The 57,671-nt window shown below is 67.3% G+C and carries 44 protein-coding genes and 7 pseudogenes (1 of these 51 only partly in view); 18 read left to right on the top strand and 33 right to left on the bottom strand.

Going from position 1 to position 57,671, the window contains the following annotated elements; all coding sequences use genetic code 11:
* A protein-coding gene (locus ACFU8W_RS25015; protein ID WP_384041166.1) for a Helicase associated domain protein crosses the window boundary here: on the top strand, window positions 1–2,032 show its 3' portion. Its footprint begins 536 nt before the window's first position; the window shows 2,032 of its 2,568 coding nt (coding positions 537–2,568); its start codon lies beyond the left edge, outside the window; it ends in the stop codon at window positions 2,030–2,032.
* Between the two features lie 414 nt (window positions 2,033–2,446).
* Here ACFU8W_RS25015 and ACFU8W_RS25010 read toward each other — a convergent pair whose 3' ends face one another.
* From ACFU8W_RS25010 to ACFU8W_RS24985, 6 genes and pseudogenes are all read right to left on the bottom strand, one after another.
* A complete protein-coding gene (locus ACFU8W_RS25010; protein ID WP_384041187.1) occupies window positions 2,447–2,725 on the bottom strand; it encodes a hypothetical protein in 279 nt (92 codons plus the stop codon).
* Window positions 2,726–2,973: 248 nt separating this feature from the next.
* Window positions 2,974–3,039: pseudogene (locus tag ACFU8W_RS25005) on the bottom strand (hypothetical protein); the annotation flags it as partial.
* A 198-nt stretch (window positions 3,040–3,237) separates the two neighbouring features.
* Complete coding sequence (locus tag ACFU8W_RS25000) at window positions 3,238–3,801, bottom strand: transposase (protein WP_384041163.1); 564 nt, start codon at window positions 3,799–3,801, stop codon at window positions 3,238–3,240.
* Complete coding sequence (locus ACFU8W_RS24995; RefSeq protein WP_384041160.1) at window positions 3,798–4,832, bottom strand: tetratricopeptide repeat protein; 1,035 nt, start codon at window positions 4,830–4,832, stop codon at window positions 3,798–3,800. Before ACFU8W_RS24995 ends, ACFU8W_RS25000 begins: the two co-directional genes overlap by 4 nt.
* A gap of 108 nt (window positions 4,833–4,940) precedes the next feature.
* Window positions 4,941–11,039 carry a DNRLRE domain-containing protein gene (locus ACFU8W_RS24990; protein ID WP_384041157.1) on the bottom strand — a complete coding sequence of 2,033 codons (6,099 nt, stop codon included), beginning with the start codon at window positions 11,037–11,039 and terminating at the stop codon, window positions 4,941–4,943.
* A 723-nt stretch (window positions 11,040–11,762) separates the two neighbouring features.
* The gene (locus ACFU8W_RS24985) at window positions 11,763–12,797 is read right to left on the bottom strand and encodes a hypothetical protein (RefSeq protein ID WP_384041154.1); all 1,035 of its coding nucleotides are present in this window, start codon (window positions 12,795–12,797) and stop codon (window positions 11,763–11,765) included.
* Between the two features lie 452 nt (window positions 12,798–13,249).
* On the opposite strand from ACFU8W_RS24985, the gene ACFU8W_RS24980 reads away from it, so the two are divergent.
* Window positions 13,250–15,607 (top strand): Helicase associated domain protein, encoded by a 2,358-nt coding sequence (locus ACFU8W_RS24980; RefSeq protein WP_384041181.1) that lies wholly within the window; start codon window positions 13,250–13,252, stop codon window positions 15,605–15,607.
* Window positions 15,608–15,733: 126 nt separating this feature from the next.
* Here the strand turns inward: ACFU8W_RS24980 and ACFU8W_RS24975 are convergent, their stop codons facing one another.
* The 3 genes from ACFU8W_RS24975 to ACFU8W_RS24965 form a co-directional block, all read right to left on the bottom strand.
* The gene (locus ACFU8W_RS24975) at window positions 15,734–16,876 is read right to left on the bottom strand and encodes a hypothetical protein (RefSeq protein WP_384041151.1); all 1,143 of its coding nucleotides are present in this window, start codon (window positions 16,874–16,876) and stop codon (window positions 15,734–15,736) included.
* Window positions 16,877–16,939: 63 nt separating this feature from the next.
* On the bottom strand, window positions 16,940–17,752 hold the full coding sequence (locus tag ACFU8W_RS24970; protein ID WP_384041148.1) for an AAA family ATPase: 813 nt from the start codon (window positions 17,750–17,752) through the stop codon (window positions 16,940–16,942).
* Window positions 17,749–19,278 carry a Mu transposase C-terminal domain-containing protein gene (locus tag ACFU8W_RS24965; protein ID WP_384041178.1) on the bottom strand — a complete coding sequence of 510 codons (1,530 nt, stop codon included), beginning with the start codon at window positions 19,276–19,278 and terminating at the stop codon, window positions 17,749–17,751. Before ACFU8W_RS24965 ends, ACFU8W_RS24970 begins: the two co-directional genes overlap by 4 nt.
* Window positions 19,279–19,785: 507 nt before the next feature.
* On the opposite strand from ACFU8W_RS24965, the gene ACFU8W_RS24960 reads away from it, so the two are divergent.
* On the top strand, window positions 19,786–20,847 hold the full coding sequence (locus ACFU8W_RS24960) for a helicase associated domain-containing protein (RefSeq protein WP_384041145.1): 1,062 nt from the start codon (window positions 19,786–19,788) through the stop codon (window positions 20,845–20,847).
* Between the two features lie 217 nt (window positions 20,848–21,064).
* Here the strand turns inward: ACFU8W_RS24960 and ACFU8W_RS24955 are convergent, their stop codons facing one another.
* Window positions 21,065–21,685 (bottom strand): hypothetical protein, encoded by a 621-nt coding sequence (locus ACFU8W_RS24955; protein ID WP_384041143.1) that lies wholly within the window; start codon window positions 21,683–21,685, stop codon window positions 21,065–21,067.
* Window positions 21,686–21,761: 76 nt separating this feature from the next.
* Window positions 21,762–21,908: a hypothetical protein gene (locus tag ACFU8W_RS24950; protein ID WP_384041140.1), complete on the bottom strand. Its 147-nt coding sequence runs from the start codon at window positions 21,906–21,908 to the stop codon at window positions 21,762–21,764.
* 138 nt (window positions 21,909–22,046) lie between these two features.
* Between ACFU8W_RS24950 and ACFU8W_RS24945 the strand changes: the two genes are divergently transcribed.
* The gene (locus ACFU8W_RS24945; RefSeq protein ID WP_384041138.1) at window positions 22,047–22,235 is read left to right on the top strand and encodes a helicase associated domain-containing protein; all 189 of its coding nucleotides are present in this window, start codon (window positions 22,047–22,049) and stop codon (window positions 22,233–22,235) included.
* 95 nt (window positions 22,236–22,330) lie between these two features.
* Complete coding sequence (locus tag ACFU8W_RS24940; protein WP_384041135.1) at window positions 22,331–22,762, top strand: hypothetical protein; 432 nt, start codon at window positions 22,331–22,333, stop codon at window positions 22,760–22,762.
* 350 nt (window positions 22,763–23,112) lie between these two features.
* Here the strand turns inward: ACFU8W_RS24940 and ACFU8W_RS24935 are convergent, their stop codons facing one another.
* Window positions 23,113–23,424: a hypothetical protein gene (locus tag ACFU8W_RS24935; RefSeq protein WP_384041133.1), complete on the bottom strand. Its 312-nt coding sequence runs from the start codon at window positions 23,422–23,424 to the stop codon at window positions 23,113–23,115.
* Window positions 23,425–23,904: 480 nt separating this feature from the next.
* On the opposite strand from ACFU8W_RS24935, the gene ACFU8W_RS24930 reads away from it, so the two are divergent.
* On the top strand, window positions 23,905–24,603 hold the full coding sequence (locus ACFU8W_RS24930; RefSeq protein ID WP_384041175.1) for a helicase associated domain-containing protein: 699 nt from the start codon (window positions 23,905–23,907) through the stop codon (window positions 24,601–24,603).
* A complete protein-coding gene (locus ACFU8W_RS24925) occupies window positions 24,591–25,142 on the top strand; it encodes an IS3 family transposase (protein ID WP_384041130.1) in 552 nt (183 codons plus the stop codon). Before ACFU8W_RS24930 ends, ACFU8W_RS24925 begins: the two co-directional genes overlap by 13 nt.
* A 680-nt stretch (window positions 25,143–25,822) precedes the next feature.
* Here ACFU8W_RS24925 and ACFU8W_RS24920 read toward each other — a convergent pair.
* The 3 genes from ACFU8W_RS24920 to ACFU8W_RS24910 form a co-directional block, all read right to left on the bottom strand.
* A complete protein-coding gene (locus tag ACFU8W_RS24920) occupies window positions 25,823–27,028 on the bottom strand; it encodes an alpha/beta hydrolase family protein (protein ID WP_384041128.1) in 1,206 nt (401 codons plus the stop codon).
* Window positions 27,029–27,129: 101 nt separating this feature from the next.
* Complete coding sequence (locus ACFU8W_RS24915; RefSeq protein ID WP_384041125.1) at window positions 27,130–27,468, bottom strand: winged helix-turn-helix domain-containing protein; 339 nt, start codon at window positions 27,466–27,468, stop codon at window positions 27,130–27,132.
* Window positions 27,465–28,211, bottom strand: a complete 747-nt coding sequence (locus ACFU8W_RS24910; protein WP_384041122.1) for a hypothetical protein — start codon at window positions 28,209–28,211, stop codon at window positions 27,465–27,467. Before ACFU8W_RS24910 ends, ACFU8W_RS24915 begins: the two co-directional genes overlap by 4 nt.
* Window positions 28,212–28,373: 162 nt before the next feature.
* Here ACFU8W_RS24910 and ACFU8W_RS24905 point away from each other — a divergent pair, with 162 nt between their 5' ends.
* Window positions 28,374–29,474 carry an integrase core domain-containing protein gene (locus tag ACFU8W_RS24905; protein ID WP_384041119.1) on the top strand — a complete coding sequence of 367 codons (1,101 nt, stop codon included), beginning with the start codon at window positions 28,374–28,376 and terminating at the stop codon, window positions 29,472–29,474.
* A 15-nt stretch (window positions 29,475–29,489) separates the two neighbouring features.
* Here ACFU8W_RS24905 and ACFU8W_RS24900 read toward each other — a convergent pair whose 3' ends face one another.
* Entirely contained in the window at window positions 29,490–29,903 is a 414-nt protein-coding gene (locus ACFU8W_RS24900) for a hypothetical protein (protein WP_384041117.1), read from the bottom strand.
* A gap of 128 nt (window positions 29,904–30,031) precedes the next feature.
* Here ACFU8W_RS24900 and ACFU8W_RS24895 point away from each other — a divergent pair, with 128 nt between their 5' ends.
* Window positions 30,032–31,318, top strand: a complete 1,287-nt coding sequence (locus ACFU8W_RS24895; RefSeq protein WP_384041114.1) for an IS256 family transposase — start codon at window positions 30,032–30,034, stop codon at window positions 31,316–31,318.
* A gap of 53 nt (window positions 31,319–31,371) precedes the next feature.
* On the opposite strand, the pseudogene ACFU8W_RS24890 reads toward ACFU8W_RS24895, so the two are convergent.
* From ACFU8W_RS24890 to ACFU8W_RS24880, 3 genes and pseudogenes are all read right to left on the bottom strand, one after another.
* Window positions 31,372–31,452 (bottom strand): annotated as a pseudogene (locus ACFU8W_RS24890) (hypothetical protein); the annotation flags it as partial.
* A 356-nt stretch (window positions 31,453–31,808) separates the two neighbouring features.
* Window positions 31,809–32,441 carry an SUKH-4 family immunity protein gene (locus ACFU8W_RS24885; RefSeq protein WP_384041111.1) on the bottom strand — a complete coding sequence of 211 codons (633 nt, stop codon included), beginning with the start codon at window positions 32,439–32,441 and terminating at the stop codon, window positions 31,809–31,811.
* A 140-nt stretch (window positions 32,442–32,581) separates the two neighbouring features.
* Entirely contained in the window at window positions 32,582–33,946 is a 1,365-nt protein-coding gene (locus ACFU8W_RS24880; protein ID WP_384041108.1) for a polymorphic toxin-type HINT domain-containing protein, read from the bottom strand.
* Window positions 33,947–34,160: 214 nt separating this feature from the next.
* Between ACFU8W_RS24880 and ACFU8W_RS24875 the strand changes: the two genes are divergently transcribed.
* On the top strand, window positions 34,161–34,763 hold the full coding sequence (locus tag ACFU8W_RS24875; protein WP_384041105.1) for a GNAT family N-acetyltransferase: 603 nt from the start codon (window positions 34,161–34,163) through the stop codon (window positions 34,761–34,763).
* Window positions 34,764–35,289: 526 nt separating this feature from the next.
* Here the strand turns inward: ACFU8W_RS24875 and ACFU8W_RS24870 are convergent.
* The 3 genes and pseudogenes from ACFU8W_RS24870 to ACFU8W_RS24860 all read right to left on the bottom strand — a co-directional run.
* Window positions 35,290–35,673 (bottom strand): hypothetical protein, encoded by a 384-nt coding sequence (locus ACFU8W_RS24870; protein WP_384041102.1) that lies wholly within the window; start codon window positions 35,671–35,673, stop codon window positions 35,290–35,292.
* 159 nt (window positions 35,674–35,832) lie between these two features.
* Complete coding sequence (locus tag ACFU8W_RS24865) at window positions 35,833–36,246, bottom strand: hypothetical protein (RefSeq protein ID WP_384041099.1); 414 nt, start codon at window positions 36,244–36,246, stop codon at window positions 35,833–35,835.
* A 107-nt stretch (window positions 36,247–36,353) separates the two neighbouring features.
* Window positions 36,354–36,653, bottom strand: a pseudogene (locus ACFU8W_RS24860) (DUF2750 domain-containing protein); the annotation flags it as partial.
* A gap of 36 nt (window positions 36,654–36,689) precedes the next feature.
* Between ACFU8W_RS24860 and ACFU8W_RS24855 the strand changes: the two are divergent.
* Both ACFU8W_RS24855 and ACFU8W_RS24850 read left to right on the top strand, forming a co-directional pair.
* Window positions 36,690–37,431: pseudogene (locus ACFU8W_RS24855) on the top strand (IS6 family transposase).
* Between the two features lie 69 nt (window positions 37,432–37,500).
* The gene (locus ACFU8W_RS24850) at window positions 37,501–37,881 is read left to right on the top strand and encodes a hypothetical protein (protein WP_384041096.1); all 381 of its coding nucleotides are present in this window, start codon (window positions 37,501–37,503) and stop codon (window positions 37,879–37,881) included.
* Here ACFU8W_RS24850 and ACFU8W_RS24845 read toward each other — a convergent pair.
* The 7 genes and pseudogenes from ACFU8W_RS24845 to ACFU8W_RS24815 form a co-directional block, all read right to left on the bottom strand.
* Complete coding sequence (locus ACFU8W_RS24845; RefSeq protein ID WP_384041093.1) at window positions 37,870–38,142, bottom strand: DUF4259 domain-containing protein; 273 nt, start codon at window positions 38,140–38,142, stop codon at window positions 37,870–37,872. The genes ACFU8W_RS24850 and ACFU8W_RS24845 overlap by 12 nt on opposite strands.
* A 51-nt stretch (window positions 38,143–38,193) precedes the next feature.
* Window positions 38,194–38,580: pseudogene (locus tag ACFU8W_RS24840) on the bottom strand (transposase); the annotation flags it as partial.
* Between the two features lie 162 nt (window positions 38,581–38,742).
* Entirely contained in the window at window positions 38,743–39,126 is a 384-nt protein-coding gene (locus ACFU8W_RS24835; protein WP_384041090.1) for a hypothetical protein, read from the bottom strand.
* A gap of 159 nt (window positions 39,127–39,285) precedes the next feature.
* Window positions 39,286–39,699 (bottom strand): hypothetical protein, encoded by a 414-nt coding sequence (locus ACFU8W_RS24830; protein ID WP_384041088.1) that lies wholly within the window; start codon window positions 39,697–39,699, stop codon window positions 39,286–39,288.
* A gap of 107 nt (window positions 39,700–39,806) precedes the next feature.
* Window positions 39,807–40,205 carry a DUF2750 domain-containing protein gene (locus ACFU8W_RS24825; RefSeq protein ID WP_384041173.1) on the bottom strand — a complete coding sequence of 133 codons (399 nt, stop codon included), beginning with the start codon at window positions 40,203–40,205 and terminating at the stop codon, window positions 39,807–39,809.
* Between the two features lie 103 nt (window positions 40,206–40,308).
* Window positions 40,309–40,458, bottom strand: a pseudogene (locus ACFU8W_RS24820) (HNH endonuclease); the annotation flags it as partial.
* Between the two features lie 45 nt (window positions 40,459–40,503).
* The gene (locus ACFU8W_RS24815) at window positions 40,504–41,925 is read right to left on the bottom strand and encodes a hypothetical protein (RefSeq protein WP_384041085.1); all 1,422 of its coding nucleotides are present in this window, start codon (window positions 41,923–41,925) and stop codon (window positions 40,504–40,506) included.
* 152 nt (window positions 41,926–42,077) lie between these two features.
* On the opposite strand from ACFU8W_RS24815, the gene ACFU8W_RS24810 reads away from it, so the two are divergent.
* From ACFU8W_RS24810 to ACFU8W_RS24800, 3 genes and pseudogenes are all read left to right on the top strand, one after another.
* On the top strand, window positions 42,078–43,430 hold the full coding sequence (locus ACFU8W_RS24810) for a tetratricopeptide repeat protein (protein ID WP_384041082.1): 1,353 nt from the start codon (window positions 42,078–42,080) through the stop codon (window positions 43,428–43,430).
* Window positions 43,431–43,617: 187 nt separating this feature from the next.
* Window positions 43,618–44,487: pseudogene (locus ACFU8W_RS24805) on the top strand (helicase associated domain-containing protein); the annotation flags it as partial.
* A 125-nt stretch (window positions 44,488–44,612) separates the two neighbouring features.
* Window positions 44,613–45,173: a helicase associated domain-containing protein gene (locus tag ACFU8W_RS24800; protein ID WP_384041079.1), complete on the top strand. Its 561-nt coding sequence runs from the start codon at window positions 44,613–44,615 to the stop codon at window positions 45,171–45,173.
* A gap of 98 nt (window positions 45,174–45,271) precedes the next feature.
* Here the strand turns inward: ACFU8W_RS24800 and ACFU8W_RS24795 are convergent, their stop codons facing one another.
* From ACFU8W_RS24795 to ACFU8W_RS24785, 3 genes are all read right to left on the bottom strand, one after another.
* Entirely contained in the window at window positions 45,272–46,183 is a 912-nt protein-coding gene (locus ACFU8W_RS24795) for a Dyp-type peroxidase (RefSeq protein ID WP_384041076.1), read from the bottom strand.
* Window positions 46,184–46,527: 344 nt separating this feature from the next.
* Entirely contained in the window at window positions 46,528–46,926 is a 399-nt protein-coding gene (locus ACFU8W_RS24790) for a hypothetical protein (RefSeq protein WP_384041073.1), read from the bottom strand.
* Between the two features lie 4 nt (window positions 46,927–46,930).
* A complete protein-coding gene (locus tag ACFU8W_RS24785) occupies window positions 46,931–55,219 on the bottom strand; it encodes a polymorphic toxin-type HINT domain-containing protein (protein ID WP_384041070.1) in 8,289 nt (2,762 codons plus the stop codon).
* Between ACFU8W_RS24785 and ACFU8W_RS24780 the strand changes: the two genes are divergently transcribed.
* Both ACFU8W_RS24780 and ACFU8W_RS24775 read left to right on the top strand, forming a co-directional pair.
* Window positions 55,177–55,386, top strand: a complete 210-nt coding sequence (locus ACFU8W_RS24780) for a hypothetical protein (RefSeq protein WP_384041067.1) — start codon at window positions 55,177–55,179, stop codon at window positions 55,384–55,386. The genes ACFU8W_RS24785 and ACFU8W_RS24780 overlap by 43 nt on opposite strands.
* 236 nt (window positions 55,387–55,622) lie before the next feature.
* Window positions 55,623–56,099 (top strand): DUF6233 domain-containing protein, encoded by a 477-nt coding sequence (locus ACFU8W_RS24775; RefSeq protein WP_384041062.1) that lies wholly within the window; start codon window positions 55,623–55,625, stop codon window positions 56,097–56,099.
* Here ACFU8W_RS24775 and ACFU8W_RS24770 read toward each other — a convergent pair.
* A complete protein-coding gene (locus ACFU8W_RS24770; RefSeq protein ID WP_384041059.1) occupies window positions 56,071–56,673 on the bottom strand; it encodes a cadmium resistance transporter in 603 nt (200 codons plus the stop codon). The genes ACFU8W_RS24775 and ACFU8W_RS24770 overlap by 29 nt on opposite strands.
* A gap of 471 nt (window positions 56,674–57,144) precedes the next feature.
* Here ACFU8W_RS24770 and ACFU8W_RS24765 point away from each other — a divergent pair, with 471 nt between their 5' ends.
* The gene (locus tag ACFU8W_RS24765) at window positions 57,145–57,666 is read left to right on the top strand and encodes a DinB family protein (RefSeq protein ID WP_384041056.1); all 522 of its coding nucleotides are present in this window, start codon (window positions 57,145–57,147) and stop codon (window positions 57,664–57,666) included.
* The last annotated feature ends 5 nt before the right edge of the window (window positions 57,667–57,671 follow it).

Below are 57,671 nucleotides of genomic sequence, written 5' to 3'. Positions count from 1 at the left end.
CCTGCGCCGCCTCTACATGACCGCCACACCCCGGCTGTGGCAGCTCGGCGACGACAGCGCAGACCAGGAGCAGAGCGGCGCACCCGGTGAGCTGGTGGCGAGCATGGACGACGACCCGCACGGGCCCTTCGGCAGCAGGGCGTTCACGTTGACGCTCTCGGACGCCATCGACCGGGGCATCTGCGCCCCCTACCAGGTAGTGTGCGTGGACGTGAGCGACACGCAGCTCCAGGCCGCGCAGTTGCTCGGTGCCGAGGCCCGGTCGGAGGCCGTGCGCGGGGCCCGACTCGCCGCCCTGCAGACCGCCCTGCTCAAGGCGTCCTCGGAGGAGAACTTCCACCGCACACTGGTCTTCCACCACATGGTCAAGGAAGCCGAAGCCTTCGCGGCCGGGCTGCCGGACATGGCCGCGCAGCTGCATGTGGCGGATCCGGAGCTCTACCCACGCGCGGTGTGGGCCGACTGGCTGTGCGGAGAGCACAAACCGCTTCATCGCAGGCGGGTCCTGGATGAGTTCGCCGCCGGCATCGCGGGTGACGGCACCGTGGTCGAGAAGGGCTACCTCAGCTCCGTGAAGGTCCTCGGGGAAGGAGTCGACACCCGAAATTGTGACTCCGTGTACTGGGCGGATGTGCGCGGCTCCATGCCGGACCTCGTCCAGGCGGTGGGCCGGGCGCTGCGGATGCAGCCGGGCGAGGGCAAGCTGGCCAGCCTGGTCGTACCAGTACTGCTCGGCCCCGGCGAGACGGCCGACAACATGCTCACGTCCAGGGCGTTCGGCGGGCTCGCCAAGCTCTTGGAAGCGCTGCGGGCGCACGACGCCAGGGTCGTGGAGACCCTCGCGGAGCAGCAGGCACGAAGCCGTGTCAGAGGCGTGCAGAGCCGCAGCGGCGGGGAACAGGAAGGCGAGGACGAGGGAGCAGAGAGCGACCGAAGCGACCGTCTGTCGGCGCCTGCGCGGTCGCTACTGAAGTTCTCCACGCCGCGTGACCCCGCGCAGCTGGCCGCGTTCATCAACCTGCGGGTCCTCAACCCCGAACACAAGCACTGGCGACGCGGCATCGAAGCCGCCACCCTCTACGCCCGCGAACATGGGGATCTGCGTGTGCCGTTCACCCACCGCGTGCCCGGCCGCGACCAGGCGGTGGAAGCCGAGGGATGGCCGGCCTCGCTCGCCAACTTCCCCCTCGGACAGTGGATCGCCGACAATCGGCGCTTCCACGCCCACGGAAACATGGACACCGACCGCGCCGCGCAGCTGGAAAAGCTCGGCATGATCTGGTCCCACTACGACGTCGCGTGGGAGGAAGGCCTGACCGCCGCCCGCGGATGGGCGACCAAACACGGGCACCTCCTGGCGCCGCTGGACGCCACCTACCAGGGCGCAGCGGTGGGCATCTGGCTCAAGAACGCCCGCGCCGCCGCCCGGAAAGCCGCCGAGATCGAACAGCGGCGTGCCGAAGGACTGCCCATCCAGTCATCGGCCGGCGCCCTGTCGAACGAACGGCGCGAACAGCTCGAGGACATCGACCCCTCCTGGTGCCCAAGCTGGCCCGTCACCTGGCAACGATGCTTCCACCTCACCCGGCAGCACCTGGAGGCTGGCGGCACGCTGCCCACCGAGCCCGGCGACGTCCTGCGCCAGGGCGAGGATCTCGGGCGGTGGGTCAAGTCGGTAAGGCTCGGATGGGACCACCTCACCGGCGTGCAGCAATGGATGTGCGAACACATCCTCGGGATCCAACCCGCCACCGAGGCCGAAAAGCCCAAGCCCCGCACCAGCCAAGCCGACAAATGGGCCATGCACCTCACCGCCGCCCGACAGTTCTACGAACGCGAAGGGCACCTGAAGGTCCCGCGCAAGCACATCGAAACCATCGCGGCCGGCGGGAGCGACGGAAGCGACGGCAAGGGCCAGGAGCAGCGGGAACTGCGGCTGGGCGCCTGGATCAGCAACCAGCGGTCCCGGGCGGCGACGCTGACCCCGGAACGGATCGAACAACTCTCCACCATCGGCATGCGATGGACCTGACGATCGGCTGGAACGCCTTTGGTTGTGGCCGTGCGACGCTCGTGGTGGATGTTTCGGCGGGCCGAGTACGACTGCGACTGCGGCTGGGCTGAGGACCAGGTGCGGTTCACCGGCGCGTGGATCCGGCGCGGCACCGGCCGCCAGGCCGTCGTCGCCCCTGGTCCACGCCGTCGCCATGCCACGCACCAGCGGACCGAGAAGTGGGCCTCCACCTGGCCGCCGACCGTCAGTTCTGCGAACGCGACAGCCACACAGACCCTCAAGATCTCCGGCTGTAGTACAAGGCCCTGCGCAGGGTCAGCCTCAACCCCGCCGCCATCACCCGGATCGCCCGAGCCGCCCTCGTGAAAACGGCCACGCCGTCTGAACGAAGATCACGAAACGTCACGAGAAGCTACCGAGACGGGCCCAATGTCATACCGTCACGAAGCCCTCGGTCCACTCGTCGTCGTCGATCGTGTAATGGTCGATGTGGAAGCACAGCGGCTCGTCGGAGAATCCTGGCGACTTTCGAGCCTCGATGATCCGCGATTCTGCTTTTTCGCGGTTTGAGTAGACCCCTAGGAGTTTCACGTCGTCGCCTCCTTCTTCGTCTGCCCAGAAGTCACCCTCGGTCTTGAAGTGGCGAATCTCGCCGTCCTCCTCCGCGCGGTGATGCACATGCCAGAGAAGGTAGGCCGAGTTCTTGTCCATTTCTCCTTGCCTGACTTCCTTGAGGCTTTCGCCCAGAGTATTTTGATCTTTTGGATGGCCCAGGCTTTTCCGTACCACCAGATGAGGCCGGCGATGGCCACGACAGCGGCGACTCCGATGATGGTAAGTGCCGTTCCTGCGCTGATGCCCAGTCCAGCGGCTCCTACGAGAGCGATGGCGGCCATCCGTCCGTCGAGGTCGACGAGATTGATGGGGTCGCCGCAGGTGTAGTCGTAGGCGTTGCAGCTTCCGCCGCGGATGGGGTCGGTGCTGAGGAAGCGGCCGGTGTTGGGGTTGTAGAGGCGGACGCCCATGAGGGTGAGTCCGGTGAGGGTTTCGCTGCTGCGTTGATGGGCGCCGAGCCAGTTGTAGCGGGAGGGGCTGTCTCGGTGCGGGGGTTGCCGAATTCGTCGGTGTCGGAGGTGGTGGGGGCCTGGTTGGTGTCGAGGGGGAGGTAGAAGGCGATGTCGCCGTGGAGGGCGGTCAGGGTGAGGATTGCCGGGTCGTGGAATTTAGTGGGGGTGCGCCTCCCGCCGGCTCCGCCGGGTGGTTGCACAGCGTGAGCGCAGGCGCTGGTTCGCTCGGTTCCGGAAGCCGAAGGCGTTGCCGGCTTCGAGCTTGATGAGGCGGTTGTTGCCCTCGGGGGCGGCGTTGGTGATGCCGGTGGTCAGATAGGTCTCGATGCCGTCCCACCACTGCTCGACGGTCTCGGCGAGGGTGACGAGTTCGGGCAGGTGGGCGTGGTCGGCGACGTGGGCGAGGAAGCGGTGGCGGGCGGCGGAGACCGCGGAGCGGTCGGGGGTGACGTGGCTGCGGCTGACGGCCAGAGCCAGGAGGTCGCGCAGGAGTTCCTTGGCCTGCCAGGCCGCGTAGATTTGCTTCCCGTAGGTGCCCATGTAGGCCAGCTCGGCCTTGAGAAGCTCGCGTTGTTCGCCGGTGAGGTGCTCCTTGTTGCGGCGCAGGAGCTTGCGGACGGTGTAGATGCTGTCGCCCTTGCGGGCCCGGCGGCCGTGCCCCGCCCGGGATGGTGTCCGGACGGGGCAGTGGTGTGACGGGTTCCGCGATGCGGCGGTCACGCGCCGGCGGGGCGGCCCTTGTCGGCGAGGACACGCAGTTCCGCGAGGTCCTCCGGGGCGAGGTCGAGCGACGTCGCCCGGGTGAGCAGCGCCCCGATCTCCTCGGCTCGGCCCTGCCCGGCGAGGAAGCGCGCATAGGGCAAAAAGGCTTCCTCGTCCTCGTGCTCGATCGCGTCCCAGTAGCGCCGGTCGGCCTGCTCCGGCTGCCCGAGCTCCTCGTGCAGGAGCGCCAGGTTCAGGTATGCGTTCGTTTCCTTGTCCTGGTCGAGGGCGGCCTCGTAGTGAAGCACGGCCTCCTGCAGGGCACCGGTGTCGGTCAGGTGGAGGGCGTAGGCGAAATGCGCGCCGGGCAGATCCTCGTTGAGGGCCTCCCGCAGGTGCTGTCCCGCCGCTTCACTGTCCCCCGTGTCGTTCTCGGCTCCGCCGAGCGCGACCAGGACGGAGCGGTGTCCGGCCTCCAGGGCCTGCCGCAGCCAGCCGACGGCCTCTGCGGGCTTGTCCTGGTCGAGCAGGAGACGGCCGAGGTTGCCAGCGGCCATGGTGTCCCCCTGGTCCACCGCCTGGCGCAGCAGATCGGCGGCCTCGTCCAGCCGCTCCCCGCCGTCGCGCAGGAAGGCGCCGTAGTCGTTGAGCGCGTTCGGGTGATTCTCGGCCAGCGCCCGTTGGTAATACTCTTCAGCGCGAGGGTGGTCCTCGATCTCGTCCGCCAGAATCCCGGCGATCCACAGGGTCACGTTGCGGCCATGGTGGTCCGCCTCCTGAAGGGCCGACACCGCTTCCGCGGGCCGGTCGAGCTGGATCAGCAGATCGGCCAGGGCCTCGTACGCCCCGGCGTTGCCCGCGGCCGCGGCGGCGGAGATCGCCTCCAGCGCAGCGTTGGTGTCTCCCCAGTCCTCCACCAGATCCAGAATCTTGTCCGCGACATCGTCGTCCGGGCTGGTCCATGCCTCCAGGTAGAGGGACAGCGCGGCAGCATGATTCCCCGCCGACCACTGTCGCTCCGCCCGGACCTCGACGTTGTCCTCCGGCATGAAGGTGTCCTCTCGTACTGCTGCCTGGGCCCGTGTCCGCGCGTGGCACCAGGGCGTGCGCCAGCATGGCACACGCCCTGGACCGTGAACGGTCAGAGCCGTTCCGCGTCAGCGATTGCGCTTGTTCGGATTGTCGAACTTCTTACGACCGCCGTGGCGGTCGCCCTTGTTGTGTTTGTCGCTCGTGCTCTTCGATTTGCCCTTGCGGTGTCCCTTCCGGTTCTTCTGTGTCTTGTGGGTCTCGTCCTTCTTGCGGTGTGCGAAGGCGACCTGCAGCTTGTGCACGGCCGCGCTCACGCCGTACCACAGGGCATATCCGGCGAGGGCGATCACGAAGGCCGCACCCAGGACGATCAGCACCTCACTGAGGCCGAGGCCCGCCGCGGCGACGACGAACGCGCCGGCCATGCGGCCGTCGAGGTCGTAGCAGTTGACCGGGTCGCCGTTGCAGTACTCGTAGGCGTTGGCGCTGCCACCGGGGACGGGGTCGACGGTCAGGAATCGGCCGGTGTCCGCATTGGAGAGGCGCACGCCCATCAGGAGCAGGCCGGACGGAGTGTCGTCCGAGCGCTGCGCGCCGCCGAGCCACGCGTAGCGGGCGGACGCCTGGCCGGCGCGCGGGTGACCGTACTCGTCGTAGTCGAGGACGGTCGGCGCCAGTGTGGTGTCCGCGGGCAGTTGCAGGGCGATGTCGCCGTGGAGGTTGGCGAGCTGAAGGACGGTCCCGCCGGTCTTGGCGGTGATGGCGGTGAGGCTGCCGTCGAGACCGTCGACGTTGCGGGTCAGCGCCCCGGTGGCGGTGTCCTCGCTGATCCAGCGGGGTGTGTCGCTGTCGTCGGCGTAGTGGTTGGTCTTGCCGGCGGTGGTGGTCCAGGTGGTGCCGTCGCTGGTCTCCACGGTCCAGCTCTGGTGGCGGAAGGCGGCGTCGAGGGTCCAGGTCTGGCGGGTGGTGCCGTTGGTCTGGCGGCGGACGAGGTCGTTGGCGTAGTAGTCGATGCTGCCGTGACCGGGGACGGTCAGGGTGCGGCCGAGGTCGTCGTAGGTGTAGCCGGTGTCGGTGATGCGGTCGGCGGTGTCGTAGGTGTGGGTGGTGCTGGGTTGTGGTGCGGTGGAGCAGGCGGCGCCGCTGGCTGCGGTGCCGGTGGTCTGGGCGGTTCGGTTGGAGCGTTGGTCGAGGGTGTAGGTGCGGCGGGTGCATTCGGTCTGTGCGGTGTCGTCGGTGCGGGTGAGCCGGCCGACGGCGTCGTACGTGAACTCCTGTGTGGTCCAGCCGGTGTGGCGGGTCACCTGGCTGTGCGCGGAGTAGGTGGCAGTGTCGGAGTAGACCGTAGTGCCGTCGCTGTCGCGGGTGTAGAGGCGTGCGAGGGCGGCGCCCGTGGTGTCGTACTGGGTGCGCGCCGTATAGCCGCCGGGGAGGGCCTGCTGGGTGGTGCGGCCGTCGGGGTCGTAGGTGGCGGTGAAGGCGCCGGCGACGGAGTCGGTGATGGTGGTGGGCAGGCCGCGGGGTTCAGTGCTGTGGTTGTAGGTGTAGGTGGTGGTGGAGGGGACCCCGTCGGTGATGGTGACGGTCCGGTCGAGGTTGTCGTAGGTGGTGGTCGTGGTGGAGCCGGAGGCGTCGGTGTAGTTGGTGGGGCGGCCCAGGGCGTCGTAGTCGCGGTAGATCGCGCCGGCCGAGGCGGTGTTCCAGGAGGACGTCTCTTCCACGAGGCCGGTGGCGGGGTCGTAGTAGGTGTCCTGTTCTGGGACGGCAGTGCCAAGGCCGTCGGTCATCGAGTAGTTGACCAGGCGTCCGGCGGCGTCGTAGGTGTAGAAGGTCATGCGGGTGGTGTCGTCGGAGGTCTCCGTGGTCTGGGCGACGCTGCCGTAGTAGTCGTACTCGGTGGTGGTGTCGACCCGGTGGGTCGGGTTGCTGCCGCCGCCGGTGATGGCTCCGGCCGGGCCGGTCCAGCAGGGCAGGTCGGCCCATTCGGGCCGTCCCTGGCACCATCCGGTACCCGTCGCGGTCCAGTACTGCGTGATGGTGGTGGCGGCGTCGCTTCCGGTACTGCCGGGGAGACTGGCCGCGATGACGCGGCCCTGGGTGTCATAGTCGGCGGAGGTGTTGATGTTCAGCCCGCCGGTATCCGCGATCGTGAGGTTGGGGAGGCCCAGCCCCCAGTCGTACTGGATCTCGGTGAGGCGCTTGTCGGTCATGAGGGAGTCGTAGCCACGGACGCGGGCGCCGACGTTGGCCAGGGTGAGGGCATCCCTGATGACGGCGGTGCCGTTGGTGGGCCGCCCGGTGTCGTACTCGTTGACCGTCCAGGACTGGGCGGGCACGGACGTTCCGGCCGGGATCAGCACCGTAGTGCCGTCCTTGAGGTCGGCGGTCAGGTCGACTCGGTGGAGCGGACCGAACGCCTCCAGCAGACGGGTTCCGGTGGAGTCGAAGTAGTTGTTCGTGGCGAGGAGGTCGGCGCGGTCGGCGGAGTCGAGGGATTCGATTCCGAGGTCGGCCAGGACAGCCTGTTGCTCGGCGGTCACCCCAATACTCAGGGCCCGGTTGGCAGAGGTGAGCTCGCGAATCGTGTTGCCGAACCGGTCGTAACCTACGGCGTTCATGTGCCCGCCGGGCTCGGCGGTGTTCAGGGTTCGGCCGGAGGCGTCGAGGTAGGTGACGGTGGCCCGGCCGTAGCTGCCGGAGGTCAGGGACGTACCGACGTGCGAGGCGGGCGTGGCGTCTGCGGGGAAGAGGGCGGTGGCGTCGGTGGGTGCGGTGCGCTGGCCCCAGTCGGAGACGTCTCCGGCGTCCATGGAGCGGGGTGCTGAGCTGCCGGTGAGGGGTACGTCGTAGACGACGCTGGTGGTGGCGGTACCGGAGACGGTGGAGGAGGTGCCGGCCTGGAGGGTGGGTCGGGAAGCGGTGAGGAGCATGCCGGGGCCGGCGGCGGTGCTGGTGCCGGCGGTGCCGTAGGTGAAGGTCCACGGCAGGAGGCCGGGCGGGGTCAGGGTCAGGACGCGGCCGTCGGTGTCGTAGGAGTAGGCGGTCGTGAGCGCCGGGGTGATCTGGGGGTTCCAGGTCTCGCACAGGCGGCCGGAGGTGTCGTAGGAGTAGGCGGCGACGGTGCGGCTGGTGGCGGTGGCGGCACCGGGGGCGGTGGCCCACAGGCGCAGTTCCTTGACCTGGCCGGTGTAGTCGCCCAGGGCGCTGGAGGTGGCGGTGGTGGAGGTGGCGTAGACGAACTCCAGGGTGCGGCAGCCCTTGGTGGAGGGGGTGGCCGCGCAGGTGGCGGCGGTGGCGGCGGTGGTGGTGGCGATGAGCCGCTTGGGCCGCGCCAGGGTGGACGGCCCCGAGACGACGGTCTCCGTCTGGACGGTGGCGGTGGAGTTCGTCAGGCCGTCCAGGAGGGTGGTGGCCAGTTGCCAGGTGGTGGCGGAGGTCGGCTTGACGTAGGTGCTGACCGTGCCGTCGGTGTCAGCCAGCGTGAAGGAGGTGGCCACTGAGCCGGTCAGGGTCAGGTGCTCGTAGCCGGGTTCGGGGATCCATCCGGTGGCGGCGGCATTGGCGGTGAAGTGGATGCTGGAGCCGTCGGAGTCGACGAGGTCGAGGGCGGTGTCGGTGACGCGCCGGATGTGGGTGTCGCTGGCACCGGTGGTCTCGGCGGCGATGCCGGTGGTCCATTCCTTGCCGAAGATCGGGGCCTGGCCCTGGGTACGGGCGTCGGGGTGCCGGGAGGCCGCCGAGCGGGTCACGGTCAGGCCGAAGGCCGAGGCGTCGGTGGCGTCGAGGCTGAACTCGCCGGTCAGCAGGTTCACCTGGCCCGGTCCGACGGAGGTCGTCGCTGCTCCCGATGCGGCGCGGTCGACGACGGCGATCTGGGCGGGGGTGGCCTGGGTGGGGTAGCCGGTCGCGGTGAAGTCGGCTTTGATCTCGATGGCGCCGTCGGGGTTGACGGTGTCGCTGGCGTTCCACACCAGCGGGGCGTTCTTCCCCGAAGGCGCCGCCACCGGCCACGTGGTCAGCGGGGTGCCGCCGGAGGTGACGTCACCGGGCGGGATCGCCACCCAGCCGTCGGCAGCCGATCGGCGCCAGGAGAAGGCCACGGAGGTGTACTTGGTGGCGTCCGCCTCGGCTTGGAGCAGAAGGCGGCGGGGGGTGCGGGTGCCGGGGTCGGGGCTGATGATGCCGCCGGCGCCGGCGTGGAAGGTGTACTCGATTTCCTCGGAGCGGTTGTCGGCCTTGTCGACGCTGCGCACGGCCAGGACGTGGGTGCCGTTGGTCGCCGGTGTGACACTGAACGTCTTGGCCGTGGACGCGCCGCCGGTGGCGATCTTCGTCCAGGTGGCGCCGTCGAGGGACCATTCGATCCAGTTGTGGTCGGTGCCGGCCGGCGGGGTGACGGTGAAGGAGCCGGCCTGGCCGGCGCCCTTGACCCAGCTGCTGCTCGGGTAGTCGGTGGAGGTGACCGACGCCGGTGCAAAGGGGGCGGTGGTGTCGACGGTGAAGGATTTCCAGGCCGACCAGGTGCTGCCGGTCAGGGCGCCGTCACCGGCGATGGTGCGGAACGTGTAGGTGGTGCCGTTGGTCAGGAGCCCGGAGGGCACCTTCACCGATGCCGCCGACCCGGAGGCGACCGCGGTCGAGACGATGTTGGAGCCGATCTGCGTGGTGCCGGCGGAGTTGTAGACCTGGAAGGTGCCGGTGACCTTGTCGCCGTTGGGGTCCACGAACGTGTCCCGCAGTGTCGGCGTCGTGGTGGAGACGGTGTAGGCGCCGGAGTAGGAGAAGAACGGCGGTCCGGCCTCCTGCTTGGTGCCGGCCCGGGGGCGCTGGTTGTACGTCACCGTCAGCTTCGGCGGATTCGACGCCGCCTGCGCGGAGTTCACCCGCTTCCACTGCGCCACCACGGTCTCACTGGACGCCCGCAGCCCGAGCGTGGAGGTGTCCGCAGCGGCCGTCGCCCACGACTGGGCCAGGGACGTGACGTCCGCGTTGATCCAGCCGTCCGCCGTGCACGCCGCGTTGCCCTTGGTCTCGGTGGACGTCGCGTACTTCGTCCCCCAGGTCGGCTGCGCCGTCCACCGGCTGGAGGTGGAGGCGGTCGTGGTGGACCACACCTCCCACGGGTAGGCCAGGCAGTCGGTGTTCGCGGAGTGGAAGTTGAACAGCGACAGCTTCGCCGAGGAAACCACCGCGTCCGCCAGCGGTGCGGTCTTCCATGTCACGAAGGACCGCGCGGTGCGGGGTGTCCCGTCGGCGTTCGTCGTCCCCGGGTTGCCCCAGTCCAGCTCGACGTCCCCGGACAGGTCGGTGGTCTCGCCCTGCTGGACGTAGGTGTCGAACAAACCGGCCAGGGCCGTCGTCGACGGGTCGATCGTGACCGGGTACTGCGTGGCGGAGGCCGCGAGGTAGTCGGCGTCCGGTGTCAGGACCAGGTCCGCGCCGCCCTTGCGGGCGACGACCTTCATCGCCACCCGGGCCCGGTTCACCCGGTCCCCCGAGCGGGCGTCGACCTGCTCGTCCCACATCACCGGAGCCGGCATCACCGCCCGCACCGCACTGCGGGCATCAGTGAACTCCACCGACCCGCCTGCCGCCTGACGAACCTTCAACCCGGGCGACGACAACGGCAGCGTGTAGCTGAAGCCCGCCTCCGGCCGCTCCCGGAGCACCACGTACTGCTCGAAGCCCGTACGCGTCGCGGAGACCACCAGATCCGCGCCGGGGAAGGCATCCCGGTACGTCGCCGTCCGCCCCTCCAGCGTCGGAGTCGGCAGGACACCCTTCCACTGCAGCGACACCCGATCGCCGCCGCTGCCCAGCGTCACCAGGTCGCGGCCGGCGCTCTTCTGCGCCGCGGCCAGGGACGGCTCGCCCTGCAGCCCGCCCCGCGCCAGGGTCAGGCCGCGGGGGTGCCCCTGCGGGCGCACACCCGAGGCATCGGCCACGAGGTCCAAGTCGACCGGCAGCCACTTGCCGTCCTTCTGGAACCGGGTCGGCCCTGCCGTGATCTCCGTCGTCAGCGATCCGTCGGAATTCACCCACGTCGTCGCGGTCTCCGACCGCTCTGCGGCAGCCTCGACGCGATGACCGCTCAACCGGGCCGCCACCCGCGCCGCGAGTAGATCGTCGGCGACCGTCACACCTGCTTGAGCGCCGCCGTCCGCAGCGGCCGGCGTTGCGACAACCGCGCCGGTCAGCCCGACGGCCACTGCCAGAGCGGTCACGCCGGATATCCAGCGGGCTCCGAGAAGAGGGATTCTGAACTCCGCAAGACGAACCCAGCGACGCACCACGCTTCCCCCTCGGCAAGCATCACACGGCGAGAGGCACAAAGTATTGCCGCGTCACTGAAATCGCTAGGGTTCCCTCAAATATATAAATGGAACACGATAATCCTGAATGTCCAATTCGCCCGTGATCATGAAAAGAGTGTCGTGATCGAAATTCTCCGGCGGAACCAACAGCGGTCACACGCGGTTCGCGCAGACGCCGGGGTGGAGGCCGCCGGCCTTCGGGCGATGACGGCCATCGCGGCGAAGGAGCGCGGGCCGCTGGACGGTGACCGCCTACTGGCGGCTGCAGCCAGGGTGGGCGCGGGTGGCTGGGGGCATCCGCAACCTGCGAGTACGGGCAGGACCGACCGGTGTGGCATCGTGACCGGGATACGAGATCATGAAGGGTTCCTCCACGCGGGTTCGGATGCGATGGGCGTCACACTGGGCGTTGCGGTGTTGACGATGGGAGACCGCGCTCGGGAGCTTCTGGCGCTGCTGGACTCGGTCCGGGCTCAGGAGGGCGGCGGGGAGACCCGGGTGGTGGTGCTGGGGCAGGGGGTGGATCTGCCCGGTCTGCAGCAGTCCCTTTCGCCGAACTCGGGCTGGAGTGGGCGACGTAGCGATTCGGGTGGCTGCACCAGTGGAAGCGGCCACCCGAATCGATGGAGGTAGTCAGCTGCCGAAAACTGTGTTCAGGGCCTGCTGGCCTTGCTCGATCGTGGTGCTGAGGGCAGCCGACGTTGTGCCGATCTGGCCGAGTGCACCCATCAAGGCGTTGTAGGCGGTGCGGATACGGCCAGATTGTGCAGTCTCGCTGCTGGCCTCGTCAGCGAGGACTTCGGCGTCGTGAACGAGCTGCGCTTCCTCTTCGGGCTCCATGCCATAGATCGGGGCGAGCTGCTTTACGAGCTCTGCGAACTCGCGCATGGCGCTGGGGTCGAAGGCATTGTTGTGGTTGTGCTGCTCAACGTTGCCCTTGGTGCCAGCAACGACGTTTGTGGCGTTGATGCTGTAGTAATCGCCCGGGCGGGTCCGGTTGAGGTAGTCGCTCACAGTTGCTCCAGAGAGTACGCAGTCGATGCCGTCGATGGTGATGGCGACGGTTTCGGGCTCGGTAGCGATCTTCTCGACAAGCCCCGAGTGAGTGAGGCGTGCCAGTGCGTAGGCCAGTTCCGTTCCTGACAAGGCGTCTCCGGCGAAGTGTGATTCGGCGGCGGTCAGGAAGGTGGCGGGGTTGGTGGGGCGCTGGTCGTGGGCAGTGGTGTAGAGCCAGCGCAGAAGGGTGTCGGTGGCGTAGCGGTGCCGTGCCGCGGGATCGCTACGTAGTTGGGCAAGCCGCCTGAGCTCTACGCGCCCGTCGTCAGTGATCCTCCAGAGCTCACCAGATGCGCTCGGCGAGGCAAGAAGGCCATCACGCTCCAGTGCGTGAGCCAGGACGCTGACATCCTCCGGGGGCATCCCTGTCAGGCTGACGTAGGCGTCCTGGTTCGCGTATCCCCTGGAAGACTGTGTGCCCAGCCAAATCAATAGAGCCACCAGCTGAGGGTCCTGCTCAATCCCGACCCCGGTGACCCCAGAGGAAATCGTGAACCCTTGGCCGGCTACCGGCACGGTGACCGGGTACTTCCGAGCGGCGCGCTGGTAAGCCTTGTTGATTTCCTTGACGTGCTTCTCGATCGCTCTGTGATCAATGTCCTTGTTGGCCACCTAGGCCCCCCTTCGCGGTTCCTTAGGCGAAGAGTAGGGAGAAGCACTGACAATGATGCCCACGTGGCACGAGCGCTGGAGGCTGGCCTACCACTTCAGGGCCGGGACCGGCAGAGCTCTGGTGCGGTCAACACCGGATACCGAGGAAGCCGCTCCTGTCGCCTCCTGGCGGCTTGAGCCTCACGCTCTTCCCATCCGCAGTTCTTGACGCTGCTGCAGACGCTGCAGTCGCTCCCCCTCCTGGGACGTGGTCTCCCAGATGTCGGACAAGACCTTGCGGCCACAGGCTGGGCGTGGCCACGCGCGGTGTCCTCCAGCCACTCCTCGTTGACTGCACGCACCGACGGCACCGAGGGCTGTGGGCCGGATCGCCCCTGGTTGGGCATCGTTCGTACGCTACGAGCCGGGCAGGCGGGGAAAGACCGTGTTCGTGCAGGTGAATGGGGGCGTTGGTGCAGGGCAGGTCGGTGCTGCGGACGCATCAGGTGGAGGCGGTGGACGCGGCGGTGCGCGCCCTGGGGAACGTTGCTTCGTCGGGCATGGGGCTGCGGGCGACGATCGTTTCGGCGTGTGGGACGGGCAAGACTCTGATGGGTGCGCACACAGCCTTGAGGGTGGCCCGCACGGGCCGGGTGCTGGTCCTGGTGCCGACACTGGATCTGCTGGTGCAGACGGTTGCCGCTTGGCGGGAGTCGGGCCGCACGGGGCCGATGGTGGCGGTCTGCTCGCTGCGGGTGGACGCGGAGCTGGATGCCGCCGGGGTGCGCTGCACGACTGACGCGCGGCTCCTGTCGGTGTGGGCTGGCAGGAAGGGGCGGGTGACGGTGTTCGCCACGTACGCGTCACTGCCGGTGCTCACCGAGGCTCATGCCTCGGGGCTTGGGCGGTGGGACTTGGTGGTGGTGGACGAGGCGCACCGCACGTCGGGGCCGTGGGGCAAGCCGTGGGCCGCGGTCCATGACGATGCTGTGCTGCCGGCGAGCCGTCGGCTGTATCTGACGGCGACGCCGCGGGTGGCCGATCCCTGGGCGTCCGCGGACGACGGGGTTGGCGGGACGGAGAGCGGGCCGGCGCTGGTGGCCTCGATGGACGACGAGATGGTGTTCGGCCCGGTGGTGTACCGGCTGTCGCTGGCCGAGGGTATCGCCCGCGGGCTTCTGGCCCGCTATCAGATCATCGTGATGGAGATCCGCGACCAGGCTCTGGCTGCGGGCGCGTCAGGTGAGGAAGGTTCGGAGGCGACAGTAGCCACGGCGCGGCTGGAAGCGTTGAGCACAGCCGTACTCAAGGCCGCAGCCGCCCATCAGCTCGATCGCGTGATGACGTTCCATCATCGTGTCGCTGACGCACGCGCGTTCGCCCAGGCGTCGCCGGACGCCTCCGGTCGGCTCTGGGATACGGATCCGGTGATCTACCCGCGGCGGGTGTGGTCCGGCTGGCTGCACGGTGGCCATGGAATGGCCCACCGGCGCGAGGTGTTGGCGCAGTTCGCCCGCGGCTGGGGAGCGGACGGGGTGGTGGTGGAGCGCTGCGTGCTGTCCAGTGCCCGGGTGCTGGCCGAGGGGGTGGACATCCCCGAGGTGGACGCGGTGGTCTTCGCCGATCCGCGGGAGTCGATCGTCGACACCGTGCAGACGGTCGGACGCGCGCTGCGGCAGGGCCCGCGCGGCGACAAGGTCGCCTCCCTGGTGGTGCCGGTATTTCTGTCCCCTGACGAGCGCAGCGAGGACTGGCTCAGCTCCGGCTCGTATCTGCCGCTGGTCAAGGTCCTGGCCGCGCTGGCCGCCCACGACGCTGACGTGATCGACCGGCTTGCCGACTGGCCCGGCGGGGGCGCTACGGGAGCGCCCGCGCTGGCGGAGGGACCGCTGCTGTTTGCCACCGCCCGTCAGCCCGCCGACATCGCGGATTTCGTCAGGCTGAGGGTGATCAACGTCGAGCGCCGCGGGTGGCTGCGCGGCTGGTCGGCCGCGCGCCGCTTTCACGCGGCCCACGACCATCTGAACGTCCCCTACCACGCGAAGGACGGTGCATTCCCGCTGGGCCGGTGGATCGCCGAGCAGCGCCAGGCCAACAAGACCGGCCACCTGTCCGCCTTGCGCATCGACGCGCTGGAACGTTTGGGCATGGTGTGGAGTCACGCCGACCACGTGTTCAGCGCCGGGCTGTCGATGGCCCGCGCCTACCACGCCGTCCATGGCCACCTCGCGGCCGGGCACGACGCGGTCGTGGACGGCTACCCAGTTGGAACGTGGCTGGCCAACCGGCGCCGGGAGGCCCGGCTGCCCGCCGGCAGCAAGGGCGCGCTGTCCAACGCGCGCAAGGCGGCGCTGGCCGGCGTGGACCCGTACTGGTGCCCCCAGTGGCCGCTTGTGTGGCAGCGCCGCTACACCCTCCTCAAGCGGCACCTTGCCGCAGGAGACCCGGTGGAGGCGGTTGATCTCGAGCCGGGTCACATGATCGCGGGGGAAGACATCGGCGCCTGGCTGGCCCGCCAGCGCAGCCATGGGGACACCCTCCACGAGGAACAGCGCCGGCTGCTGGCCGAGCTCGGCGTGACGCCCGGCGGTGACGGCGTCCAGAGCGTGCCGCGCCTCACCCCGGACCCCAAGTTCATACGGAACCTCGCCGCGGCAGCCGCCTACTCACAGCGTGAAGGACATCTGAACGTCCCCCGCAAGCACATAGAGATCACCGACGGTGCCGAGATCAAGCTCGGGATATGGATCTCCAACCAGCGCTGCCGCCGAGTGCGACTGCACCCGCAGCGCATCGAGGCCCTCGACCAACTCGGCATGCGCTGGAACTGAAACCGGGGCGGTTTCCGCTGCAGCGGAATCCGCCCCGCGCGCACGGTCTCCCGTCCACGCGGACCTCGGCGACGCCCGCCGCCTCGGCCTGGGCGAGCGGATCACGCGGATTGCGCGCGGGTCTGGTCATGGTGCGTCGGCCGAGGGCAAGTTGACGCGCCGTACACGCAGTCGCGGACGCCAGGCGTGCTGGGGCACCTCGGCGTACATGCCTGACTCCGCCAGCTCGCGGTAGAACCACTCGATCCCTCGAGCAGGCGCGGCACCGCGCTGGTCAACGCCGGGCTGGGGTGGGCGCAGCCGGGCCTGTTCGGCGAGCCGGAGCAGGCCCGGGTGCTCCTCGGGACGCATAAGCAGGGGCGCTCCGGGTGCGGGAATGAGGCGGGTGAAGCGGGCTGCGGCCCGCAGGAAGACGGTCGCCCAGGCAGGCACGGGGTGGATGGCGCAGCCGTCGATCTGCCCGAGGGGGTCGTGCAGGGCCAGGGTGGAGGCGTCCTCGCGCCAGTCCGCCAGGCGCGCGCTGCCCAGTTGTTGTCCGGCGGCGCCGGTGAAGACTGCAGCGGCCAGCGCTGCTGCCAGGCGAGGGTGCGCGGTGACGTTGTGGATGCGTCGGGTGATGTCCGCGGTGGTCTGAGACGAGCGTGGCCGAGGTCGGGTCCGGTACCGCCACCTGATCGGGGGCGGGTGGCATGCGATGCAGTGGTCTTCCCCGTCCCAGTCCGCCAGCCGCTGGAGCGCCGGCACGGTGATCCAGCGTCCGGCGGCCCGCGGCAGCGCGGCAGGGTGGCCCGGGCCGGGTACAGCTGCCCCGGTCCCGGTGAGGAGGTCGCCGGCGGCCGAGGCATGGACGAGCGTGTGGGGCACTTCGGTGAGAGCGTCGCGCAGGGCGGCGGTCGGGCGGGAGCGGTGGCACACCAGGACCAGATGCGCTGCGGTGAGCGTCCGCAGGTCGAGCAGGCGTTGCAGGCGGGTACGGGTGAGCAGGTGAGCACGCAGGACCGTCAGGCGTCTTACGGGGATCGCCGCCAGCCAGGCCGTGACAGCCTCCCACACCGGGGCGCGTGAGTCCGGGAAGCCTGGGAAGTGTGCGGGTTTGCCCAGCGCCGCCAGGAGATCGTGGGCGAAGTAGCGGTCGCTGGTGGTGCCCGGGGCAGGATGGACGGTGACGCGCCCGGCTGTCGGGGCGTGCCCGGCGAGTGCCGCGCGGGTGACGAAGGCGTCGTCACTGGGGTCGAGCAGAACGGTGGGGTCAGGAAGTATGTCGTTCACGGGTCGTGGGCTCTTCAGTCGGTACCGAGTCGCGGCGGTCAGATTCGGGCGGGTACGGGAAGATCACGGCCGGGTGCGGCAGCCGAGCTTGCTGAAGACCCAGCGCAGCAGGTCCCGGTTGACCTCGAGACCGGGGGTGGCCTGAAGGGCCCGCCCCAGGTGGTAGGTGATCTTGGCCCAGGTGCGGAAGACGCCGTGGGCGGCCACGTCGTCGCAGTACAGCAGGTCATCAAGATCCACGCCGTGCCACACCGGGTGGTAGGCGGGAATCGTGGTCAGGACCTCCTCGCGGGTCAGCGGCCTGAACTCCTGCCAGATGTGCACGCGGGAGGCCAGCATGTCCTTACCGGCCAGGACCTCGTAGGTGTTGCCGCCGCCGACGAAGACCACCGCGATGTCGGTGTACAGGTCGTCGAACAGGTGCCGGAAGTACTCGAAGGACTCCTCCCGCAGCCACTGCGCCTCGTCGCAGACCAGGATGCGGAACTGATCGGCCAGCACGTCCTTGAGAAGGGTGTCGAACGCGGTCGGCTGCCTGGGCGGCTTCCCGGGCAGCCCGAGCACGTTGAACAGGTTGTGACGGATGTCCAGCACGGTGGGCCGGCCGCGGAACTCGATCCGGCGCGTTGCACCCGGTGCCAGCTCCCGCAGCGAGGCGTTGACCGACATCGTCTTGCCCAGCCCCGCCGCCCCGTAGACGCACATCATCCCTCGGGCGGCGATCACCTCCCCGAGATTGGCCAGTGTCTCCTTCAGCGCCGTCGTGCCCATCACGTACGCGTCGGGCAGCGACAAGTAGTGGTCGGCGCGCGGCGGCGGGAGCGGGCCGCGTCGCGGGCGGGCCAGGGATGGGCGGGCTGCGGGTATGACGTTCATCGCGGCGCAAGCGTGCTTTCGTTGTCGGCAGGGGCAGCAACAAAGTCGCTGTTCGGAGCGGTCCATGACGCGGGCAGCTGGGCGGGCAGCGGCAGATAACCGGGCAGCGCCACCTCGACCAAGTCCTCGGCGGCAACCGTGCGCAGATGCACCTCGGCCTCCACTTCGGTGACCGTGCCGAGCACCTCGGCAGGTGTGCCGCGGGTAGCGGCCGCGTAGCGAGTGGCGCGGTCCTTCTCCGCCGCTGCCAACAGCCGCTTGAGCCGGTCGGCCTCCCTGGCGCGAGCCCGCTTCATCTCACGGATCTGCTCCGCACTCGCCCGGTTCGACAGGTACGCCGACCCCAAATGCCGCCCCGTTATGGCGTCGTAGACCTCGATCTCGTGCTCGTGGTGCGGCATGTAACGCAGCCGCACCTTCCGCCCCGCCTGCCCGGTCATCCACGCATCGACGTAATGCCGGTTGCGCCAGCCCACCCCCTTGCCGGTAAGAGTGCGCACCCGGCCGTCGTCCTCGAGGGTGAACATGTGCAGCGCGCCCGGCTCCGCATCCTCGACCGGGGTGAGATCCCCCTCCCACGCCGCCTGCGGGGTACGGCCGGCAAGCGAGCGGGGCCGGTGCTCGGTGTTCCACCAAGCCACCCACTGCCCCAGCAGCTCGACGAACGCCTCCAGCGGCAAAAGCCGCTGCCCGGCGGCCGGCTTCTTGCCGCCCTTCAGACGCGGAGCAGCGGTGTAGCCAGGCAGAGAAGCGAAGAACATCTGCTTCGCCGCCTTGTTCAGGGCTTCCACGGTGCCCTTCAGATGCGGGCTGTAGCCGGGCAGGTCCACCACCGGGACCGCGAACGCCCCGAGTGCCTCCCCCACCGTTCGGGACAGGAAGTCCTTGCCGCGGTCCACCCGCACCGCCCCCGGCAGGCCACCGAACGGGCCGTGCTCCCCCTCACGCGAGATCGCATCCCGCAGCGCCACCAGCACGGACTCCCGGGATGGGACCTGCGCAGTCACCGCGAACCCGCAGATCACCCGCGTCGCACAGTCAATGAACCAGGTCACCCACGGACGCCCCGGACGGCCGTCGATGTCCACCTCGACCTTCACCTGGACGTGGTCGGCCTCCCACACCTCATTACGGTGACCGGCAGGGCGCTGAAGAAACACGTCATGATCCCGGCGGGCAGCCTCACCACCACGCATCCCCGCCCGCAACCCCGCAGACACATCCCGCGCAGCCGCCCGGTACAACGTCGCCAAAGACGGCACCGACCCACCACCGGCCGCGGCCGCCTCGGCCGTCAACTCCCGGTGCAACGCCGCCACGCTCCCCCGGTGGAACGCAAGCCGACGGGTCAACTCCGGAGTGAGAGTGAACCGGCAGCGCTCAGCCCGCTCCAGACGGCCGTCCACGCGAGCCACCGCCAGCCACCGGCGCACCGTCCGCTCCGACACCCCCAGCGTGTCAGCAACCATCCGCCGATGACCGGCCGTCAACTCCCCCCGTTCGGCGAGCGCCAGCAGCCTGCGCACCGCGACCGGCCGCAACACCTCAGCATCCGCCACAGCCCCCACCAACACGCTCTCCCACCACAACGAACATCCGCGGCCCACCAAAAATGATCAAGAAGGGAGACTACTCCATTGGAGCGTTCATCCTGTTGACCAGCCGATTCTCAACCACTGACCACCCACCCTCACCTCACTGTCCAGCCCCAACGCCCTCCCCCACCAACCCAAACACCCCGTAAAACAACGCCAATCAGCCACTCAGCCGCATCCACCCACCTGGACACCGAAACGAGAATCCCGCCGGACAACAACACGAAAACTTCCACCAAGGGGTCCGCGGTCGATATCGTTCAGGCAATCGGCCGGGCACTGCGCCAGAAACCCGGACAGGGCAAGATTGCGACACTGATCGTGCCCGTTTTCCTGGCACAAGGTGAGCGGCCGGAAGACATGTTCACGTCCTCTTCGTATCGCCCCTTGGTAAAGGTCCTTGAAGGGCTCCGGGCACACGATGAACGTGCTATCGAGATGCTCGCCATTCCGCAGGAGAACCAGAAGCAGGCCGTTGATCCGTCGCAAACCATCGGTCCGGAGCCAGAGGAAGGCGAGGAGGAGTCACGGCTGCTGCTCCGGTTCGCAGCCCCCAGGGATCCCGTGATGATCGCGAAATGGGTCAAGTTCCAGATCCTCGACACCGAACGCCAGGACTGGACCCGCGGATACGACACCGCCCGCCGCTACCAGGAGCGGGAGGGGCACCTGGACGTGCCCTACGAACACCAGGAAGGCGCCTACCCCCTGGGCAGGTGGCTGTCCGACCAGAGGCGCGCCTACCGGGCCGGAACCATGCCCAGCACCCGCGCCGACGAACTCGAGGAACTCGGGATGGTGTGGGATACCGCCGACACGGCGTTCGCCGAGAACCTCGCTGCGGCCCGCGCCTACTACGCCGAAGCCGGCACCCTGGCCGCTCCCCGCCACGCCACCGCCCTCGACAAACCCGTCGGACAATGGCTCACCAACCTCCGACGCCCTGACGGCCTCGGCAAGGACCCCGAACGCGCAGCACGGCGGGCCGAGCAGCTCGCCGCGATCGACCCCGACTGGAACCCCAGGGCACTGGGCTGGACCGTCGACTGGCAACGCCACCACGTCGGCCTGGGCGCGCTCCTGGAAGCCGGCGGGAAGCTCGAGGAGATTCTGCCAGGCGTCACCTACCGCGGCGACGACATCGGACGCTGGCTCACCCGGCAGGTACGGGACTGGGCACGGCTGAACCCGGAGCAGCAACACCGCCTGGGCAAGGCGGGCGTGAAACCGGCTGCACGGACCCACAAGGCTGCAGCGCGAACCAGCGCGAAGGCTGGGGTAGGGAAGGGGTCCGACGCGTTCACGCGGGGCGTAGCAGCCCTCGCTCAATACATCCAGCGCGAGGGGAAGACCGTGGTCGGACGACAGCACGTCGAGCAGCTCCCCGACGGCACCTCAGTCCGACTGGGCGTCTGGCTAAGCAACCAAAAAAGTCGGCGCGACCGGCTCAGCGAGCAGCAACTCGCCGCCCTCGCCAACCTCGGATACCACTGGGCGTAGAAAGAATCGCTGCTGTCCGTCGTCGTGAACATCCGCAGCATGTCGGCAGTGATGGTGCCTCCCGAACTGCTGTCTAAACGCTGCCCCCTGTCGCGTACAAAGCCACGCGGCTGTCAATTCAAGGTCGTACGCAAGCCACAGGGGGTCAATCAGCCCACGGGCAGCACAGTAGGCCACCAGCCAGGAACGCCCCCGAGGGGGTGCATGACCCGCGTGGTCACGGCTGAGATCGGATCACCGCGACGCAGCACAGCGCTGCAAGGGCCACAGTCGCGGCCGCCGGCCCTGCGAGGGCCTCCGCGGCGGAGGCAGGCAGGATACGGTCGGTCGGCAGGACAGCGTCTTTGGGGTCGAAGACCATCGCGAGGCGCTGGCCCGGGCGCGCGGTGGCGCCGCAAGTACGCCAGGCTTCGGTCGGAACCGGGGTACCGTCAAGGAGACGTACCGAGCAGGAGTTCTTGACGTACTCCCGTCCCTCGTAGCGGTGGACATGGACCTCGGTCACCACCACCGTACGGCTCTCGCCGCGCGCCGCGAGGACGGCCCGTACGGTCGCGCCCGGTATCCACCAGGCGAGCGCCCCGCCGAGCAGGGCAACTGCGCCGACCAGGACACGTCCCGCGTTCGTCGAGAAGAGATACCAGGCGGTGGCCAGACCCACGACGACACCGGCCACCGAGCCCACCGTGTCGAAACCGGTCAGTGTGCCCGCCACTGAAGCACCTGCGAGCAGGCCGGCGGTTACGAGGCCCACCGCGACACCCTCCACCGTCAGCCGGGTGGGGGGGCGTCCAGAGAAGTTCGCCGGGCCCCACAGGAACGCGCCGTCGTAGGACATGCTGATCCATTCGTCGTTCGTAAACGTGCGGAAGGGTAACCGCCCGGGGGTACGGGCGCGGTGGCGCTGGACCGCCTCAGAAGTCGTAGCAGGCGTAGGCGCCGTCGGGCCCGCGGGCGATTCTGTCCGAGCCCCAGCAGTGGAGCATTGGCCCAACGCGGTACAGGGCGGCGCCACCGGCCAGCAGGACGAGGACGGCGAGCACGGCGGTCACGATCCGCATGGCCATCACCCGCCGTACGAGCCACCAGGCCCCGGCGAACTCGGGGTGAAACCAGCCGTACGGCCCCAGAAAGCATCGACGCGCGCCAACGCGAAAACTGGGGCGGCGAAGGGCTCCGACGCGTTCACACGGGGCGTCATGGCCCTCGCCCAGTACATCGCCCGGGAAGGAAGGAGCGTTGTCGGAAGGCAACACGTCGAAGAACTCCCGAACGGCACATCGGTGCGGCTGGGTGTGTTTCTGAGCAACCAGAAGAGCCGCCGCGACAAGCTCACCGAGGACCAGCTCAGCGCGCTGGCAGCCCTCGGGCTGGAATGGGCGGTATAGCAGCCGAAGTCGAGCGTCTCCTGTGCGGGGGGTGCCCCTATGTCTTTGGTCAAGCTGGTCGGGTGTTGGTTCGGGGCGTCTGGAACGATGTGTCTGTGCATGCTGATGATCAGGTTGGGGAGGGTGTCCCCGCGGAGCTCGCGGCGTTCCTCCGGGATGCGGTCGACGACCGCCCGGTGAAGATCGCTCCTTCCGTCTGCGAGGGGTGCGGCGGTCGTGTGTTCTTCGTGCTGGTCAACGCGTCCGGGGCGGAACGGGAGTGTTCGGGCTGCGGCAGCCGTGCGTTCGTCGCGGACAGCGAGGAGTACTGGAACGAGGAGTCCTGGGAGGACGACGAGCCCGGTGCGGCCGGCTGCCCGTGCGGGAGCGAGGAGTTCGAGGCTGCGGTCGCGTTCTCGCTCGGCACCGACGGAGCGGTCCGCTGGGTGACCGTGGGCCTGCGGTGCATCAAGGATGGGTTCTGCGGGGTCTATGCCGACTGGAAGATCGACTACGGACCGACGGATCACCTGCTGACCATGGTCTAGGTCTGCGGAGCGACGGCATATCGGTGCGGCTGGGTGTGTTTCTCAGCAGCCAGAAGAGCCGGCGGCTGGGCGCGGCGGCCCCGCCCGGCGCGCAACACAGTGGCAGGGCCTGTACCCCCGAGCCGCCACTGCTCGGCTCGACAGCGCTGGAAAACTGAAGAAGCGCGTGCCCGACGTGCCGGTCAGGGCCGTGCCGGCACGTCGGGATCGGCAGCGGGTTCTTCGTGGCGACCGAGTGGCCCGGCGAGCGCATGAAAGACGCCGTTCAAAGCTGTCACCGCATGCCATGTCGGGACACGGCGGCGCCCCCGTGCGCAGCTCGCACGGGGGCGCCGTGAAGAGGGCCGGCATCAATGCGACCTGTACGCGTGCCCCTTCGCCACGAGGAACTTGACGGGCAGTTGGTGACCCTTCAGCTGGATCGCGTGGTGCTGCCGGCCGCCGTGGCGGATCTTGGTGGACTTCCCGTACTGGTCGAACTTCCCGTACTGGTCGAACTTCCCGTACTGGTTGAACTTCCCGTACTGGTTGAACTTCTCTTGCTTGCAGTGATGCTTCGGGCCGCCGTGCGGGGAGGCGGCGCTCGCGACGGTCGCCGATCCCGCGAGCACCGAGATCGCGGCGACCGCGGTGACGACAGCGCGCTTGATGGTGAGATTCATTGTTCGTTCGTCCCTTCCGTGCCGGGCGTTCCGGCGCGGAATCACGATGTCCCGGGACCTCGTTCAGAGCGGTCTTGCCAGGAACAGCGGCGCGCCACCCCGTCGGTACTGCATCCGGGCGCCCAGCATGAGGATCCTCTGAGAAGACTTCGCCCGAAGGGAACCATAAGTCGGCATGGCGGGTGAATTTCTCTCATCTCCCTTTCATCCAGGAAGTTCTGGCGAACTCGGGAGCACCGCTCAACTTCACTCCGACGGGTCAATCGCAGCCGGTCCTGGAGACACGCGCGGCGTCCTCGGAGACCGACCAGTTGCTTCCCCGCTACAAGCAGGCCGTGCGCCAGATGCGATCTCTCGATTTCGTGTCAGTACGCGACCTGCGCCTATACAGCCCGGTGACAGTACCGACACCCCGATCTCTCATCTCATGACAGTGGCAGCACATCCGGCGAGCCCGACATATGACTCACTGACCAGTACATCCAGGCAACACCCGGGGAACCCGCCACTGTCACACCATTCACTGACACGAAACCGAGAGATCGCACGCTGACCGCGCCCCGCCACGCCACCGCCCTCGACAAACCAGTCGGACAATGGCTCACCAACCTCCGACGACCCGACGGACTCGGCAAGGACCCCGAACGCGCCGCACGGCGCGCCGAGCAGCTCGCCGCGATCGACCCAGACTGGAACCCAGGACAACTCGGATGGACCGTCGACTGGCAACGCCACCACACAGGCCTGCGCGCACTCCTCGAGGACGGCGGAACACTGGACGAGATCCTGCCCGGCGTCACCTACCGCGGCGACGACATCGGACGCTGGCTCGCACGGCAGACACGGGACTGGACACGCCTGAACCCCGAACAACAACACCGCCTGGACGAACTGGGCGCGAAACCGGCCGTACGGCCCCAGAAGACCGCAGCACGAACCAACGCGAAGACAGGGGCAACGAAGGGCTCCGACGCGTTCCAGCGGGGCGTAACAGCCCTCCAGCAATACGTTCAACGCGAAGGCACCACTGTGGTCTCGCGGGCCCACGTCGAGCGCCTCCCCGACGGCACGGAGCACCGCACCGGCATCTGGATCAGCAACCAGAAAACCCGACGCGACAAACTCAGCGAGCAGCAGCTCGCCACCCTCGCCAAGCTGGGAGTGGAGTGGGCACAGTGACAAGCGCAGCAGGCGGCGAAGCCGGACACGTTTCGCATTCGTGGCACACCGACATCACGTATCTCCCGCTCGCAGGCGGGGAGTTCCTCTATCTCGCGACCGTGCTGGACTGCTTCAGCCGTAAGGTCGTCGGCTGGTCCATCGCCGACCACATGCGCACCGGCCTGGTCGCCCACGCACTGCGGATGGCAGCCTCGACCCGTGGCCGCCTGGACGGCGCCGTGTTCCACTCCGACCACGGAGCGCAATACGGATCCCGGGCCTTCGCCGGCCTCTGCGACCAACTCGGGGTCACACGGTCGATGGGCGCGGTCGGCACCAGCGCCGACAACGCGGCCTGCGAAAGCTTCCACGCCTCCCTAAAACGCGAGCCCCTCCAAGGCGCCCACGACTACGGCGACTCCAGCACCTGCCGCAGGACCGTCTTCACCTGGCTGACCCGCTACAACACCCGCCGCCGACACTCCGCCAACGGCCACCTCAGCCCCAACGAATACGAACACCGACACCACACCGCTAAACTCACGCTCGCCGCGTGATCAAAAACCGCGTGCCCACCTTCACGGGGGAAGGCCCCAAGGCCGTGATGACTTCGCCCTGCTCACGATCACACAGGCAGCCAGTCCGGCCACCATGGGGGCGCATTGTCCGGAGCGCAGGCACTCACGCTGACCGGGTAATCGGCTGGAGCGTTCAAGCTCGCCATGAGGACCCAGTAGGCGCACAGCGTAGCGAGTACAGCCACCGCGGAGGCGAGCAGCAGGCCCCTTCCGGCGAGCACCCCGAACGCGATGGCCCAGATCAGTGCGACTACGACCCAGACGGCGAAAAATATGGGAATTAAGGACCAAAAGTTCGCTGACGCGTTGATTCCTATTTCGCAATCGTTCCAGGCCCTCGCAAGCATCGTGGTTCCACCGTAGGCGGCGATAACCCCCATAACGGGACCAAGAAAGCAACCGACAAGGCGGCGGGCGGCCTGCGAATCTCCGGACAATTTCTGATTCTCCATCCCGAACGGGTTGTCGGGTGCCCCACCGTGTGGGGCACCCGACTCACTTCCTATTGATCAGAAACTCATGGGGTTCTCGTCCGGGAGGAGCGGCTGCGTGGTGAGCGGATGGGGGCGTTGCAGGCCGCGTTGCTGGAGACGATGGCGGTGCACCGGCTGCAGTCCGCCGTCGTACTCGGCGAGCAGCGCATTGCGCGGTCCGACGCTTCACGGGATGAACTTCACCTCTGGGAAGGCCGCGCTCGGGCCGTCGAGCAGATGTCCCCGGCGGTGTCGCAGGTGCAGGTCGAAGAACGCGAGCGGGTAGGCCTGCTGGATCCGGACCGCCCGAGCCGGATCGAGGGTGCCGATCATGTCCTGGATCTGCTGGTTGGTCATGCCGAGAACCTTGCCCGCTTGCGGGATCAGTGTCGCGTCGTCGCCGTACGACTTGTGGATGGCCCCGTCGGCCTGAATGTTCAGCCGCCAACCGCGAAGGTGCGTCCAGAGCTCGGCGACATCCGGCATGGCGGCCCGGGTGAACGAAGCAGTCATCATCATGAACGGCCGGTCCAGGTCGGTGGTGATGGTCGGCTGCATCGGGCCGTCGATGCTGAGCCCGGCGCCAACGCGCCTGTCGGCGAGCATGGTGAGCGCGGTGGCGGTGCCACCCTTCGACCAGCCGAACGCCCCGATGCACTGCGGGTCGAGGGCGCCGAGCAGGCCCTGGGGCAGTGGCCTGCCGTCGACGTCGGGGTTGTGCCCGCCGGCAAGGCCCTCGACGACGTCGAGCACGAACCGGAGGTCCATGGCGAAGTCCCGGGGCCCCAGGAACGGCGGGACCTCTGCCGGAACGGTGAGCCGGCCGTCGGGGAACTCGCTGAACGCGTCGTACGTGTGGTCGACGGTGACCACAACGTAGCCATGGCTGGCGAGTTCCTGGACCATGATGGTGTGGTCGCCGCGATGGCTGCCCGAGCCGTGCGAGTACACGATGACGGGCAGGCGGTGGCCCGTTTGGTGCACGGGTGCGCCCACGTGTGCGGCGGTGAGTGGGCCGAGGGCGGGATCGAGGGGGAAGCCGACGTCCGTCAGGAACGCCCGCAGCGCACCCTGGGTCATCCAGGGGGCACGCGGCAGGTCTTTCGTCTTGCAAGCGGGGTAGCAGACGCTGGCCATCAACTCGCGGTGATGCCCCGGGCCGGCAACAGGATCCGGACGTGAGGTGTCGACGAGGTGGAGCGGCACCGTGCCCACCGGGTGCGGTCCGGTGGGCCTGGGCAGCGTGAGCTGCGACGGACCGGGGGCGGTCGGTGCCGCCCACGCCTGGCGCGGTGCGCTGATCGGCACGGCGGCCCCGACCCCCGCGGCCAGCGCGGCTGCGAGCATGCGACGGCGCGTCAGGTCCGTCGTGGTGAGCGGTGTGATGGTCACGTGTCCTCCCCAGTTCTTGGACGGTGTTAGGCATGCTGTCCGGGTTCTCCGGACGTCGGCGGGAGCCGCTCACGGCTCACCACGGTTCGCCGGGGTCCGGATCAGGACTCCGGGGCTGAGCTGCCTTGCTCGATCTGGTGGATGAGGCGCTTGAGCTGGGTGACCTCGTCCTGGAGCGCACGCTCGCCGGCGGGGGTGAGGGAGAGCCAGGTGCGGGCACGTTTGCCCTCGTAGCCCTTCTCGATCTCCACCAGCCCGGCCTTCTCCAGCACGGACAGATGCTGGCTGAGGTTTCCGGCAGTGAGGCCGAGCGCCTTGCGCAGGAAGCCGAACTCGACCCGGCGCGCCTGGTGGGCAACGGTGAGGATGCCGAGGCGCACGCGCTGGTGGACCACGTCGTCCAGGCCGGTGGCGGGGTGCTGCTCGGGCTGATCGGTCATGACGCGTTGCGCCTGCCGGACAGCTCGGCCAGGCCGAAACCGAGGGCGCCAAGCAGGAGAAGCACGCCGGGGACGCCGAAGGTGGGCAGAGCGGACCACGGCGAGGTGAACGGGATCCCCGACCAGCCGGTGGTGAGCGGCACCAGCTCGATGGCCAGGTACACCACAGCGAGCAGCAGCAAGGCGCGGCTGCGCTCCACCCAGGCCAGCACCAGCAGCGGCAGCCCGACAGCCATGGCGTTCCCGGCGAGCCGTTCGAGGAACCTCGTCACCCCGGAAGTGGGGTCGAGCTGCAGGCCCCAGAAGTCGAGCGGTTCGCCGAGCTGTGGCACCCCGTGGCGCAGGCTCCACATCGCGGTGGCACTCGCCAGGGCGACCAAGACGATCCCAGTCAGGACGTAGGGCCGGACCCGGGTCCCGACACCGCGGTTGCGGGAGCGGCGAATGTAGAAGAACGCCGTCGCGGCGTAGGCCAGGGCGAGCCCGAGGGGCCAGTAGACCGCCGAGCCCTGCGTGACCAGGGTGCAGCCGCTGCCCGCCGCGGCTTCACCCGCCGGGCAGGCAACGGTCTCGACCTTGAAGGTGAAGCGGCCCACCAGGATCCCGCCCAGTGTGAGCACGCCCAGCAGCAGGAGGGGGAACCAGGTGCCGCGCTGCGCGGCACGGACCCGGCGGGTCAGGTCGCCGAGGCCCGCGAGGACTTCGTGGGGAGTGCCCGGAGAGGGCGTCGATGCGTCTGCCATGCCATAAGCTTTGCATTACAAACCAGTTATGACAACAAATCTATCCAAGATCAGGTCCGGGAAACCCGGTGGTCTGAGGTCGACCGTAGCGCTCCACAATGGCTTCACCGGGCCTGACCTCGGGGAACGCGCCCGTCCAGCGGTCCGGCAGGATCAGGCCTCGTGCTCGTACGGATGCTCTATCTGGTCACCACGCGGATCTTCGCGTGGCTCGTTCTGATGTGTCGATCCTCCGCAGCGAAGGAGGTGGAGATACTGATCTTGCGGCACGAGGTCGCGGTGTTGCGCCGGCAGGTCGCCGCCCCAAAGCCCGGCCGGCCGGACCGGGCGCTGCTGGCCGCGCTCGCCCGGCTCCTGCCCCGGGTGCTCCGGGGCCACCGGATCGTCTCCCCGCGCACCCTGCTGGCCTGGCACCGGCTCCTCGTGAGGCAGAAGTGGACCCGGCCGCTCTCCCCGGGCCGCCCGCCACTGTCCGACGAGCTGCGCGACCTGATCATCCGGCTCGGTGCCGAGAACTCCCGGTGGGGGTTCCGGCGGGTGCACGGCGAACTGCGCCGGCTCGGGCACCAGGTCAGCGCGGCGACCGTCCGCCGCGTCCTGCGCGCCGCCGGGCTCGGCCCAGCACCGCGCCGACGCGCGGCACGCCGTGAGTGGACCTGCTTCCTCAAGGCCCAGGCCGGCGGCCTGCTTGCCACCGACTTCTTTTATGTGAACACCATCAAACTGCAGCGGCTGTACGCCCTGTTCGTGATGGAGGTGCGCACCCGCACCGTGCACGTCCCCGGCGTCACCGCCCACCCCACCGCCGCCTGGGCCACCCAGCAGGCCCGGCAGCTGCTCTGGCAGCTCGGCGACCGCGCCGCCGACCTCACCCACCTGATCCGGGACCGGGACGCGAAGCTTACCGACGCCTTCGACGCCGTCTTCGCCGGCGAGGGCATCACCGTGGTCAAGATTCCTCCCCGCAGCCCGAACTGCAATCCCCACGCCGAGCGGTTCGTACGCTCGGTGCGGGAGGAGTGCACCGACCGGCTCCTGATCTTCGACCGCGGCCACGCCGAGAAGATCCTCCACGACTACGCCCAGCACTTCAACCGGCACCGGCCCCACCAGGGCCGGAACCAGCTCGCACCTCACGACGACCCCGATGACATCCCCCTCCCGACGGCCCGGACCGAACATCGGCAAGCCATTGCCGGCCTGATCAACGAGCACCACCGCGCAAGCCGACCTACCGACAAACCATCAGGCCAGAGACGGTGAAGCCATTCTGGAGCGCTACGGGGCCATCTCGGTGTCCTGGCCCAGCCGGTGGGCGTCCACGTCCCCCGCGGTGATAAGTGCTTCGCGCAGTTCCTGAAGGGCGGCTTCGGGCCGCTGGCCGGTAGGGAGGTTCCCAGCGTCGGTCAACAGCCGCCGGGCGTGGCTGCGGACGGTCGCGTCTTTCCATGGCGCGGTGCTGGGATGAGCCACGAGTAGGGCGGTGATCTGAGCAGCCTGCTCGGTTCCGGGGTTTTCGGCGGCGCGCTGGGCCACGTCGTCGGCGTTGTCGAGCTGGGGGGTGTGGCGTGCGGAGGCGAGCGTGAGGTTGAGCCAGGTTGTCTCGTCCATGTCCATGTCTGCGAAGGCGCCCGCCCCTGCGAGGGCGCCGTCCGGGAGGGAGACCGTCAGCGCGGCCTGCCACAGGCTCACCGCCGTCGTCTCCGTCCCGCGTGCCAGGTAGGCGATGCGTTGCAGCAGCCAGGCGACGGCGGCCGGTCCGCCGTGCCGTCGGGTCTGTACGGTGAGTGGTGTAACTCCCGGGCTGGAAGCGACAGTTGATGACTGACGTGGTGAGTGACATCGAGGCCGGGGAGGCTGCTGTGGGTGGGACGGGTGCTGTGGATGACGGACTGGTGGCCGAGCTGGTGGCCCGGGCCCAGGCCGGTGGGGTGAAGCTCACCGGGGAGGGTGGTCTGCTGCAGCAGCTGACGAAGCGGGTGCTGGAGTCCGCGCTGGAGGGCGAGCTCACTGATCATCTGGGCCATGAGCCCGGTGAGCGGGCCGAGGGCGGCCGGGAGAACTACCGCAACGGGCACCGGGCCAAGACGGTGATCACCGAGTCGGGGCCGGTCGAGATCGCGGTGCCGCGGGACCGGGCCGGGTCGTTCACACCGCAGTTGGTCAAGAAGCGGCAGCGGCGTCTGGGCGGGGTGGACGAGATGGTCCTGTCGCTGTCGGCGAAGGGGCTGACGCACGGGGAGATCTCCGCGCATCTCGCCGAGGTGTACGGCACGGAGATCTCCAAGTCCACGATCTCCACGATCACCGACAGCGTGATGGCCGGCATGGCGGAATGGCAGAACCGGCCGCTGGACAGCGTTTACCCGGTCGTCTTCATCGACTGTGTGAACGTGAAGGTCAGGGACGGGCAGGTTGCCAACCGGCCTGTCTACATGGCGGTGGCGGTCACCGCCGAGGGGCACCGGGACATCCTGGGCCTGTGGATCGGCGACGGCGGGGAAGGCGCGAAGTACTGGCTCCAGGTGCTGACCGAGATCAAGAACCGAGGCGCGGCCGATGTCCTGATGCTGGTCTGCGACGGCCTGACCGGTCTCCCGGACGCTGTGAACACCGTCTGGCCTGCGACGATTGTCCAGACCTGTGTCGTTCATCTGCTGAGGAACAGTTTCCGTTACGCGGCCCGACAGGACTGGGACAAGATCGCGAAGGCGCTCAGGCCCGTCTACACCGCGCCGACCGAGGAGGCCGCCATGGAGCGGTTCCTGGAGTTCTCCGCGGAGTGGGGGGCAAAGTACCCGGCTGTGGTGCGGTTGTGGTCGAACGCCTGGGCGGAGTTCGTGCCCTTCCTCCAGTTCGACGTGGAGATCCGCAAGATCATCTGCACCACCAACGCGATCGAGAGCATCAACGCGCGCATCCGCAAGGCCGTTCGGGCCCGGGGACACTTCCCCAACGAGGCCGCGGCCATGAAGTGCGTCTACATGGCCCTCATGTCGCTGGACCCGACCGGCACCGGACGCAAACGCTGGACCATGCGCTGGAAGGCCGCGCTCCAGGCTTTCGACATCACCTTCGACGGCCGGCTCACCGCCGGACGCCGCTGAACAAAATCAACCGAGTTCCACCGTTCGCTACACAGACCCGGTGCCGCGGTGTGCTTGGCGATGCGGTCGAAGCCGTCGTAGGTGTACTTTTCCTGCACGCTGCCGTTGGACGAGACGGTGTCCAGACGGCCCAGCGGGTCGTAGTTGTACGTCGAGGCGACACCCGCTGTCGTCGTCTTCAGCAGCCGGTTGCGGTCGTAGGTGGAGGTCGTGGTGACCCCGCCGACCGTCTGCTCGCACCGTCCTCAGTGTCTGGTATGCCGGGTTATTGGCCAGCCCGCCAACCTGCGCCTGATCGTCGCCGACTGGCCCGGCGACAGCGCCGGGATGGCGGTCGACAGCTGGTTGCCGCTGGTGGTGACGTCTGGGCCGTCCGGGAGCTTCCAGGTGTAGGACAGCTCACGCTCACCCACCGCCCACGCGGAGGACGTGGTGTGGTGACCGTATCTACACCGTCCGCAAGCTCCTGCGGATGAACGAGCGTGGTCGCCTACTCAAAACCGTTGATCATTTCCGACCACATCGAGCGCTCAGCCTGGATCGAGACCGGATCGATTTCTCGGAATCGCTCGCGTACGACCTGACACAGCATCCGGTACAGTTCGTGGAAGTCCGGCAGCGGATCCTTGGAGCCGGATTCGCGCGCCGCCCTCCACGCCGCGCTCTCGGCCTCGTCGGCGGCTTCTTCCTGTTCCGTCAGAACACGCGACAGCCAGTGCCAGCGCCAGGCGAAGTCGACAAGGACGGTCACACTCGAATTGATGACCTCGTCTGGAACTCCACCCGGATGCAGATGGGCCAGCTGCGGAATCATCTCGCGATGCTCCGGCACGGCGAGCACCTGACCCGACCTCTCGCGCGCGACCACACGCACGTCGCCGCAAACAGCGATCACATAGCACCGGCCCTTGTCGCTCACGTATTCAGGCAGCTCACCCTCTTGGAACGCCGCACCGACCCCCAGGTATTTGTCCAACGGAATCGCCTGGGGAAGCCCGTGGGAGAGCAGTTCCTCTTTGGCCTCGGCAGGGATGTCCCAAGAACGCACTGCAGCAGGCGGAGTGACCGACAGCCTCCCGTTCTCGGTGAGGTCGTCCAGCTCGGCCTCGAGGATGCGCGCCACTTCTGAGCCCGCTCCCTGTGTATTCACGACACCTCCCGTAGAGCGACGGCCCGCCGGACAGGCCGGCGGGCCGTCGTGAACAGCATGGTCAGAGGGCGGCAACGAGCACGAACATACGCGCCGCCGCCCTCCGATTCACGCTACCCGGTGATCCATTCGTACGCCGACGCAGCGGGGTTCGAGACGAAGTCGTCCATGGCATCTCGAATCCTGGCCTTGTTGAAACCCGTGTATCCGGGGCCGTCAGGGTTCAGGCTCCACGAAATGTCATCCGCCGCGTTCTTGTAGCGGCCGATCCGCGCACCGCACAGGTTGGGAATCGAAGAGCACGGCTGGCGCTCGGAGTAGATGCCGGTCACATCGCCGGGCGAGATTCCCGCCTTGTCGATGTACGCATCCAGAACACGCTCCGAATGCCGGCTCCCCTCGTTCGCCGCAGCGAGATAGCGAGCGTTGTCGCCCGAGCCGATCCGGTACACGGCCACATTGCGTGCGGCCGCGATCCCGTTGTCCATGCGGGCTTGCATGGAGACCTGCGCCGACTCGGAGGCCTGGCAGTTGAGCGGAATCTGTCCACTGTTGTGGACGAGAACCGCGCTCTGACCTGCCAGCACATAGTACGTGTGGACGCCGTCGACGGTGAGGTTGTAGACGCGCTGGGTGCGGTGCGCCTCGTCGACCGCGGTGACCTGGACCCAGGTGCCCGCTGCCGTCTGGAGCCACGTGCCCGGCTCGAGCTCGCTGGCGTCGACCCACTTGCCGAAGTCCGGCAGCCAGAACGGGTGGTTGGCGGTTGCCGTGAGCTTGCTGGGCTTGGCCTTGCCGTTCTTGCCGTCGGGGTCGACGGTGAGGGTGACCAGGTGCTTGAGTCCGTCACCGACGATGGTGTCGGTAATCTGGCGGGCCTGGAGGTCGCCGGTCTCCGGGTCGGAGGCCAGGACGTACTCGCCGACCTTGAGGTCCTCGATGTTCTTCTGGGACCCGTCGGCCATGGCGACCTTGGTGCCGGGGACGAAGCTGTTCTTCTTCGCCCCCTTGGTGCAGGCTTTCTTGCCGCCCTTGACCTTGCTCTTGACCTTGTCCGTTGCCTTGTTGACCCCGGCCTTGGCCTTACCGGCGGCCTTCTTTGCCCCGCCCGCGACCTTCTTGCCGCCGGCCTTGGCCGCGCCCTTGACCGCGTCGACGGCCTTGGCGCCCTTCTTGGCCCACTTCGCGGCCGTGACCGCGTTGCCGGCACCGGGGATGGCCGCCGCCATCGACATGGCACCGTCGACGTAGTTGCCCTCCGCCATGTACCAGACGCCGTTGGCAACGTCCGCGACCTCACCGATCACCGGCACCATGCCCGCCACGTCCAAGGCCGCGTGGCCCACGTCCGAGAGGGAGATGTCGATGCCGAAGAGATGCCCGTCCAGCTCCACGAAGGAGATCGGGTTGCCGCCCGCGAACGCGTACCGGTGCGAATCTGCACCGGAAGGACACGCCGCGACCTGCAGCAACCTCACGAGTCGTCACCGCAAAAACTGCACCCCGATGTCACCACCACCCCACATCGCACGGCGAACCCCCAGCTCACCGCCCTGACACCAACGCTGGAGGGCACTGGTGTCACCAGCACAGAAACCGGTGACATTGAGATGCAGATTCGCAGGTGGCACCGCACCGCTGAGCAGAGAAATTTCGGTGGCCCCGGCTTGAAGGCACCCATAGCATCCGCCCATGACCGAAGACACCAGGATCGCAGGCAACGAGCACGACGCAGAGGCTGAAAGGGAACTTGCCTGGCGTGCCAAGGCTGTCGGTCTCGCGGCACTCGACATGGACGACGCCGAGCTCTTGCACGGTTGGCGGTCTGACCCCGTAACCGCCTACGAAATCGGCATCTGGCCACGCTCACTCACGGCCATGCGCGAGCGGATCGAGCGCGACGCTGACGACGACGCTCGCGACGACTTCCTCGTCCTCCTCCCCGACAGCACCCCCATCGGCCATATAGCACTGAGCGACCAAAACATCGTCAACGGCACAGCACAGGTCGAGCTGATGCTCGCCGCTCAGCATCGCGGGCACGGCCACGGCACCGACGCCCTCAACGCTCTGGTGGACTTGGCGTTCGGCGAACTTCCGATGCACCGGCTCACAGCAGAGACCCACACTGAAAACGCCCTCGCCCACAGCGTCCTCGCCAAATCCGGCTTCGTACACGAAGGCATCAGCCGCGCCGCCTGTTTCCATCGTGGCCGCCGCCACGACCTCGCCGTGTTCTCACTGCTCCGCCCCGAATGGGAAGGACTGAACCGACCTCGCGCTTGGGACGCCTGACCAGGCATAGAACACTTGCCGAGTCCCGGAGCAGCCTGCGCGATCGCGCAGCGCCTGGAGCTCATCCGCGCGGGCGGCGATCCAGGCGGCTTCGCGCAGCTCGGCTTCCCGGGCGGCGTCGGCGGCGAGCTCGCCCTGGTCGCTGGCCAAGCCCGCGGTGGCGGAGCCGAGAGAGGGCCGGATGGGCGGCCGCGCCGCGCGCGACCCGCGCCAGCGGGGTTTGGACGCATCCCGTTTCGGTGGTAAGCCGTGGCCACGGGCTGAGCGATCGGCTGGGATTGCTGGCCTGGCGCGAAGGCCGACGGGTGCAGGTTTCAGTGAGGCCACCTGTGGGCCTCTACTCGGCGTCCCGCGGGTGACCTTGGCGTGGCCCAAAACCGCCTTCGCGCCGGGGGCGAGGATGTCTCGGGCGTACGCCAGTGCCCGACTTCGTCACACCGCTGGGACTGCCCCTCCAGTGCCACACTGTTCCCGGAACACCGCAGCCTCGGAATCTCACAGCCCACCTCCTCCTAAGCAAATGCGCTTACTCCTCTGGAGAGAAGATCGCATTGCGCACCGTCACCGCCCCATTGTCAATGTCTGGAAGCGCCAGATCAACCGCTGAATTCAGCTCATCCTCAGACAAGACATGAAAACCACGGGCCGTCAGCAACCGAAATACATCGCGCTCAAAGTCCGATGAACAATCTTTCCGCGAGGTAACAAGGTCTGCACCTCCGTGACCATGCAATCTCTCAAAGGTTGCATACAACCCAACCATCGAAAGGCGAACGAAGTACAACCCATCCGGCTTCAGCACATAGCTGAAACACACGTCACAGTTGACGTCCGTATCGTCATTCAATTCAGCTACTTCACTCAGAGCATGGACGAGATCGCGGTAGGGCTGGCTCTGCTCAACGGCCAAGACGAAGGATCTCCGAGGTGCACCGATGTCCTCGTACGCGTTCTGGATATCTCGCGTCAGCTCGTCCCATGCCCGCCAAGGCCAGGGGGTTCTCGCTCCCATGGATCCACTTCCCTTCATGTCGCTAAGGGCTGTCCCGTAATCCCAGGAGGCTGAGGGTCATGCGGCGTCCGGGTCGGTGCCGATGGCGCCGGCCGAGCGAAGCGAACGCCCGAGCTCTTTGGTGAGGATGCGGGGGTGTCGCCGCCACCACCACAGGTCGGGGCCGGGCAGCCTGTGGAACTGGTCAAGTGCTTGGCCATCATCGTCCACGGTCGCGGCCTTGTACCGGTCGTCCAGGGATTTGATCTGCGGGGTCCAGAGCTGGACGATGTGTTCATCCAGCAGGAGCCACGCCTCGTGCAGCCAGTTCCGGCAGTACAGGTCGTTGGTGTACTCGTAGATGTCGTCGCCGTAGCCACGCTCGATGAAGCTCACCAGGGTGGCCCACGTGTTCACCCTCTCAGCGACTGTGAATGCCGTCTGCCAGCCGCGCTGGTGCAACAGCTCTCCCACCTCGGTTTCAGTAGCCACAGGCGCGAGGCTCTCACGCCGGGCCCGTCCGGACGAACGAGATATGTCCCGCCAGGGGCTGGCCGGACCCGCCCGCTCAGGTTGCGACAGCCGTCACTCGGCCGAATCTACCGGTCGTATGGTGGCTCGCCAAGCGCGTGAATGAGACGATTGACTACTTCACCGACAGTAAAGTCCCATCCGGTTAGGCGCTGTCCGCTCCAGTTAATCCCTACCCGGAAGTCATCCTTGGCCAGATCCGGCAAAGCCGCGCTTCGCCAATGATCCAGCGGCATTGGAACAGCTCGAAATTGAGGCCCCCATAGCTGAGCGGCGCGCTGCGCACGGGTCTTCGACGACCAATAGGGGAAAGCTGGTTGCCCAGAACTTGAGACCGGGGTCGGACTGCCGTCGTCGTCTCGAACCCACCAAACGGCACTGTCACGTTGGCCTGGCCCAGTGAGATGATCTTCGGGTCATCGTGGGAGGGGCTTCTCGTGGAGACCGCGCCGTCGTACAAGGGGCACCGGTATCCGGTGGAGATCATCTCCCACTGCGTGTGGCTGTACTTCCGCTTCCCGCTGTCGTACCGGGAGGTCGAGGAGCTGATGTTCGAGCGCGGTGTTGAGGTCTCGTACGAGACGGTGCGGCGCTGGTGCGCCAAGTTCGGCCAGGACTACGCGAACCGGCTGCGCCGACGCCGCCCGCGGCCGGGCGACAAATGGCACATGGACGAGGTCTTCATCAAGATCAACGGCAAGTTGCACTACCTCTGGCGGGCCGTCGACGCCGACGGCAACGTGCTCGACATTCTGGTGCAGAGCCGACGCAACGCGAAGGCCGCGCAGAAGTTCTTCCGCCGTCTGCTCAAGAACCTGCAGTACGTGCCCCGGGTGATCGGCACGGACAAGCTGCGCTCCTACGGAGCTGCCCACCGACAGGTCATGCCGTCGGTCGAGCACCGGAGTTCGAAGTATCTGAACAACCGGGCGGAGAACAGCCATCAGCCCACCCGGCAGCGTGAGCGTGCCATGAGACGCTTCACCTCGGCCGGGCACGCCCAGAGGTTCCTGTCCGCGTTCAGCAGCATCTCACCCCCACTTCAGGCCCCGCCGTCACCTTCTTGCCGCCCACGAGTACCGAGCCGAGATGACCGCACGCTTCCGAACCTGGAGGCAGGTCACCGGCTGCCCCGCGACCGTCTGACAACGGTCAGCGAACGGGCGAAGCACGCCCCGGCACACCTCAACACCAGCCGCCCCCAACAACGTGACAGTGCCGGTCTACGCCCTGCTCACGACCTACCAGGCCCTGATCCGCGCCGCCGCTGACACTGCCTGCACCCGGCCCAGCCTGGACATGGACCGCATCAGCTTCACCGTCCTGCAGACCACCGCCGCCGACACCGTCACCACCGCGACCGGGATCCTGCCCCCGGCGGGACCCGCCGAGCTCGTCGGCACCATCGGCCGAGCCGTCCTCGACGCCCTGCACCCCGCCCGCCACCGGCACCGCGTCAAGGCTCGCACCCGCAAGAACCCCACCAGCAAGTACGGACCGAACGCCGGACAACACCCCACAACCAGTCAGAACTACACCATCCACACCACCGTCACGTTCTTCGAACACGGACTCTCAAACCGCTCACGGACGTAAACGCAACGGTGTTGATGCGGGCATGGGTTTCTCAGGGCCGTAGGGTGTGTCGATTGGGTCGCCGCCTGGACATTGGGTCGCAATCAGTGCGGCGGCGGCCACCGCCTCTTCTCCTTCGGTGAGCCAGCCGACGGCATCAACGGTGCGCGTGAGGACGCCACGGATCAGCGTCTCGCGCTCCTCGGGCTTGGCCTCGTCGAGAGTGTTGGCGAAGTCCGCGGCCGTGTCGTTGTCGAAGGGGCCAGTGTCCCAGGTGCCCATGTTGATCTCCTCGTGTCGCCGGGATCCTCGCATCAGCCGCTGACATTGCGATCACTGTGCGAGCAGTACTCGCTTACGCAGAAGGGCGAAGCCAGCACGCCCGAACATCTGGCGCTTGAGCATCTTGATCCGGTTGACATGCCCCTCGACCGCGCCTGAGCTCCAGGGCAGGGTCAATCCGGCGGTGACGGCGTCGAGGTCGCGGTCGATGCCGGCGGCGAGGGTGTGGAGACTGGGCAGGTCGTCCTGCCGGACGGCGTCGAGCCAGTCCGGGAGACGCTCGCCGTGGCGCTCGGTGAGCATGACCGCGAAGGAGCGGACGTGCCGGGAGAGAGCATCGAGCCCGGGACAGTGGGCGCGGACGGTCTTGAGGTGGAGTTGTTCGGGCTCGGTGAGGGTCTCCGGGCGGCTGAGGATCCATCCCGCGGGTGACCTTGGCGTGGCCCAAGACCGCCTTCGCGCCGGGGGGCGAGGATGTCTCGGGCGTACGCCAGTGCCCGACTTCGTCACACCGCTGGAACTGCCCCTCCAGTGCCACACTGTTCCCGGAAAACCGCAGCCTCGGAATCTCACAGCCCACCTCCTCCTAAGCAAATGCGCTTACTCCTCTGGAGAGAAGATCGCATTGCGCACCGTCACCGCCCCGTTGTCAATGTCTGGAAGCGCCAGATCAACCGCTGAATTCAGCTCATCCTCAGACAAGACATGAAAACCACGGGCCGTCAGCAACCGAAATACATCGCGCTCAAAGTCCGATGAACAATCTTTCCGCGAGGTAACAAGGTCTCCATCTCCGCGACCATGCAATCTCTCAAAGGTTGCATACAACCCAACCATCGAAAGGCGAACGAAGTACAACCCATCCGACTTCAGCACATAGTTGAAACACACGTCACAGTTGACGTCCGTATCGTCATTCAATTCAGCTACTTCACTCAGAGCATGGACGAGATCGCGGTAGGGCTGGCTCTGCTCAACGGCCAAGACGAAGGATCTCCGAGGTGCACCGATGTCCTCGTACGCGTTCTGGATATCTCGCGTCAGCTCGTCCCATGCCCGCCAAGGCCAGGGGGTTCTCGCTCCCATGGATCCACTTCCCTTCATGTCGCTAAGGGCTGTCCCGTAATCCCAGGAGGCTGAGGGTCATGCGGCGTCCGGGTCGGTGCCGATGGCGCCGGCCGAGCGAAGCGAACGCCCAAGGTCTTTGGTGAGGATGCGGGGGTGTCGCCGCCACCACCACAGGTCGGGGCCGGGCAGCCTGTGGAACTGGTCAAGTGCTTGGCCATCATCGTCCACGGTCGCGGCCTTGTACCGGTCGTCCAGGGATTTGATCTGCGGGGTCCAGAGCTGGACGATGTGTTCATCCAGCAGGAGCCACGCCCCGTGCAGCCAGTTCCGGCAGTACAGGTCGTTGGTGTACTCGTAGATGTCGTCGCCATAGCCACGCTCGATGAAGCTCACCAGGGTGGCCCACGCGTTCACCCTCTCAGCGACTGTGAATGCCGTCCGCCAGCCGCGCTGGTGCAACAGCTCTCCCACCTCGGTTTCAGTAGCCACAGGCGCGAGGCTCTCACGCCGGGCCCGTCCGGACGAACGAAATATGTCCCGCCAGGGGCTGGCCGGACCCGCCCGCTCAGGTTGCGACAGCCGTCACTCGGCCGAATCTACCGGTCGTATGGTGGCTCGCCAAGCGCGTGAATGAGACGATTGACTACTTCACCGACAGTAAAGTCCCATCCGGTTAGGCGCTGTCCGCTCCAGTTAATCCCTACCCGGAAGTCATCCTTGGCCAGATCCGGCAAAGCCGCGCTTCGCCAAGGATCCAGCGGCATTGAAACAGCTCGAAATTGAGGACCCCATAGCTGAGCGGCGCGCTGCGCACGGGTCTTCGACGACCAATAGGGGAAAGCTGGTTGCCCAGAACTTGAGACCGGGGTCGGACTGCCGTCGTCGTCTCGAACCCACCAAACGGTACGAGTCCGAGCGATCTCACGGAAGAAGGCCGCTGCCTGAGCCCCGCTTGTGCTCACCTGAATCCTCCTGGATCGTCCCGACTTGAACATCACGCTTGAGCGCGGCACCAGAGGGCCCCGGTGCCGCGCCCGCGGGATGCATTCGGCGGCCGCGGCCTGGGCGATAGCAGAAGTAGGCGTCACATCTGCTACAGGTTTCGGTCCAGGCGGCCAGGTAGGTGCACCGTGCGGACTTTGCCGGCGGCATCCACTCCGACGGGTCCTTGTCCGCTTTGCTCCGGTTGGTCTTCGCGGTGACAGCCACGAGCGACCGCTGGGCATCGAGATCATTCGCGTATCGCATGCACCGGGCTGCGTCCCACGCGAAAGCACCGACCGGCGGGGAGCGTCATTCCAGAGGTGCGGTATTCCAGGCTGCCCATGGGTCGTCGCACACATGGCCGGCGTCGGGGGAGGCGGATTCCTGCCGCTTTGCCCGGCCGTGCCGTGCCTCCTCGCGCTGGGCGGCCACGTCGGGGATGACAGCGATGGCCTCGGTGAAGCGGCCCTGCCGGATGAGAAGTTCAGCCAGGTCGGTTGCGGCCCGCTTGCCGGGCAGCGGGCGCAGGAGGGCGATGGCCTCCTCGACACGGCCGTCCTGGGCGAGCAGCCACGCGATGGTCAGCTCGCGGTCCTCGACCTCGTCGGCTGGCAGGGCTTCGATCTCCGCGATCGCTTCTCGGGCGCGTCCGGACTCTCCCATCAGCCACCACCGGTTGGACCGGAACCAGTACGCCTCGTTCTCCGCGAGGAACTCGGGGCTGCGGCCTTCCGTGAGGCCGATCGCCTTGCCGTGCTGGCCCTGATCGGCAAGGAGGATCAGGGCCCCCTGGAGGAGGTTTCCGTCGTAGAGGTCGTCGAACGTGTGCTCCACCGCCTTGATGGCGTCATCGAACCTGCCCTGGCGGATGAGCAGTTCCATCAGCGTGTTCTCATGCCAGCCCGGACGCCCGGCGGCGATGAGATCGCGTAGGTAGGTCTCCGCCTCGCTGGCCCGTCCCGCGTTCTCCAGCGCCGTCACGTACGGAACCACGGCACTGTATCTCTGGGCGTCGGCGAGCTCGCGCAGTTCCTCGATCCGCCCGTACCGGGCCAGCAACTCGGCATAGAACCCCACGTTGTTCTGCGGCCCGTACCGGCGCGCGGCCACGTCCGCACCGAGCAGCCGGATCGCCTCGTCCACGCGGCCGGACCGTTCCAGAACCCGGGCCTGTGCGGGCAGGACCCCCCAGAGGTCACGGACACCGGACTGCTCCGGGTCGCGCCGGAAATCCTCGGCGATCGGGACCAGCAACTCCAGCACCCGCTCGTCGCACCCCTGGCCCTCGGTCATCTCCACCAAGGCCGCCAGCACCCGCCCGCCGCGCAGGTGCGGGCCGAGTACGCCCATCGCCTCCTCCACCCGCCCGGCACGCACCAGCACCACGGCATAGTCCCGCGACGCATCGACCGCGCTCTCCTTCGGCCCCTCGGGGCGCGCCAGTTCCAGCGCCTGGTCGACGCGGCCCCACCGCAACAGCACGTCCGCACCCGTCCGCACCGCCGACTGCCAGCGGGTGGCCGCGAACGGCTCCACCACCGCCCAGGCCCGCCCGAACTCCCCCGCCGCGCACAGTTCCCGCACCGCGCCCACGGCGCAGAACCAGTCCTCACGCTCACGCGCCGCCTGGACCAAAGCCTCCAGGCCGCCGCGGTCGCGGATCTCCTCCACGAGCCGCGGCAGCACGCCGCCGAGGGTATCCACCTGCCATTGAAGATCATCCACAGTCACGCAGGCACCCTAGGAGCAGCCACCGACACTACCCGCGACCCGCATCACCGGGCCCGCCCGCAGGGCGGGCTAGGCGGGCTGGCCCGGGTGCTGCTATGCGCGGGTGTCGGCGCTGTCGGTGGTGTCAGGGGTGTGGGCTACGGTGCTTGGCCGTGGAAGCAGCTGATCTTGAATACCGGGCCCGGACGCAATCGGGCTGTCTCTCACCGCGCCTGGTCTCCCAGCTTCTTGAGCTCGGTCATGCCGGGGCGGTGGAGTTCTGGGCCGGCCGTGGGGAGTGGTTCTGCGCGCGGGAGTGGGCCCGGCTGCTCGGCGAGCGAGGCCGGCAGGCCGAGGCGCTGAAGGTGCTCGCACCGTACGTCGCCACGGGTTGGTGGAAGGCTGCCGAAGCCATGGCGGAGCTGCTGGAGGCGCACGACCGGGCCGACGACGCGATCGCTCTGGTACGACCGCACGCGGAAGGCGGGGAACGGCTGGCGCTGGGATTCTTCGCGCGCCTGCTCGCCCGGCACGGCCGGGGCGACGAGGCCTTCGACCTGCTGCGCCCACACATCGAGGACTGGTACCTCGCCGAGCCGCTCGTCGACATCGCCGGCTCCACCGGCCGCCACGAGGAGGCCGCCGAACTGCTCGCACACCGGATCGAGAACACCCCGCACTGCTGCAACTCCCCGTCGTGCGGCGGCCGCGACGTCAAACCGTTCAACGCCATCAACCTGCTCGCGACGATCCGCGAGCGCCAGGGCCGCGTCGACGACGCCATCGCCCTGCTCCACACCCGCAAGACCACCTCGATCAACAACCGCGACCAGCTGGCCGACCTGCTGGCCCGGCACGACCGGATCGAGGAACTGCGCGCGTACGCGATGACCGAATACCACGGGCACGCCGCGCAGCGTCTCGCGGAACTGCTGGAGGAGCACAGCGACGTCGAGGGCGCGGTCGCCGTGTACCGGCAGGCCGGTATGGCGTCCATCGCCGGCGGCAACATGGCGGTGCACCTCGCCAAGCTGCTGGCGCGGCACGACCGCCACGGGGAGGCTATCGAGGTGATGCGCACGCTGGCCGACGCCCCCGGTGGCGCGGAGGACTGGATCGTCGACACGCTGTGCAACCTGTACGCCGACCAGGGCCGTCCCCAGGACGGCCTGGCCTACCTCGACGATCTCAAGACCCGCCGCGGCAAGGAGGAGTGGGAGCTGTTCTGGATCCGGCTCCCGCTGATGGCCGCCTGCGACCGGATCGACGAGGCGGTCGAGCAGGCCCGGGCCCACGCCGAAGGCGGCACCCCGTACGCCGCCGCGCACATCGCCAGACTCCTGGCCGGCCGCACCGAGGAAGCCATTGCCGTCCTCGAACAGCACGCTCCGACCCACCACCACGACCTGGCCGAATACCTCATAGACCTCGGCCGCATCGAAGACGCCGTGGCCGTCCTCCACCAGCACATCCCCCAGGAGCCCGTCCAATGGACCGGCTCCTGGGGCGACAAGCCCCCCTTCTGAGGTGGCCGACCCGCCGAGCCGCAGGGCGGGCCGACCGGGTACGGCTACGCGCAGGTGTCGAGCATGTCGGTCAGGGCCTGCTGCTCGTCGGCGGTGACGTTAAGGTGGTAGAGGCTCTTCACGTGGACCCAAGCCCGGGAGTAGGTGCACCAGTAGGAACGCAGCGGGCGATGCGGGTGAGTTCCAGCCCAGAGTTCTGTTCGAGGGTGATGACCTGGGCAAGTGGCTTCAGCGGCAGAAGAACCCGGGCACCTGGGCACAGCTGTCCACCGAGCAGCATCAGCGGCTGACCGCGCTGGGCGTCAAGCCGCTTGAGGCGCCGTCTCCCGCCCGGGCCGCCACGCGGTCGACGAAGGCGGCGGGCAAGGCGGAGCAGGCATTCCAGCGCGGCCTTGCGGCCCTCGCGCAGTGGGTGGAGCGGGAGGGCCGACGGCCGGTGCCAAGGGGCCACAGTGAGCAGATCGCGGGCGACGGCGAGGTGGAGCCGGTGGCCGTGAAACTGGGCGTATGGGTATCGAGCACCCGCGCGAGGCGAAACAAGCTCAGCGCCGAACAGCTCGCCGCCATGGCCGCGTTGGGCGTCGACTGGGCAGGCCCGGCACCCACCGCCCCGGCCCCCACAGACGCAGGCTCTGCGCAGCCGGCGCCGACGAAAACACCCGTGCTGGAGCAGCGCGACGCCGACTACACGATGACGGCCGAAGAGCGCGAAGCCGAGGCGGCACGCATGAAGCGCCTCACCGAGCTGACACGGAAGTACACCAAGGCCGAACTCCTGCGGATGGCCTACGCGGGCGGCCTGGTGCGCCACAACTTCCCCGAGCAGTGGCGCAAGGACGAGATCGCTTCCGCAGTCATGGACAACGAGCTCAGGGCCGCCGCCCGGTCCTCATCTGCCCAGCCTCCCGCCCCGCCCGCGTCAGCCGTCCCGCCGAAGCGGCCGCCGGTACGGCGCCACCATGACGAGTGCGACACGGTGCTGTACGAGGGCGGTGCCTGCACCTGCGACCTCATCGAGCAGTACGGGCCGCCCTCCGAACGGGAGGACTCCTACTGAGACGACCGCTGCACGCTCCCCCACCGGACCCCGGGCCTATCGAGGCCCGGGGTCTCGTGCTGTCGGCGCAGTTGTACGGACCGCGTCACGGCCGGCAGAGCGTGCCGTCCGGGCGGAGCCGTAAGTTGACCAGGCGCAAGCGCCGACATCGGGTCGACAGTCCCACGACGGTCCAACTCTACGCACATGAGCCATATTTCAGCAGATCAGAGCTGTTCGGACAGGGCTGGACCGTCGACTGGCAACGCCACTGGGTTGGTCTGACCGCGCTCCTCGCGGGTGGTGCCGGCCGCGAGGAGATCGTGCCCGGAGTGACGCACCGTGGCGACGACATCGGACGCTGGCTCACACGGCAAACCCGCGACTGGGCCCAACTCAACGAAGAACAGCAACAGCGGCTCGCAGCCTTGGGCGTGAAACCGGCTGCACGGCCCCAGAAGGCATCGGCGCGGAGCGGTCCGAAGGCTGGGGCAGGGAAGGGCTCCGACGCGTTCACACGCGGCGTCGCAGCCCTCGCTCAGTACATCCAACGCGAGGAGAAGACCGTCGTCGGAAGAGGCCACGTTGAAGAACTCCCCGACGGCACAACCGTACGACTCGGCGTCTTCCTGAGTAACCAGAAGAGCCGCCGCGACCGGCTCTGCGAGGACCAGCTCGCCGCACTCGGACTGGAATGGGCGGGGTAGCAGCACAGCACGCCGCCCTGATCGTCTACACCGCCCGACGAGCTTCCTCGAGACATCGAAGAAGCGGCCACGCACGCCTTGATCATGACGGCCGGGGCTCAGCTTCGGAACAGTGCGTCAATCCAGGCGTCGCCAGGTGGCGGCACGAAGAAGTACCCGCCCCCAATGGTGAGGATGTACTTGGCCATGGCCTCACCCTCCAGACGTTTCTGTACGGCTTCGAAGCCCTGCTCCAGGTCCCGCTGGAAGCAGGAAAAGATCAGCCCCTTGTCGCCGTCACCCCGGTCGTAGCTGTAGCCGCGCCGCACAAGCGGCGGTGGGTTCCGCCGGTCCGGAGCCGCCATACGCACATGCGAGTCGAGGGGCGTAGCCCTGCCCGCAGGGTCGGCGTCAAAGTTGGGCTGCTCACCGGACGGCGTACCATCAAGCCAACGGCCGTCGCGCCGACGCCCCATAATGCGCTCCTGCTCGCCAACCGAGTCCTTGTCCCACAGCTCGGTCGCGAACCGCACGATCCGCACCACTTGATAGCTGCCGCCCACGGCCCAGTCAGGCTCACCCTGCCCGCTGCGCACAACGGCCCGATCAGTCATCTCCCGCTCCGTGTCCGGATTGCCGAATCCTTCTGTGAAATGGAATGGGTTCCGGGCAAGCCCCTTGCCGGCCTCGACCCGGTTCTCGGCCCGAAATCCGTCGACCTGCCATCGCACCCGCCATCCGGCAGATTGCCTCACCACCCGTTCAGCAGCCTCCCTCACCGCCTTCTCGTCAGGTGCGCTCACCTGCACGAGCACGTCCCCGTGCGACTGAGCAGGGTCAAGCAGGTCCCCAGCGAAGGACGGCATCTCCCTTAGCTGACGAGGCCGTTGCGAGCCAGCTCCGAAGATACGGCTCCCCAACGCCATCCAGGTGTCGACACCGTCTCTGTCAGCCGCCAGAACCGACTGTTGCAACCGGGCCAGGGCAGCCTTCGACACCCGGGACTCCTGCCCAAACAGATCCAGGGCCATGACTCGCACACAAGCGGCGGGCAACACGCCCCGCAGAGAAGCCAACGAACCCGCGGAATCAACCGTTGAAGAATGGAAGGGCAAAGCATTCGCCGCAATCACACCAGCCCCTCCCGCAGCCATCACAGTTGCGCCCAGCAGTATGCCTCTTCTGCTTCTCACGCCCGCATCCCCACTCCAAGGCCGCCGTTGAGTGCCAGACCCAGAACGTCGCATCACATTCACACCGAACTGCAAATCTATAGGGAAACCTTCTCTGCAATCTCGGCCATACACCCATCTGTTAAGCGAGGAAATCTGCTAGCTACATGGAAGCGCAACGAAAGTGAGCAATCCACGTCAGTTCAGCTCAATTCTATGTCCACACCGTAGGCATCTCGGACATCGATTACGAAAACCCCACCGCCGACGCGAGGAATCCGACGTTCCCACCAACCCCAACTGCCAGTGACTTGAAATCCGTCCTCAAGCAGCGATGAAAATCTCGCATCGATGGCTGCAACTTCCGTGATAAACCACTGCGCATCTGAGGCTTGCTGAACCTGCGGGTCACTGATCACCGCCTGCAAGAAGCGCCGAATGGACAATTCATTTCTGTATTCGGCAAGACTGTCTTCGTAGCCTTCTTCGCAGTTTTCGACGAACTGAAGCCAAGCTTCAACAGCTCGATTAGGCGTCAAAGCTTGCTTTCCTAGTGTTTGCGCTATGGCATTGAACCTTTCAGGAAACACCGATCCCCTCACCCCCTTATCTAATCGATCGGCGGAAGTATGAGAGCCCATCACTCGGGCGAAAGAACGTTGAAATCGTTCCTCCACTATTTACAAGGCCATAGTAACCGCTGGCCGGATCGAAACGATGGATTGCGCCGCTTGGGGCGACATGAGTGATCGAACCGTAAGGCCCATCACCGTGCATGAAATCGCGCGCAGCTTCGCGATACGCCCGACGTCCACCGACACCCGAGAATTCCGGCATATCCACATTCCGAAGCTGGATCGGCGTGGACTCCCTTGTGGCACGGAATACCCCCTTCTTCAATCGAAAATCCAGCCCACGCACGTGCTTGACATAGTGATCGACCGCAGATTTCGTCGAATTGAAGTCAGGCCGCAAATCCCCCGTGCCGCAGTTGTGCACGAGAATCGAGGTGGCGCCTGCGAGCACATAGTACGTGTGGAGGTCGTTAACGGTGAGGTTGTAGGCCTTCGTTGGCTGAGTCCGGTGTTGGGTGGCGGTGATCTGGACCCAGGTGCCGGAGCTGGTTTGGAGCCATTGGCCGGCTTTGAGGTCTCCGGCTTCGACCCATTGGTGGAGGGCGGGGATCCAGAAGGGGTGACCGTCGGTGGCGGTGATGTTGCTGGTCTTCGTGTTCTGCGCTTGATCGGTGTCGATGGTGAGGTCGACGAGTTGTTTGTCCCCGCTGCCTTCGATGAGGGCGGTAACGGTGCGGGGGCCGGTTTCACCGGTTTCCGGGTCGGTGGCCTGAACCTTGTCGCCGATCTTGATGTCCTTGATCGGCTTGCTTGTGCCGTCCGCCATGAGGACTGGTGTGTCGGCGGTGAAGCTGTTGGGCGCCAGGCAGCTCCCGGCGCGCAGAGAACTTCTGGCGGCCATGAAGGCGCCCAGGGCTTCGCCGGCCATGCCCATCATGCAGCCAGTCAGGGCCGCGTTGCCGACCTGACCCCAGTTGACCTTGCGGCCGGAGAGCCGCTGGAATGCCCAGTCGAGCCCGCCGTCCACAAGTCCGCCGACGGCACAGGCGGCGATCATGGGGTTGTCGCCGGTAGGGTCGGTGTAGGTGGTAGGTGAGGACAGGGCGTACTGGTAGAGGTTGGTGCCGCCGGCCTGGCCGATGGGGTCCTGGGAAATGAAGCGGCCGGTTTCGGGGTCGTAGTAGCGGTCGCGGTAGTACAGCAGGCCTGTGCCGTCGTTCTCGCGCCCCGTGAAGGTATACGGGTTGGAGGAGGCGGCTCCGGAGACGGTGGGCTGGCCGTTGGGGTCGTAGGCGTATTTCGTGGCGATGGTGCCGTCGCTGTCGGCGAGGCCGATCACTGAGCCGAGTGCGTCGGTCAGGTAGACCTGGGTGGTGCCGTTCTCGGTGCGGGTGAGAAACTCGTCCAGCCCGGAGGTGGCCACGGTCGCGGTGGTGCCGCCTGAACTGTCCTGTTCGAGCAGCGGGTTGCTGGCGTCGGTGAGGAATTTGTTCGTTGTTCCGCCGACGGTTCTGGTGCTGCGGGTGCCCAGGGCGTCGTATCCGAAGGTGCTGTTCTGTCCGGCCTTGGCCAGGCTGGTGAGCTGGCCGCGTGCGTTCCAGGTGTAGTCGCGGATGCCGTCGGTCGTGAGTTGGCCGTCGGCGTCGTAGGTGAAGGAGCGGCCGCTGTAGGTGGTGATGCGGTTGTCCTTGCCGAAGACAGTGCCGTCCTCGGCGGCGGGCAGCGCAACATTCGCGAGGGTTCCGGTCAGGCCGGTCTGCAGGCCGCGTTCGTCGCGGGTGTAGTTGAGGTCGCCGATGCTGCTGGTGCCCTGGGCGTAGGTGATGGCCTTGATGGTGCCGGTCTTGTCGTAGCCGGTGGTGCGGGTGATGCCGCCGGGCATCGTGGCGGTCTTTTCCCGGCCTGCCGCGTCCAGTTCGAACCCGACTTGTTGGGTGCCTGATGTGACGGAGGTGAGGATGCTGGATTTGTCGAAGCCGTAGCTGGTCGTCTGGCCGCCTGCGGTCATGGTCTTGCGGCGGTCGGCTGTGTCGTAGTCGTAGCTGACGGTGCCGTTGGGGCCGGTCACTGTCTTGGGCCGGTCATAGGTGTCGTAGATGAACGACTGGTTGCCGGCCTGGCTGTCGGTGATCTGCTTGAGCAGGTCGTGGCCGTCGTAGTCGTAGCTGACACTGGATTCGGCCTGGCCGGCCACGCCGACACCGTACTGGGCGGTCTTGGCCCGCCCCAGAAGGTCGTAGGTGGCGGTCGCGATCTTCCCGGAGCGGCTGGTCGCCTTCCTCAGCAGCCCGGCCGCGTCGTACTCGAAGGTGGCCTGTGCACCCATGGCGTCGGTGGCCGACTTGGGGCGGTCCGCGTTGTCATAGGCCCAGCTGCTTGTGTTGTTGCGGGCGTCGGTGAGGGTGGTGAGGTTCCCGTTCTCGTCGTAGTCGAAGCCCGTCGACTGTCCGAGGGGGTCGGTGACCGTGCGGGGCTGGTTCAGCTTGTCGTAGGCGATGGTGGTGAGTGACCCGGCCGTGTCGGTGAGCGCGGACGCCCTTCCAGCGGCATCGGTGAACTGGCTCGACACCCTGCCCTCGGCGTCCTTGACCGAGACCAGGTCGCCGTTGCGGTAGGTATATTCCGTCACCGCCCCGGCGTTGTCAGTGACGCTCTTGACCTGACCGTCCGGCGCGTAGGTGAGGGTGGTCTTGCGGCCCTCGGGGTCGGTGACCGTCTGCAGATTCCCGTCGGCGTCGTAGCCGAAAAGGGTTTCGTTGCCCAGCGGGTCGGTTGCCTTGGTGGGCTGGTCGAAGGGCCCGTCAAAGGTGACCGTGCCCGAGGAACGGGCGTTGGCGGTTCCGGCCTGCTCGACGGATTGGGTCACATGACCGCTGGCGTCGTAGGTCAGCTCAGTGCGTTGTCCGTACGGGTCGATGACCGCGTCCATGCGGTGGTTCGGGCCCCGCACGTACTGCGTCTTGCGCTCCAGCGACGACCCGTAGGCGGCAATGTCCAGGACGCCGTACCCGGCCGTGTCGAACTCGACCCGCCGGACCGCACCGCCCGGCTGTGTCACTTCGGTGGAGGTGATCTGGCCGGTGCCTGTCTGGGTGTAGGCGAAGGAGTACTTCGCGCCTTCGGTGAGGACCTGGTCCTTGACCCGGCCGTCCGCATCGAAGGTGTTGGTCATGTACGTGATGCCGCGAGCGTCCTTCGCCGTTGCGATCCGGTTCGAAGTGCCGTCGTAGGTGTACGAGCTCACCTTCCCCGCCGGGTCGGTGACCGTCTCCAGTCGGCCTGCGCTGTCGTAAGTGTAGGAGGTGGTGCGGCCGGTGTTGTCGGTTGCCGTCTTCACCCGGTGCTCGGCGTCATAGGCGAGGGTGATCCAGTGGCCTCCCGGTGTGCTGATGCGGGTGATCTCGCCCTTGTTGCCAGCCAGGCGGGTCACTTTGAGCGCGTTGCCGTGCCGGTCGCGGATCTCTTTCAGTGGTGAGTAGTGCGGGAAGACCCATACGGTTCCGTCTCGGAATCGCAGCTCCCACTCGCCGTCACCGTTGTTGATGATCTTCGAGCCGTGGAACCCGGATGGGGTGTCCAGGGGTTCGAAGACCGCGTCGGTGACTCCTGTGCCTGGTGATGTCCTGGCGAAGTGAACTTTGTTGCCGCCGGGCAGGTAAAGGTCGACTTCCTGCCACTGTTGCTCGGAGTGGAAGAAGGCGTTGTACGGAAGATCGCGGCCGATACCGAAGGCACGCTGACGGGTGTCGCCTTGCCAGTAGGTTCGGGTGATCTCGGCCGAGCCTCGTGGGTCGGAGACTGCCAGGTCGGTGCGGGAGTCCGTGAGCATACCGGTGGTGAGATCAACGGGGTCTCCGGAGAGCCAGTCAATGACGTCGCCCAGCCAGGAAATGTCCCAGGGAACCAGGCTGCTTACGTTGAACATGGCGCCGTGGAAGGACCAGACACGAGTCTTGGCGTCGGGCACGACCTGGCGGCCGTCTGCGGAGACTTCGCCGTGTCCGTAGACGTGCCAGCCCATTTTCTTCGGGTCGTAGTCCATGAACTCGACCCGGGTGCCGGGGGCTTCGTGGGTGTAGTTGGGGTAGATGACCTGCGCGCCCTTGGGGAATACGTACGTTCCGCCCGGCTGCACGGTGAAGTAGACGGGCACCACGCTGTTCTTCGGGAGCGGGAACGGCGGTCGGTCGATCGGGATTGCCGAGATTCCGAGTTCGGTGACCGGCTTGCCTTTGTCGTCCCGGACCACGGAGCCCTTAGGGATCCGCACCTCGAGACCCGGGATTTTCGGGGTCTTCAGTACGACCTCGGTCTTGGCCGGGGCGGAGAATTGCACGGTGTGCTTGGTGTCCAGCGGTGTCATCCACACTGGGAATCCGAGGTCCGTGGTGGTGCCGGCCTTGGGGCTGATGTGGATGTCGAACCGGCCGTAGCTTCGCTTCTTTGTGTTCGCGCTGGCACCGTCGACTACCAGGGTCGTGGCCTCGGAGCTGATACCAGCGAGCAGGAACCTGCCTTGGCTGTCGGTGCGGGTCGTCTTCCGGCCGATGGTCACAGTGACCTTGGGCAGTGGTTTGCCGTCGAGTCGCAGTACATGCCCGGTCATGGCCGTGGAGCGGGCCGGGGCTCGCAGGGCCGATGGGGTCTTCGGCGTTTTGCCGCGTGCGGTGATCCAGTCCCGTCCGGCCAGTTGAGGCTTGCCCGGCTGCCAGGCGTCCATGCCGGAAGGAACGGCTTTGGTCACAGTTGCCGGTTCTGCGGGCTTGTTGTCCTGGTCCGATGTGGAGGTGGGTGCGATGGTGGTGCCGGTTGGCTTGAGGCCCAGGTTGTAGGTGCCGGTCTCCATCGGCCCTGGTTCCACCACGAGGGTGTGGGTACCAGTGGCTGTGAGTGCCGGCAGATCAGTTGTCAGGGTTGTATTGGGCATGTACCGGCCGTTGACCAGTGCTTTGCCGTCTGGGCCGTAGACGTACAGCGTCCAGTAGGAATGCGGTGGAGTATCGAGAGCGAGTGTGAGTTTGGCACCTTTCGTGGCGGTAAAGGTGTAGTGCGCGTTCTGGCCCGCCTGGGTGAGGTTTGCCGGGTGCTTCTGTCCGTCGGCCTGAAGGGTGCCTCCGTCGACGTCCGGTACGAGTGTGGCGGTGGTGCTGCCTGTTGCGGGTTTGGTGGGCCGAACGAACACGTAGTGCGTGCCCGCTGCCAAGGGGGCAAGGAGGTCGGCATCCGACGGTGTCTTGGATATCGACGTGAGGTACGTGCTGGTGGTGGCACCAGGCGCCTGATGTGTGACTTGAGCGGTCTCTGTGAGTGTGGTGCCGGTGAACACGACAGCAGCTCCGTCGCCTGCTGTCGCCGTTATGGCCAGCGCAAGCTGCTGCCCCGGCCGGGTGATCTCAGCGGTCGCGCTCGGGGCGGATACCGATAGGGAAGCGAGGGTGGGCTTCGAGAGCCACAGGGTCATGGTGCCGGTTGCAGCGCCGCCGGGGGTAAGGAGCAGGACGTATTTGACTCCCGGGGTCAGTCCGGAAAGATAGTTGGTCGCGGACGCGGCGGCGGGCACCGTTCCTACAGAGCTGCCACTGCCGCCTTCCGGTCCGATCAGGCGCACATCCATGCCCTGGGTGACGGTGTTCGCTGTGACAGCGAATCCCAGGGAGAGCGTGTCCGGGGCAGTGAACTCGACGCGAAGTCGTTGGCCGGCCCGTGAGAGGGACGCCTGTACCGAGGCCCCGTCAGGCTGCAGGCTTGTGGTGGCGTCCGGTGACAGCGTGAGTTGAAGGGTTCCGGTCCCGCCCAGGTTCGGGGCGACGGTGATCTGGTAGGTGCCGGATTCAGGCAGATCGGACAGCCCTACCGTGCTGGCAGCGCCGGGGGCTACGTACTGTGCGCTGACGACCTTCAGTCCCGACGGGGCGGTCACCGTTATGTTGACTGCAGTGGTGAAGGTGTTGCTGTTGATACCCAGTGCCAGGTCGTCGCCGGCTTCAGCCTGGAGGGTCGCTTCTGCATCCTGCCCGAAGCGCGGGATGTCGACAGGGACTGAGGGACCTCCGACAGAGACAACTCCCACGGCAACGGGCTTCGACAAAAGCAGCGTTACCGTCCCAGTTCCGAGTCCGTCCGCTTTGGTCGTGACCGTGTAGGTTCCAGGGCTCGGGAGCTGCGGGCTGTCCCACTGCAGACGCGAATTCGCGAAAACCGTGAACTTGCTGCCGATGAGTTCCCCGCCCGGGCCTCGGACCTCCAGCGTGTTGAAGGAGGAGAAGTCGCCCGCGGTGGCGCCAAGCGAGATGCGCTGTCCTGCCTGAGCAGTGAAGGTGGCGGAGCCGCTCTGTCCTGGCCTGCCGATCGGTATCGCGACTTCTGGTCCGGTATCGCTCAGTTCGCCTGCCTGGATGGGGTGGGACCCGGTGATCCGGACCGTTCCGGTTCCGGCCTGATCGGGTTCGACGGACAACAGGTACTGGCCGGATTCGGTCAGTGACGCAATGACCGATGAAGCCTTACCTTTGGCTGCTGTGTAAAGAAGGTCCAGTTGTTTGCCGGACGGTGAATACAGCCGTGTGTTGACGGATGTGGTCATGGCTGCTGCGTCCACGCCCACGTTCAGCGACTGGCCGAACTGAGCGTCGATGGTGAGCAGCGCCTTCTGCCCAGCCCTGGTCAGGCTCACGTCGGTGGTGGGGCCTATCGGGTCGAGCACGCCGGTCCTGGTCTTCGAGACCGTCACGGTCACCGCACCGATGTTGTTCGGACCGGGGGTCAGCATCAGGGTGTAGCGCCCCACCACCGGCAGGTCTCTGACCTGCCAGTCTCCTACAGGCTTGGAGAACGACCCAGTGCCACCGACTTTTTCGCCGGTCGGGGCGATGAGTTGCACCGAAGGAGAAACATTGAATGTCGACCCGGTGAATCCGAAGCTGATGTTGTCGCCTTGATCGGCGTCGAACAACACCTCTGCGCGATTACCCGGTGTCGTCACCGACACCGTCGGGGGTGTTTCGTCTGTGACCGACGTTATCTCTGACGACTCGACCTCGGAACCGCTCGGCAGGATCTGGTAGCTCGTAGGGCTGGCGACGGTGCCAGAGGGAGTGGTGAGCTCGATCGGCCCAGTAGCAGCTCCTGCAGGAACGACCACGGTCAGTGCGCTGTCCGTACGGGACTTGACCTCGGCAAGCACTCCCCCGCCGAATCGAACTACGTTGTCCGTCACTGCCGGGGCAAAACCTGATCCGGTGAGGACGACTTCGGAACCCACCATTCCAGACGTCGGCGCCAGTTTGACGACTGAGGGTGCCGGCGCGGCTGGGCTGAATGACTCTGCGGACTGAACAGTCTTACCACCGGTCGTGACTGAGACACGTCCGTCAGACGCTCCTGCAGGCACCTTGACCGTCAGGCGGGTCGTAGTCGCGGATAAGACCTCGGCTGCCGCGGACCCGAAAGTGACTGCGTTTGATGTGGGCGCCGTAGCGAAACCCGTACCGGAAATTGTCACGGTCGCACCAGTTGCCGCACTGACCGGTACCAGGGAGAGCACTGACAGGTCACTAGAAGGGAACCGGTCGATTCCCAGCCGGTTGCCTGCTGCGTCATACCGGTACCGGGCCGTCTCACCTCCTGGGTCGCTCACCCCGACCAGCCGCCCGGCCGCGTCATAGGCGTACACCGCGTCGTTGGTCGTCGGTGCGGTAGCCGTCGCGGCTGTAGCTTTGGGCTTGGTCTCCTTGGGCTGCAGAGATCCGGAGGGCAGCACTGAGGAGGACGGGCTCGCGCTGGGCGGCGTTCCCGGGAGACCTGAGGGCCCCTCATGGGCAGAAGCGGTCGCAGACGGGGCCGGGGACTGGGATGGGTCTGGTGACGCCTGCGCGGAGACCGTACTCGCAGCCAGCGCGAGCACCAGAGCACCAACGGTCAGCGACCGCCAGCGCGCAGAAAGTCGTACCCCGAACTGTTCGCCGCGCATGCGCACCGCGCCCTCCCCAGGACAGCACATGGGCCACAACAAGCCCACGAAGCCCACACTCCCCGTGCAAGCTGTCACAAGATACACACAGTCCGTCATGTGCATGTCGGAAGTAGCTGAAGTATTCACACAATTGAACGAATCAAGCCACGAAAGAGTCGTTCCAGCCAGACGCGGCGAGTGCAGACCTGCATCAACAGACCGGCAACACCCACAGCGAAGCGATTGCCTGGAACAACCTCGGCACCGCCTACCGTGGTCTCGAGCGCTTCGAGGAGGCCGTCGCGGCCGGGCAGCAGGCTGCTGAGATGCTGGCCGCGGCAGAGGACTGGTTCCGTACCGGCCAGGCATGGGGCGAGCTGGCCACCACCCTCACCGCAGCCCACGTCGATCCCCAACAGGTGACGGACGCCTGGAACCACTCCGCCACCGCGTACACCCAAGCCGGCGCAGAAGAGGAAGCCACCACCTCCCGCACCAACGCAACAGACACCGACACCGACAACCCAGAACCGTAACGACCTCCCACCACTCCCCTCGCCAGCAATGCCGACCGGCCGAAGGGGCAGGACAGCCCCACCAACAGCGACCGAGAGCGTCAGCCAGCCACCCCAGGCGCGCGCAAACCCGGAAATCACGCCACGACCGGCTCACGGACGAGCATCTGCAGGGCGACCCTCGACAGCGGTGTGGTGGCGGCGCGAATGGCGCTCAAGCACGCACACGAAACTGCCGCGGACGAGGCGGCGTAACCGTGTCCGACCCCGGGTCGATATCCCGCCTCGACAAGCTCCGGGCTCTTCAGGAGTGGCTGGACTGGCAGCTGCGCCAGACCCGAGGTCGGATCCGGGAGCTCGAAGCCCAAGAACGGCAGGGCCAGCAGCGGCGGGCGCCGGAGCGGCAGCGCGGCAGGGAGCAGCACTGGCAGGGGGAGCCGCCGGTCGAGAATCGGGAGAGCGGGAAGCGGCGCCCGCGCGCCTTCCCGGACTGGGGTATCACCGACATCGGTATCGGCACTCTGCGGTCCGAGGTCCACCGCGGGGACTGTTTCGCTGCCGGAAAGCAGCTGCGGGCCATCAGTCGGGAGCAGGCCCTCGCTGCCCTGGCTCTGTACACGAGAAGGGACAGCACTTGTCCACCGGTTCGGGAGGCGCTTGGTGCCGTGAAAAATTCGAACTGCGCCGGTGATGCGCCGCCCGGTGCTACAGGCCGAAGGCGCCGCCCTCGATGAGGATGAGCAGGCCGATGGCGATCAGGACCAGGGGCAGCAGGATGTGGCCCCAGCGGGCGAGGGCCTTGGCGATGACCGGTCGGGTGGCGAAGAACTTGCCCGCGAAGCACCACACGGCCACCAGCACGAGGAACACCACGGCGTACACGCTCATCCCGCCGACGCCGGCGGTGGCGAAGACGGGCACGTAGACGCCGATGTTGTCGCCGCCGTTGGCGAAGGTGACCGCGGCGACCTCCAGCGAGCTCGGCCCGCCCTCCTTGGTCTGCTCCTCCTCGTCCCCGTCCCCGTCGCGGTGGTCCTTCCATGCCTGCCAGGCGGCTTTGAGGCCCAGGGCGAGCGGCAGCAGGCCGAGGTAGGGGATGGCGGACTCGGGCAGGAAGGTGGCGCCGAAGGCGGCGGCCACCGCCACGGCGAGGATCGCGGCGAAGCCCAAGTACTGGCCCAGCACGATGCGGCGGGTGGAGCCAGGGTGGCCAGCGCCCTGGGCGAAGAACAGCGCCAGGATCAGGATGTCGTCGATGTTCGTGACGGCGAACAGTCCGGCTGCCTGCCCGATGATGCCCAGGTCCACGAGTAGGTGCTCTCCTTCGATGCGGGTGTCCCGGTGACGCTACCGGGAGCCCGTACCGCAGCGATCGGGGGCCAAGGCTCGGCGCTGTCCATTCTCGTGAACATCGAACACGACACCGCCGGGGTGCCTCCCGAACTGCTGAACAACTGCCGTCGAAACTCGTGAACAAAGCCACTGCCCTCGCCGACGGAATTCAGGCCTGCGAGGTGTTCCGGCCGGACACTGTACTCGGCGCGCTGTGATCGGTGCGTGGTCGCAGCATGAAAGCGTGGAACTCCCGATCGACGTGGCGCTGGCCCGTGCCGTTGCGGTGCTGCCGCAGGGGGCGGGCTGGTGGTACGAGCCCAAATTATGGACAGGGTTTGAGGTTGTCTGTTGTCCGCGGAAAAGGGCCTCTTCGATCCGGGTACTGGACGCGTCTGCAGGCGTCATCATGAAGAACCTGCTTCACGGTGTGGCCAGGAGGCACAAATGGACAGAGAGCTCATCCACGCGGAACTGCGCCAGGCCAGCCACACGTTCCACCAGCTTCTGGAGTCGGCCACGGCCGAGGACTTGCGCCGCCAGAGCGAAGGAACTCGTTGGACCAACGAGCAGTTGCTGTACCACATGGTGTTCGGCTACATGGTCGTGCGGGCCCTGCTTCCGATGGTGCGCTTGTTCGGCCGTCTGCCGCCGGGGGCAAGTCGCGCGTGGGCACGTGTGTTGAACGCTGCCACCCGCCCCTTCAACGTGATCAACTACCTCGGTGCCGTCGGTGGCGCCCGGGTGTACGGCCATCGGCGTATGGGAGCGAAGCTCGACCGGACGCTCGCAGCCCTTCATCGCCATCTGGACGCCGAGCCGGACGAGCGGTTGGCCCGGACGATGGGCTTTCCCACGCGGTGGGATCCGTTCTTCAAGGACGTGATGACCCTCGAAGAGGTGTACCGCTATCCGACCCAGCACTTCGACTTCCACCGCGCCCAGCTCACTGTGGGGGCCCAGGGGTGACGTGC

The organism is Streptomyces sp. NPDC057565, from assembly GCF_042801455.1.
GTDB classification, from domain to species: Bacteria; Actinomycetota; Actinomycetes; order Streptomycetales; family Streptomycetaceae; genus Streptomyces; species Streptomyces yanii.
Note: the sequence above shows the minus strand (reverse complement) of the source record. Positions and strands in the feature narration are given on the sequence as shown.

What these genes read in the sequence shown, in the direction of transcription:
- ACFU8W_RS25010 (WP_384041187.1), bottom strand. Translation starts at nt 2,725, where the DNA reads ATGGACAAGAACTCGGCCTACCTTCTCTGGCATGTGCATCACCGCGCG.
- ACFU8W_RS24995 (WP_384041160.1), bottom strand. Translation starts at nt 4,832, where the DNA reads ATGCCGGAGGACAACGTCGAGGTCCGGGCGGAGCGACAGTGGTCGGCG.
- ACFU8W_RS24970 (WP_384041148.1), bottom strand. Translation starts at nt 17,752, where the DNA reads ATGAACGTCATACCCGCAGCCCGCCCATCCCTGGCCCGCCCGCGACGC.
- ACFU8W_RS24960 (WP_384041145.1), top strand. Translation starts at nt 19,786, where the DNA reads ATGCTCGCCATTCCGCAGGAGAACCAGAAGCAGGCCGTTGATCCGTCG.
- ACFU8W_RS24955 (WP_384041143.1), bottom strand. Translation starts at nt 21,685, where the DNA reads ATGTCCTACGACGGCGCGTTCCTGTGGGGCCCGGCGAACTTCTCTGGA.
- ACFU8W_RS24950 (WP_384041140.1), bottom strand. Translation starts at nt 21,908, where the DNA reads ATGCGGATCGTGACCGCCGTGCTCGCCGTCCTCGTCCTGCTGGCCGGT.
- ACFU8W_RS24945 (WP_384041138.1), top strand. Translation starts at nt 22,047, where the DNA reads ATGGCCCTCGCCCAGTACATCGCCCGGGAAGGAAGGAGCGTTGTCGGA.
- ACFU8W_RS24935 (WP_384041133.1), bottom strand. Translation starts at nt 23,424, where the DNA reads ATGAATCTCACCATCAAGCGCGCTGTCGTCACCGCGGTCGCCGCGATC.
- ACFU8W_RS24915 (WP_384041125.1), bottom strand. Translation starts at nt 27,468, where the DNA reads ATGACCGATCAGCCCGAGCAGCACCCCGCCACCGGCCTGGACGACGTG.
- ACFU8W_RS24910 (WP_384041122.1), bottom strand. Translation starts at nt 28,211, where the DNA reads ATGGCAGACGCATCGACGCCCTCTCCGGGCACTCCCCACGAAGTCCTC.
- ACFU8W_RS24895 (WP_384041114.1), top strand. Translation starts at nt 30,032, where the DNA reads ATGACTGACGTGGTGAGTGACATCGAGGCCGGGGAGGCTGCTGTGGGT.
- ACFU8W_RS24875 (WP_384041105.1), top strand. Translation starts at nt 34,161, where the DNA reads ATGACCGAAGACACCAGGATCGCAGGCAACGAGCACGACGCAGAGGCT.
- ACFU8W_RS24845 (WP_384041093.1), bottom strand. Translation starts at nt 38,142, where the DNA reads ATGGGCACCTGGGACACTGGCCCCTTCGACAACGACACGGCCGCGGAC.
- ACFU8W_RS24825 (WP_384041173.1), bottom strand. Translation starts at nt 40,205, where the DNA reads ATGTTCAAGTCGGGACGATCCAGGAGGATTCAGGTGAGCACAAGCGGG.
- ACFU8W_RS24795 (WP_384041076.1), bottom strand. Translation starts at nt 46,183, where the DNA reads ATGGCCCTGGATCTGTTTGGGCAGGAGTCCCGGGTGTCGAAGGCTGCC.
- ACFU8W_RS24780 (WP_384041067.1), top strand. Translation starts at nt 55,177, where the DNA reads ATGCTGGCCGCGGCAGAGGACTGGTTCCGTACCGGCCAGGCATGGGGC.
- ACFU8W_RS24785 (WP_384041070.1), bottom strand. Translation starts at nt 55,219, where the DNA reads ATGCCTGGCCGGTACGGAACCAGTCCTCTGCCGCGGCCAGCATCTCAG.
- ACFU8W_RS24765 (WP_384041056.1), top strand. Translation starts at nt 57,145, where the DNA reads ATGGACAGAGAGCTCATCCACGCGGAACTGCGCCAGGCCAGCCACACG.